Raw genomic sequence first — 57,671 nt, 5'->3', positions numbered from 1 at the left:
GCAGGCGCTGACCAATTGATAAAGGCTGTCGTAATGGTAGGTTGTCTGCGGTTCCGCCACCTGGTTGCGCCAGAACCGCCTATTGTCGGCCTCGTCACGTTCGCTCACCACATTGCCCACAGGGTCGAACGTATACTGCAAATCCTGCAGGAGCCTCGCACCCAGGGCATGACTCGCAGGCCGCTCGATCCGTAGCCGCGCCTGGCGTTGCGTTCGTGGCTCAAAGAAATAGGTGCTCAACACACCATTACCATGCAGTTCACGGGTCTTATGTCCACCTGCCAGGTAACTCGTCGACCGGACGATCTCGCACTCTTGAGAGCCTTTGCGCCTCAGCCAGCTTGCCTGGAGCCGACCCGCGATGTCATAGGTGACACGCCGCAGGTGCCCTGCTGCATCGACAATGCTCGATACTGTTCCGGTTGCGTCCACGACCGAACACGTAGTGCGCGCCTGTGCAATCGGCTCAAGTGCGCGATCCCATTCATCGACGCTTTCACCTTGCCAATCGACCACTGTCTGTACTTCATCTCCCTGCCCCAGAAGACGTCGGGTGACAGACAGCGTGGTCCCCGTCATGGCGATGGCGTCGTGCAGGGCAAGGCCAGCAGTGTCGTAAAGACGTATACAGCGACCCGCCAGGTTTCGCCCCCGCTCCAGTGCACTGCTATCCCCATAGACAAAGCGCTGGGTCATGCGGGGAACACCACCGCCAACTGTATCGCTGATGCTCGACAAACGGCCCGCCAGACCGTGAGCCTCGTACACCGATCGACGTACCACCGCCTGGCTGTAATCGTCACGCCCTTCTGCACCTGTCGCGATTGCAGTGATACGCACCAAAGGCCGACTATCGATATCAGCCAAGGCAACTTCAATACCCGCGTCGACACTCTGAACACGCAGCACTTTGCCAGCGAAATCGTTGGCCAACGCGAAGTTCACCAGACCGCGCCCAGCCATACGCGGGTCGCTGCTACGATCCAGGAAACCACGAGGATCGTGCCTGTGCCGCGTGATGAGCAGGGTGGTCTGCCCAAGCGCAAGCCCATCACGATGGCAGGTGATTTCCCGTACCTTCAGCTTGCGAGCAAACACCGATACCGATGGGGTTTGGCAATGGACTAATGGCGCGTTGCTGGTCATTGGGCAATGCTCCGGTGCGGGTCTAAATGGCAAGCAGCCCCCCAATCAGAGCTCAACGGGGATCCGACAAAGGCCTAGGCTCTGTCCTGAATGTGTCTGCACGAAGGCCAGACAAGGCGAACAGGGTAAGGAACGCCCGGGGGCCTCGCCCGACGGTACTGGAGTACATGAGCATTCCGAGCCCCGTCTCAACGCAGTAAGGGCGAGTGCAGATGCATTTCAGACAGAGCCTAGGCTACCCCAGCGATGCACAAGCCACACCTGACAGAAATACCAGTGGAGCAGCGCAAGGTAGTTCGACAAGCGAGCGCCACTGATGGCCCCCCTGCGCTCAGCCTTCTGGAGTGTCATCACGCACACCCATGAGCCTGTGCAGCCACTATCCCTGGCTCTAGACTCGCAGCATCTCGAACCCAGGAATGCCGTCATGTCCGAGCAACTCCTCAGCAGCCGCAACCTCGCCTTCGAACTCTACGAAGTCCTCGACGCCGAGGGCCTGACCCAGCGCCCGCGTTTCGCCGAGCACAACCGCGAGACCTTCGACGCAGCACTCGGTACGGCTCGCACGATTGCCGAGAAGTACTTCGCCCCGCACAACCGCAAGGGCGACGAGCACGAGCCGCGCTATGTCGACGGCCGCGCCGAGCTGATTCCCGAGGTCAAGCCTGCGGTAGAGGCCTTCCTCGAGGCGGGCTTCCTCAACGCCAACCGCGACTTCGACGTCGGCGGCATGCAGTTGCCAAGCCTGGTTTCGCAAGCCTGCTTCGCCCACTTCCAGGCCGCCAACGCTGGCACCACGGCCTACCCCTTCCTGACCATGGGCGCGGCCAACCTGATCGAGAGTTTTGGCAGCGACGAACAGAAGCGCCTGTTCCTGCAGCCGATGATCGAAGGTCGCTACTTCGGCACCATGGCCCTGACCGAGCCCCACGCCGGCTCGTCGCTGGCCGATATCCGCACCCGTGCAGAAGCCGCAGGCGATGGCAGCTATCGGCTCAAGGGCAACAAGATCTTCATCTCCGGCGGCGACCACGAGCTGTCGCAGAACATCGTGCACATGGTCCTGGCCAAGCTGCCGGATGCACCGCCCGGGGTGAAAGGCATTTCGCTGTTCATCGTGCCCAAGTATCTGGTCAACGACGACGGCAGCCTCGGCGCCCGCAACGACGTGCTGCTGGCCGGGCTGTTCCACAAGATGGGCTGGCGTGGCACGACCTCCACGGCGTTGAACTTCGGTGACAACGGCCAGTGCGTCGGCTATCTGGTCGGCAAGCCGCACCAGGGCCTGGCGTGCATGTTCCAGATGATGAACGAGGCGCGCATCGGCGTCGGCATGGGCGCGGTGATGCTCGGCTACGCCGGCTACCTCTACTCGCTGGACTACGCCCGCCAACGCCCGCAAGGCCGCCAGGTGGACAACAAGGATCCCGGCAGCCCAGCAGTGCCGATCATCGAACACGCCGATGTAAGACGCATGCTGCTGGCGCAGAAGGCCTATGTGGAAGGTGCCTTCGACCTGGGCCTGTATGCCGCCCGGTTGTTCGACGACACCCACAGCGCACCCGACGAGGCGGCACGCGCCCAAGCCCAGGAACTGCTCGACCTGCTCACCCCGATCGTCAAGTCCTGGCCTTCGACGTTCTGCCTCAAGGCCAACGAACTGGCGATCCAGATTCTTGGTGGCCACGGCTACACCCGCGAATACCCGGTAGAGCAGTACTACCGCGACAACCGCTTGAACCCGATCCACGAAGGCACCGAAGGCATCCAGTCGCTCGACCTGCTCGGGCGCAAGCTGGCGCAGAACGGCGGCGCCGGGCTCAAGCAGCTGATTCGCCTGATCGCCAGCACTGCCGAGCGCGCCAGCCATCACCCCAACCTGGACGCACTGCGCCAGCCGCTGGAGCAACTGGTCAACCGCCTGCAAGCCGTGACCCTGGCACTGCTCGGCGACCTGGCCCAGGGCAAGGTCGCCGGCGCGCTGGCAAACTCGGCGCTGTACCTCAAGGTGTTCGGCCACTGCGTGATCGGCTGGCGCTGGCTGGAGCAGGCCATCCATGCCGAACTCGGGCTGATGAAGGGAGTCGATGTCGATCGCGATTTTTACTGTGGCAAGTTGCAGGCCGCACGTTATTTCCTGACTTGGGAAGTGCCAGGCTGCCATACTGAGCTCGCACTGCTCGAGGCACGCGACGACACCTGCCTGGGCATGCAAGAGGGGTGGTTCTAGGGGGAGCCACCGCGAACCGGAGGTTCCCGCATGTTCGATTCCAGCGCCCTGCTGCGCCAGCGCTTCGCAGCGCTGCGCAGCACGGCCGAACTGTTCTCGCTTCGCCACGTGAAGCAATCGCATCAATCGCTGTCGGTGCGGCGCAACGTCGCCGAACCGCCATTCTTCAGCCAGGACGAAGGCGCTATGCTCACCGTGCGCCTGAACGGCGTCGAGGCCTACGCCGCCACCGCCGACCTGTCGCAGAGCGGCCTGCAACGCGCCTTGGAACACGCCGAGGCCCTGGCCCGGCAGATCACCGGCCACCACCTGCTCGACCTGCGCGACCAACCAGTGCCGAACACGCGCCACGACCATATCTCGCCCAACTTCGACCAATCGCTGCCAAACCTTGCAGATTGCCTCGAGCTGCTCGCCACTGAATCGGCCAGTGTGCCCAAGGACGAACGTCTGGTGGACTGGCAGGCGAGCCTGGGCATCACCCTGGTCGAGCAGACTTACCTGAACTCGGCCGGCGCCGAGCTGCGCAACGCGCAGCGCTTCATCTTTCCGGGCCTTGGCGTCACCGCCAGCGATGGGCGCGACAGCCAGAGCCGCAGCCTGGGCCGGGAGAACTTTGGTCAGCAGGGTGGCTTCGAAGTCGTCCAGCGCTGCGGCCTGGTCGGCGCCGCCCGGCGTATCGCCGACGAAGCCCTGCAACTGCTGCTGGCGCCCAACACCCCGAGCGGTGCGCGCGACCTGCTGCTGATGCCCGATCAGATGATGCTGCAGATCCACGAGTCCATCGGCCATCCGCTGGAGATGGACCGTATTCTTGGCGACGAGCGCAATTACGCGGGCACCAGCTTCGTCAAGCCCAGCGATTTCGGGCAGTTGCAATACGGCTCGCCCCTGCTGAACGTGACCTTCGACCCTACCATCGACGAGGAGCTGGCCAGCTACAGCTTCGACGACGACGGCACCGCGGCCAGCAAGCAGTTCCTGATTCGCGAGGGCAAGCTGCTGCGCCCGCTGGGCGGCGCTCTGTCGCAGTTCCGCTCGGGGCTCGACGGCGTGGCCAACAGCCGCGCCTGTGGCTGGAACCGCGCCCCGATCGACCGCATGGCCAACCTCAACATCGAGCCGGGCGACCAGTCGCTCGAACAACTCATCGGTGGGATCGAGCACGGCATCCTGATGCGCACCAATCGCTCCTGGTCCATCGACGATGCGCGCAACAAGTTCCAGTTCGGCTGCGAATGGGGCCAACTGATCGAACACGGCGAGCTCAAGGGTGTCGTCAAGAACCCCAATTATCGCGGCATCTCCGCGCAGTTCTGGCGCAACCTGTCGGCAGTGGGCGATAGCAGCACCTTCCAGGTGCTTGGCACACCCAACTGCGGCAAGGGCGAGCCCAACCAGGTCATCCGGGTCGGCCATGCCTCGCCGGCCTGCGTGTTCCGCCAGATCGACGTATTCGGAGGAGACGCCTGATGAGCACCCCCTATCAAGAACGCTTCGAGGCATTGGTCAGTGCCCTCCGCGAGGCGCTGCACCCCGGCGAGCAGTTCACCCTCGGCTACAGCGCCGAGCAGTCGCGCTTCGTGCGTTTCAACCATGCCAAGGTGCGCCAGGCCGGCGAAGTGGCCCAGGCCAGCGCACTGTTGCGTCTGGTGCGTGACGGGCGTCAGGCCGAACAGCAGTTCACTCTCGGTGACGATGCGCAACTGGATCGCCAGCGCCTGCAAGATGCCCTGGCGCAACTGCGCCAGACCTTGCCGCTGCTGCCGCTCGACCCCTACCTGAAACTCGACGAAAGCGCTTGGCACAGCCACAGCGTGCAAGAACCGGCGCTGCCCGACTTCACTGAAGTACTGGCACTGGTCGAGCAGCAGGCAGGCAACCTCGATCTGGTCGGCATCTACGCCGCCGGCCCGATCTGCCGGGGTTTCGCCAGCTCGTTCGGGGCCTTCGGCTGGCACCAGGCCAACAGCTTCAATTTCGACTGGAGCCTGTTCCACAGCAACGGCCAGGCGGTGAAGGCCAACTATGCGGGCCAGGTCTGGAGCGGCGAGGCCTTCAGTGCACGCCTGCAACTGGCCCGCGAACAGCTTGAGTACCTGGGGCGCCCGACGATCACCCTCAAGCCTGGCCGCTACCGCGCCTACCTGGCGCCAGCGGCAATGGACGAGATCGCGGGCATGCTCGGCTGGGGAGGCTTCTCGGCCCAGGCCCTGGCCACCGGCAACAGCCCACTGCAACGTCTGTACACCGGTGATGCCCAGCTCGATCCACGGGTTGGCTTCTCGGAGCAGGTCAGCGGTTCGCTGAGCCCGTCGTTCTCCAGCGAGGGCTCGCCCCGCGAGGACGTAGCGCTGATCGTAGAAGGCCGGGGCAGCGCGCGCCTGGTCAGCCCTCGCAGCGCGGCAGAGTTCGCCCTGCAGGGCAACGGCGCCGACAGCTATGAGGCACCGTGCGCCCTGAGCCTGGCACCTGGGGAGCTGGCGTCGGCGGATATCCTGGCACGCCTGGGCACCGGGCTTTACATCAGCAACCTCTGGTACCTGAACTATTCAGACCTGCCGGCAGCGCGCATGACCGGCCTGACCCGCTTCGCCACGTTCTGGGTGGAAGACGGCCAGATCCAGGGCCCGGTCAGCACCATGCGCTTCGACGACAGTCTCTACAATCTGCTGGGCCCTCAGCTGGAAGACCTGACGCGCGAACGCGAGCTGATCCTGTCGACCAGCACCTATGGGCAGCGGCAAACCGGATCGAGTCATCTGCCCGGGGCGTTGGTCAGAGGATTGACGCTGACACTGTAACGCCACGCCCCTGTGGGAGCGCCGTTTAGACGCTTCCACAGGGAACTGCGCACTTTTCAGGATAGAGGCCATGCCCGAACGCGCCCCGCTCGACCCTACCACCGCCCGCTGGATCCCCTGGGTGGTGGCCATCGCCTTCTTCATGCAGTCGCTCGACGGCACCATCCTCAACACCGCGCTGCCGGCCATGGCCCGCTCGCTGGCAGAAGACCCGCTGCGCATGCAGGGCGTGATCATCGCCTACATGCTCACCGTGGCCCTGCTGATTCCGGCTTCGGGCTGGATCGCCGACCGCTTCGGCACCAAGCACATCTTCTTCGGCGCCATCCTGCTGTTCAGCCTGGGTTCGCTGCTGTGCGCGGCGGCCAACAGCCTGGGCTTTCTGATCATCGCCCGCGTCATCCAGGGCCTGGGCGGTGCCCTGATGCTGCCGGTCGGGCGATTGGTGGTGCTGCGCGCCTACCCACGCTCGGAGCTGGTGCGGATCATGAGCTTCATCACCATCCCCGGCCTGCTGGGCCCGCTGCTGGGCCCAACTGTCGGCGGCTGGCTGGTGGAAATCCTCAGTTGGCACTGGATCTTCCTGCTCAACCTGCCGGTCGGCGCGCTGGGGTGCTACGCGGTATGGAAGTTCATCCCCGACCTGCGCGGCAGCGAACGCACCACCTTCGATGGACCCGGATTCATCCTGTTCGGCGCCGCGATGGTGCTGATCACCATCGCCATGGAGGGCCTGGGCGAGTTGCACCTGCCACACCTGCGGGTGATGTTGCTGCTGTTCGCCGGCATGGCCTGCCTTGCCGCCTACTGGCTGCGCGCCGGGCGTGACCCGGAGCCGCTGTTCTCGCCCAGCCTGTTCCGCGTGCGTACCTTTGCCATCGGCATCCTCGGCAACCTGTTCGCCCGCCTGGGCAGCGGCGCCCTGCCCTTCCTGGTGCCGCTGCTGCTGCAGGTGGCGCTGGGCTATTCGCCGGCCCAGGCCGGCATGAGCATGATCCCGCTGGCCGCCGCGGCGATGATCGCCAAGTCGGTGGCGCGGCCACTGATCGAGCGCCTCGGCTATCGCATCATCCTCACCGGCAACACGCTGTTGCTGGGGGTACTGCTGGCCAGCCTGGGACTGGTCGACGAGCAGACGCCCTATTGGCTGCTGCTGATGCAGTTGGGCTTGCTGGGCGCGGTGAACTCGCTGCAGTTCACCGCGATGAACACGGTGACGCTGATCGACCTCGACGACGCCAGCGCCAGCAGCGGCAACAGCTTGCTGTCGGTGGTCGCGCAACTGTCCCTGAGCCTGGGCGTGGCCTGCGCCGGTGCGCTGCTCGGCGGCTTTACCGCCTCGGGGAGCGCAGAGGGAGTGGAAACCACGCTGGGCGCGTTCCAGTTGACCTTCCTGACCATCGGCCTGATGGCGATGCTGGCCGCGGCGATCTTCCTGCAACTGTCGCCGACGGACGGAAGGCGTGCCCGTCGTCCGGAAGAACACGTGGAAACGTAGGGCGAATGGCCATGAGGCTGGTAGACTGTGCGGCATTTTTCGCTTCGCACCGCAGGCCCGCCTCGTGACCACCGAATCCACCGCTTTCGCCTCCCTGCCGCTGTCCGCCGCCATGCTGGCCAACCTGGACGCCCTGGGCTATGCCTCGATGACCCCGATCCAGGCCCAGAGCCTGCCGGTCATCCTCAAGGGCCAGGACCTGATCGCCCAGGCCAAGACCGGCAGCGGCAAGACCGCCGCCTTCGGCATCGGCCTGCTCAATCCGATCAACCCGCGCTTCTTCGGCTGCCAGGCGCTGGTGCTGTGCCCGACGCGGGAACTGGCCGACCAGGTCGCCAAGGAGCTGCGCCGCCTGGCCCGCGCCGAAGACAACATCAAGATCCTCACCCTCTGCGGCGGCGTCTCCCTGGGCCCGCAGATCGCCTCGCTGGAGCACGGTGCGCACATCATCGTCGGCACCCCGGGCCGCATCCAGCAGCACCTGGACAAGGGCACCCTGGACCTGAAGGGGCTCAACACTCTGGTACTCGACGAAGCCGACCGCATGCTCGACATGGGCTTCTTCGACGCCATCGCCGCAATCATCGGCAAGACCCCATCGCGCCGCCAGACCCTGCTGTTCTCGGCCACCTACCCGGCCGGCATCGCGCAACTGGCCGCCGACTTCATGCGCAAGCCGCAGCAGGTCACGGTCGAGAGCCAGCACAGCGACAACCAGATCGAGCAGCGTTTCATCGAGATCGACCCGCAGCAGCGCCTGGAGGCGGTTACCCGCGTACTGGGCCACTACCGCCCGCAGTCGTGCGTGGCGTTCTGCTTCACCAAGCAGCAGTGCGAGGACCTGGTCACCCACCTCACCGCCAAGGGCATCGTCGCCCAGGCCCTGCACGGTGACCTGGAACAGCGTGACCGCGACCAGGTGCTGACGATGTTCGCCAACCGCAGCAGCTCGGTGCTGGTGGCCACCGATGTCGCCGCCCGCGGCCTGGATATCGACGGCCTGGACCTTGTGATCAACGTGGAACTGGCGCGCGATGCCGAGATCCATGTGCACCGCGTCGGGCGTACCGGCCGCGCCGGCGAGAAAGGCGTGGCGATCAGCCTGGTGGCCCCGGCCGAAGGCCACCGCGCCCAGGCCATCGAAGACCTGCAGAAGCGCCCGCTGCGCTGGGAGCAGTTGGACAGCCTGAAGAGCAAGGGCGGTGAACCACTGCTGCCGACCATGACCACCCTGTGCATCGCCGCCGGGCGCAAGGACAAGCTGCGTCCGGGCGATATCCTCGGCGCCCTGACCGGCGATGCCGGGCTGCCGGGCAAGCAGGTGGGCAAGATCGCGATTTTCGATTTCGTGGCCTTCGTGGCGGTCGAGCGGGCCGTGGCCAAGCAGGCGATGCAGCGACTGAACAGCGGCAAGATCAAAGGGCGCGCCCTGAAGGTCCGTATCGTCTGAACTATTTTGCGGCTGCTTTGCAGCCCATCGCAGGCAAGCCAGCTCCCACAGGGAATGCACCCGGCCTAGGCTCTAGGGATCCTGTGGGAGCTGGCTTGCCTGCGATGGACCGCGAAGCGGCCCCGGCAATCCATGAGGTAACACCGTGCACTCCACCGACGTGATCATCCTCGGCGCCGGCGCCGCCGGCCTGATGTGCGCCCAGCTCAGCGCGCGCCGCGGCCGCCGCGTGCTGCTGCTCGACCATGCCAACAAACCGGGCAAGAAAATCCTCATGTCCGGCGGCGGGCGCTGCAACTTCACCAACATGTACACCGAGCCCGCCAATTTCCTCTCGCAGAACCCGCACTTCTGCAAGTCGGCGCTGGCGCGCTACACCCAGTGGGACTTCATCGAACTGGTCGCCAAGCACGGCGTGCCGTACCACGAGAAGAAGCTCGGCCAGCTGTTCTGCGACAACAAGTCCAGCGACATCCTCGACATGCTCCTGGCCGAATGCGACGACGCCGGCGCCGAGCTGCGGATGAATACCAGCATCGAGCAGATCGAGAAGACCGACAGCGGTTATCGCCTGCAGACCAGTGCCGGAGCATTTGCCTGCCAGTCGCTGGTGATCGCGACCGGCGGTCTGTCGATCCCGACGCTGGGCGCAACCGGCTTCGGCTACCAAGTCGCCCGCCAGTTCGGCCACGCCCTGCTGCCGACCCGCGCCGCGCTGGTGCCGTTCACCATTACCGAGCCCCAGCTCAAGGCATTGTGCACGGAGCTCTCCGGCACGTCGCTGGACTGCATCGCCAGTTGCAACGGCACCAGTTTTCGCGAAAACCTGCTGTTCACCCATCGCGGCCTGAGCGGCCCGGCGATCCTGCAGATTTCCTCGTACTGGGAAGCGGGCGACACGCTGGAGATCAACCTGTTGCCCGACCGTGATGCGCTGGAATGGCTGCAAGCCGTGCAGGCCGAACGCCCCAACAGCGAGCTGAAGACCGTGCTGGGCGAGGTGTTCACCCGCAAGCTGGCGACCCTGCTGGCCGAGCAGTGGTTCGTTTCGAAACCCCTGAAGCAGTACACCCCGGCAGAATTGACCCAGATCGCCGGGCAGCTCGCGGCTTGGCAACTGGTGCCGGCAGGTACCGAGGGCTACCGTACCGCGGAAGTGACCCTGGGCGGCGTCGACACCCGCGAGGTGTCGTCCAAGACCATGGAATCGCTCAAGAGCCCGGGATTGTTCTTCATCGGCGAGGTGCTGGACGTCAGCGGCCACCTGGGCGGGTTCAATTTCCAGTGGGCGTGGGCTTCTGCCAACGCAGCGGCGCAGTTCGTTTAGAGTAGAATCCTTTCAGCACGGAACGCTTCTTGCTGGTCTGTGCCGAGTGCCGGTTTTTTTGGGGCTGCTGCGCAGCCCATCGCGGGACGAGCCCGCTCCTACAGGCACCCCGCTGTTTTCCTGGACAGCGGGGTGCCTGTAGGAGCGGGCTCGTCCCGCGATGGGCGCCCCGCCGCTCCACGGCCATGTAAGGACACCCATTCGCTCACAGCCCAAGGCCACTATGTCATCGAGCTCGTTCCGCCATTCATTGCGTCGCTTGTGGGGCCAAGACAAGTTCAGCTATGCCATCCGGGTGACCATCGCCCTGACCGGCACCATGGCCTGGTGCTGGTACCAGAACGAGATGAGCCTGCTCATCCCGTTGTTCCTCGGCATCATTGCCAGCGCCCTGGCCGAGACCGACGACGGCTGGCAGGGCCGTCTCAGTGCGCTGGCCGTCACGCTGGTGTGTTTCGCCATCGCCGCGCTGTCGGTCGAGCTGCTCTTCCCCTACCCCTGGATCTTCGCCGGCTCCCTGGCCCTGGCAGCCTTTGGCCTGACCATGCTCGGTGCCCTTGGCGAACGCTATGGCGCCATCGCCTCGGCGACGCTGATCCTGTCGGTGTACACCATGATCGGCGTTGACCAGCGCGGCGGCGTGGTCACTGACTTCTGGCACGAGCCGCTGCTGCTGGTGGCTGGTGCCGCGTGGTACGGGGCGCTCTCGGTACTCTGGCAGGCGCTGTTCTCCAATCAGCCGGTGCAGCAGAGCCTGGCCAAGCTGTTCTACGAGCTGGGCAGCTACCTCAAGCTCAAGGCCAGTCTGTTCGAACCGGTGCGCACCCTCGACGTGGAGGCCACGCGCCTGGAGCTGGCCAAGCAGAACGGCAAGGTGGTGGCCGCGCTCAATGCCGCCAAGGAAATCATCCTGCACAGGGTCGGCAACAGCCAGCCCAGCTCCAAGGTCAGTCGCTACCTGAAGCTGTACTTCCTGGCCCAGGACATCCACGAGCGCGTCAGCGCCTCGCACTACCCCTACAACGCCCTGAGCGAGGCGTTCTTCCACAGCGATGTGATGTTCCGCTGCCAGCGCCTGCTGCGCAAACAGGGTTCGTCCTGCCAGGAACTGGCCCGTTCGATCCGCCTGCGCCAGCCGTTCGTGCTCGCCAGCGGCTACCCCGAGGCGCTGGAAGACCTGAACGCCTCGCTGGAGCATCTGCGCACCCAGAACAACCCGGCCTGGCGCAGCCTGCTGCGCTCGCTGCGGGCACTGGCGGTGAACCTGGCCACGCTGGACCGCTTGCTCGGCGCGGCCAGCAACCCCGACAGCCTCGCCGACGCCAGCGACAGCAGCCTGCTCGACCGTTCGCCGCGCACGTTCAAGGAGGTATGGAAACGCCTGCGCACCCAGCTCACGCCCACTTCGCTGCTGTTCCGCCATGCCCTGCGCCTGCCGCTGGCGCTGTCGATCGGCTATGGCATGGTGCACCTGATCCATCCCACGCAAGGCTACTGGATCATCCTCACCACCCTGTTCGTCTGCCAGCCCAACTATGGCGCGACGCGGCGCAAGCTGGTGCAGCGGATCTTCGGTACCGCCATCGGCCTGACGGTTGGCTGGGCGCTGTTCGACCTGTTCCCCAACCCGATCGTCCAGTCGCTGTTCGCGGTGGTCGCTGGCGTGGTGTTCTTCGTCAACCGCACCACACGCTACACCCTGGCCACGGCGGCGATCACGCTGATGGTGCTGTTCTGCTTCAACCAGATCGGCGATGGCTACGGGCTGTTCCTGCCGCGCCTGTTCGACACCCTGGTGGGCGCCCTGATCGCGATCCTCGCGGTATTCCTGTTCCTGCCCGACTGGCAGGGGCGGCGCCTGAACAAGGTGCTGGCCAACACCCTGACCTGCGCCAGCCTGTACCTGCGCCAGATCATGCAGCAGTACGCCAACGGCAAGCGCGACGACCTCGCCTACCGCCTGGCCCGGCGCAACGCCCATAATGCCGACGCGGCGTTGTCTACCACGCTGTCGAACATGCTCATGGAGCCGGGGCACTTCCGCAAGGAGGCCGATGTCGGCTTCCGCTTCCTGGTGCTGTCGCACACCTTGCTCAGCTACCTGTCAGGGCTGGGTGCACACCGGGACACGGCGTTGCCTGCCGAAGTACACGAGCAGTTGATCGATGGCGTCGGCAGCAGCCTGGCGCGCAGTCTCGACGAGATCGCCAATGGCCTGGCGGCGCGGCTGCCGGTGGCCATTCACAGCGATGAAGAAGAAGCGCTGGCCAACCAGCTGGAGCAGATGCCCGAGGAGCTGGATGAGCATCAGCGACTGGTACAGACCCAGTTGGCGTTGATCTGCCGGCAACTGGGGCCGTTGCGTACATTGGCGGCGCATCTGATCAAGGAAGGGGAGCCGGCTTGAGTCGGCTGTCCGCACCAGCCCTACCGCGGGACGAGTCGGGGCGTGACAGGGCCGCTCCCACAGGAATTGGGCTGAACTCTAAATTTTGAGCAAGACAGTTGCTCCCAGATGTTCAGGCCTGCACTGTACCTGTGGGAGCGGGCTCGTCCCGCGATAGGGCCTGCACCGACACCCCAGGTCACAAGCCATACTGCTTCAACAACCGCGCATAGCTGCCATCAGCCTTCATCGCTGCAATCGCCCGCTCGAAACGCTCGACGATCTGCCGATGCTCAGGGTGCTGAAGGCTGACGAGGATATGCAGGCTGTTCTCCCCCAGCGGCCGCTCGACGAAATCCACCGCCTCGCGCACCTCCTGCGGCTCCCGCTGCAGGTTGTAGCGCGCCACGTACTCGTCCTCCACCGCCAGGTCTACGCGCCCTGCCGCCAGCATGCGGATCGCCGACGGGAAGTTGCGCACCGCCACCTTGTTCAGCCGGCTGTCGCCATCGAACGCTTGTGAGTAGGCGTAGTCACGCACCACGGCGATGCTATACGGATAAAGATCGGCCAGTCGCTTGAAGCCAAGTACCTCGCGCTGGCGCTTGAGCAGGCGAATACGGTTGGTCAGATAGGCCCCCGAGAACTGGCCCAGGCGAGTACGCGATTCGTTGTACCAGGCATTGATGAGCACGTCGTAGCGCCCCTCGCCAATCCCCAGCAGCGCCCGCGCCCAGGGCACTTCCTCGAACTCGCTGGCGTACCCGGCGCGGGTGAGTGCCGTAGTGACGATGCTGGTGGCCAGGCCTCCGCCCGGCATGGCACTGTCGGAGAACGGCGGCCATTTATCCGCCACCAGGCGCAGCGGTGGCTGCGCCGCCGCGAGCGCCGTGAACATCATTGCGGTCAATCCCAGAACGCAAAGCAGTGGCCGCATGCTCAGTTCCTTTCGCAGTTGAGAGCCCCACACTGACGGGAGAGTACACAAAGGCGACAGGCAACGGCAGCGGACGATGATGTCATTTAGCCTCTATTTTGGCCGAACTCTGCGAGCAGGTCTCCTTGGCGGCTTGCCCCAAGGGACATCAATGCACACCGCGCGATCTGCGCGTCTTGCACCGCCACGCCGGTCAGGTCAGCCAACGTGATCGCGGCATCCTGCGTACGACCACTTGCCTGCCCAGCCAGCAACGCGCCGATCTCGATCAGGTCCCCAGGTGCAATGAGCCCGGCCTCCAAGGCGTGGGACACCTCGCCGTAGCGGCTGCATTGCCCGACAGCGTCCACCACGATGCAATCGGCGGCAGCTACCAGCGCCGGGTCGAGCTCCTGCTTGCCCGGCCCATCGGCTCCCACCGCGGTGATATGGGTGCCGGGCTGTATCCATTCACGCTGCAGCAGCGGCTCGCGCGAAGGCGTGGTACAGACGATCAGGTTGGCGGACTCGGCAAGCTCGCGGGCCTCATGAGTGGTGCGTACCTCGAAGCCCAGCCCTTCGGCGAACCGTCGATAGTCCGCAAGCCGCCCGGCATCGCGGCCCCAGGCGATCAGACGGCGGCAGTCGGTGACCGGTAGCAGTTGTTCGAGCTGCATCCGCGCCTGCACTCCGCTGCCCAGTACACCGATTGCCCGTACCTTGCGCGGCGCCAACAGGTGGGCGACGACACGCCCGGCCAGTGCAGTGCGCAGGCAGGTCAGCCAGCCTTGGTCCTGGAGCAGCGCCAGCGGTTGGCCGGTTCTGGCCGAAAACACCAGCATCAAGCCATCGTTGCTTTCCAGGCCCTTGGACGGGTTGTCGTAGAAACCGGTGGAGACTTTCACCGTGAAGGTATCGCTGCCCTGCAGCCAGGCGGACTTCACGCAGCAGTCGCCGTTTTGTTCGGTGAAGGCGAAATTCTGCACCGGTGGCACATGGACCTTGCCCGCGGAGAAGGCGATAAAACCCTCTTCGATGAGGCGTACCGCCAAATCCCGGTCGAGGATTTCGACCAGTTGCGCCTTGTCGATGATCCTCATTGGATCGCCTCCAGGAACTTCTCCAGCACGATGTTGCGCCCGCACAGCACCACCGCGACCTTCTTGCCCTGGAACTCACCAGCCAGTTTCTGCATGCCTGCGACGGCAACCCCTGCCGCCCCTTCGATGATCCAGCGGTCGTGGGCTGCGACGTCGCGCATGGCTGCGCTGATCTCAGCCTCGCTGACCAGCACGGTGCGATGCAGCAACTGCTGGCACAGGGGGAAGGTGATGGCGCCGGGCTCGACGCCGCCGGCCGTGCCGTCCGACAGAGTATCGAGTTCTTGCATCTCGATGATCCGCCCCTCCTCCAACGAGCGCTGCAGGGTGGGTGCGTTGGCCGGCCAGCAGCCGATGACCTGCACCGAGGGTGCAAGCGCGCGCAATGCAGCGCCAATGCCCGAGATCAAGCCACCACCACCGACAGCGACGAAAACCGCGTCCAGGTCCGGCGCCTGCTCGAACAGCTCCATGCCGATGGTGCCCTGGCCAGCGATGATCTGCGCGTCGTTGTAGGGAGAGACGAAAGGCTTGCCCTGCAGCTTGGCCTGGCGAGCCGCCTCAAGCTCGACCGACAGCGGGTCACTGTCAAGTTCGATAACCTCGGCCCCCAGGCCGCGCATGGCCCGGATCTTCAGCGGCGAGGCGCTGCTGCTGACGTACACGGTGACCGGCACACCCAGCAACTGCCCGGCCAGTGCAAGGCCCTGCCCGTGATTGCCGGAAGAGGCGGTGATCACGCCAGCCTGACGCTGCGTAGGGTCGAGCAGGCGCAGCTTGTTGCTGGCCCCGCGGAATTTGAAGGAACCGGTGCGCTGCAGGTGTTCGCACTTGAGATGGACATCGCATCCGCTCTGGTGGGAGAGCCCCGGACTGTGGCTGAGCGGCGTGACCACCACCTGGGGACGAAGGGCTTCATGGGCTTCGCGGATGGCGTGGGGCAGGGTGTCCAGGATGGTCATGGGGGCTCCTTGGGCGATGCGCAGGGGCAAACGCTACGATGTAGAATTAAATTCTACCGTAGACTATTTTTCCAGGCATTGAAAGCCTGTCGTTTGCCAGCGATGGCCTCAGCCTTCGCGCAACGCCTTCACATACTTGTATACCGTCGCCCGCCCCATCCCCAGCACGTTGGCCACGTAGTCATGGGCGCTCTTGCCGCGGAACGCGCCCTCCCCGTGCAGCGCCTCGACCAACTGCCGCTTCTGCTCGCGGTCCAGCCCGCCCAGGCTCAATCCACGCGCCTGCAACCAGGCATGCAGGAAGGTGTTGATGCGCTCCTGCCAGTCGTCGCGGAACAATGCCTGCGGTTGCGGCAACAGGCGGCTGGCCTGGAAGAACGCCTCCAGCGCATCGCGCGCCTGCTCGAGAATCGAAACGTTGAGGTTGATGCAGATCAGCGCCTCGGGCTGGCCGCTGGCGTCGCGCATCACGCTGCTGATCGAACGGATTTTCTGCCCGTTCCAGTTGAGCTTTTCATACGGCCCCAGGCGGGTGCTGTCATCGAGCTGGCTGGGCAGGTCGTCGAGCCCGGAATCATCGCCGAGCTGGCGCTTGGAAATGTTGTTGGCGATATGCACCACCGTCTGGCTGGCCAGGTCGTGCACCACCACTTCGGCATGCGGGAACAACAGGGCTGCGATGCCCTCGGCCATGGCGGCGTAGTTGCTGAAGCGGCTGGACGACATGAACGGGTCCTGGAGGGTGGTCATGGATAGCCGAGCACTTCGCGAATAGTGCGCAGGTGCTGGATGATCCACTGCTTGTCGATCGCACCCCATTCACGGATGCGGTAGTGGCCAGCGTGGTTGCGCGCGCCGCTCTGCTGCTCGAATTCGCAGACGATATCCAGGTCGGCGAGCGCGGCGATGGTGTCTTGGGCAGTACGCCGCGGCATGCCGGTGGCTTCCATCAGCGCGGGCACGCTGGTGGCGGTCTGACTATCGATCAGCCAGGCCACGTAGAGACGGCGATAGAAGCTGCTCTTGGTCTTGCTCACGTCCATGCTGATGGGATCCTCATGCATTGCCTGGCAATTCGCGCCAGGTCAGGTAGACACGCAAGTCGAACTCCAGTTGATGGTAGTCCGGCTCCATGTGCTGGCACAGCTGGTAGAACGCCTTGTTGTGGTCGCGCTCACGCAGGTGTGCCAGCTCGTGCACCACGATCATGCGCAGAAACTGCGGCGCCGCGTCCTTGAACAACGAGGCGATGCGGATTTCCTTCTTGGCCTTGAGGTTGCCACCCTGCACCCGCGACACCGCCGTGTTCAGGCCCAGAGCCCGGTGGGTGAGGTCGAGGCGATTGTCGTAGAGCACCTTGTCCAGCGGCGGCGCGCTGCGCAGGTACTGCTGACGCAGGTCTTGGGCATAGAGGTACAGCGCCTTGTCGCTCTGCACCTCGTGGCGCGCGGGGTAGCGCTGCTGCAGGTAACCGCCCAGGCGATCGCTGGCGATCATCTGGCGGACCTGTTCCTGCAGGTGCGGGGGGTAGGCTTGCAAGTAGCGTAGGGTGGTCATGGGGTGGGAGTTTACCGAATTGGTGAGGGCCTGTGGTTGGCAGGTCTGGCCCTTTCGCGGGCAAGCCCGCTCCTACAGGACGCAAAATTTGGCTAGGATGCTGTATTCGCCCCTGCTCGAAGCACTCACCATGCCCAAAGCCAGCAAGATCACGGACCCGTCCTATGAACTGATGGACGACCACGAAGGCCATTCGCTGATCTACCGCCAGCACGGTTTCCCGAGCCCGCTGGTGCGTTGGCACTTCCACAAGGAATACGAGCTGCACCTGATCGTCGCCAGCTCCGGCAAGGTGTTCATCGGCGACTACATCGGCAACTTCGCCCCTGGCACGCTGTTTCTCACAGGGCCAAACCTGCCACACAACTGGATCAGCCAGGTGGCCGCCGACGAGGTGGTCGACACCCGGGACATGCTGGTCAACTTCACCGACGAAGTGCTCGAGCAAGGCAGCCAGGTGTTCTCCGAGCTCAACCAGCTGACGCCACTGCTGGCCCGTGCCAGCTATGGCATCGAATTTCGCGACCCGCGCCTGATCGCCGAGAGCCAGCAACTGATGCAACGCATCTCGCAAAGTGCCGGCATGACGCGCCTGGGATACTTTTTTATCCTCATGGAACAGCTGGCTGCCTGCGAGGACTACCAGCTGCTGTCCACCGTCACCTCCTCGCAGCTGGCCGATGAACACAACGTCGACCGCATCAACCGCGCGGTGGACTACATCTTCCAGCACTACGCCCAGGACCTCACCCAGAACGAGGTCGCCGAACACCTTGGCATGACTCCCACCTACTTTTCGCGCTTCTTCAAGCAGGCCGCCGGGCGTGGCTTCGTCGAGTTCGTCAATCGCCTGCGGATCAGCAAGTCCTGCGAGCTGCTGGCGCGCAGCGACCTGCCGGTGACCGAGGTGTGCTTCGAATCCGGCTTCAGCAACCTGTCCAACTTCAACCGGCGTTTCCAGCAGCTCAAGGGCATGACACCGTCGGGCTACCGCAGCCTGGTCACCCAGCGCCTGACCGAGCAGAACCTTTCCTGAAACGTTTGAGCAGTGCATCACACTGCAAATACCCCAGTGCAAAAAAGTATCGGCCCGCGTGCAGTCGAGGCTTTGTTGCGCTGGCGATGCAGGAGTGTAATCGGCAACCAGCGACACAAAAAAAACAATAGTGACTTCCGCGCCGCCCTGCGGTCCGGAAGAGGAGTTCAACGATGAACGACTCGATCAAGGCCTGCGTGGCCGTTGCCTGTCTGAGCCTGCCGGTGTTTGCCCAGGCTGCCGAAACCCTGACCATTGCCACCGTCAACAACAACGACATGATCCGCATGCAGCGGCTGTCCAAGGTGTTCGAGGAACAGCACCCGGACATCAAGCTCAAGTGGGTGGTGCTCGAAGAGAACGTCCTGCGCCAACGCCTGACCACCGATATCGCCACCCAAGGCGGGCAGTTCGACGTGCTCACCATCGGCATGTACGAAGCCGCGCTGTGGGGCGCCAAGGGTTGGCTGGAGCCCATGAAGGACCTGCCTGCCGACTATCAGCTCGACGATGTCTTCCCTTCGGTGCGCGACGGCCTGTCGGTCAAGGGCACGCTCTACGCCCTGCCCTTCTATGCCGAAGCCTCGATCACCTACTACCGCAAGGACCTGTTCCAGCAGGCCGGGCTGCAGATGCCCGAGCAACCGACCTGGACCCAACTGGGCGAATTTGCCGCCAAGCTCAACAAACCCGAAGCCGGCCAGTACGGCATCTGCCTGCGCGGCAAGGCCGGCTGGGGTGAGAACATGGCGCTCATCGGCACCCTGGCCAATGCCTTCGGCGCCCGCTGGTTCAACGAGCAGTGGCAGCCGGAGTTCACCGGCAGCGAGTGGACCAAGGCGCTGAACTTCTACGTCGACACCATGAAGCAGTACGGCCCGCCCGGCGCCTCCAGCAATGGCTTCAACGAGAACCTGGCGCTGTTCAACAGCGGCAAGTGCGCGATGTGGGTCGACGCCAGCGTCGCCGGCTCGTTCGTCACCGACAAGAGCCAGAGCAAGGTCGTGGACGATGTGGGCTTCACCTTCGCGCCGAAGGAAGTCACCGACAAGGGCGCGACCTGGCTGTATTCCTGGGCGCTGGCGATCCCCACCAGTTCCAAGTCCAAGGACGCGGCCAAGACCTTCAGCACCTGGGCCACCTCCCAGGCCTATGGCCAGCTGGTCGCCGACAAGGAAGGCGTGGCCAACGTGCCGCCAGGCACCCGTGCCTCCACCTACAGCGAGGCCTACCTGCAGGCCGCACCGTTCGCCAAGGTCACGCTGGAGTCACTGAAGAAGGTCGACCCCAACCATCCGACCCTCAAGCCTGTGCCCTACGTGGGTATCCAGCTGGTGACCATTCCTGAGTTCCAGGCCATCGGTACCCAGGTTGGCAAGCTGTTCTCCGCCGCCCTGACCGGCCAGATGAAGCCTGAACAGGCGTTGGCTGCCGCCCAGTCGTCCACCGAACGCGAGATGAAACGCGCCGGCTACCCCAAGTAGACCGCCACTGACCGCCAGCACGCCGCCCTCGGTGTGCCGGCGGCCGGCTGCTCGCCTCTTTCTGCCGTACACGGAGTCGTCATGAACACCTCGGCCCTCGACACCCCGACCCACGCCCCCGCCCGCCCCGGCAAACGCCGCGTCGGCCCCGGCTGGTTCCTGGTCAGCCCTTCGGTGGCGCTGCTGCTGTTATGGATGATCGTGCCCCTGGGCATGACCCTGTATTTCTCGCTGATCCGCTACAACCTGCTGTACCCCGGCGAGAACGACTTCGTCGGCCTGGAGAACTTCAGCTTCTTCGTCACCGATGCCGGCTTCCTGCCCGGCGCCCTGAATACCCTGACCCTGGTCGGCAGCGTGCTGGCGATCAGCGTGGTGCTCGGCGTGCTCATCTCTGCATTGCTGGAGGCTGGTGAGTTCTGGGGCCGCGGCGTGGTGCGCGTGCTGCTGATCTCGCCGTTCTTCATCATGCCCACGGTCAGCGCGCTGCTGTGGAAGAACCTGATCTTCCACCCGGTGTCCGGGATCCTCGCGGCGGTCTGGCGCCTGTTCGGCGCGCAGCCGGTGGACTGGCTGGCGCACTATCCGCTGTTGTCGATAATCCTGATCGTGTCGTGGCAATGGCTGCCGTTCGCCATCCTGATCCTGATGACCGCCATGCAGTCGCTGGACCAGGAACAGAAGGAGGCCGCACGCCTGGACGGCGCCGGCCCGCTGGCGATCTTCTGGCACCTCACCCTGCCGCACCTGGCGCGGCCGATCGCCGTGGTGGTGATGATCGAGACCATCTTCCTGCTGTCGGTGTTCGCCGAGATCTTCACCACCACCAGCGGCGGGCCGGGCTACGAGTCCACCAACCTCGCCTACCTGATCTACAACCAGGCATTGCTGCAGTTCGACGTCGGCATGGCGTCGGCCGGTGGCCTGATCGCCGTGCTGATCGCCAACATCGCCGCCATCGTGCTGGTGCGCATGATCGGCAAGAACCTCACCGAGCGCAGCTGAGGAGCCCGCCATGCTGACACTCAAGCAAACCCGCCGCCTGCGCGATGCGCTGATCGGCCTGCTGTGCTGGGGCATTGCCCTGGCGATCTTCTTCCCGATCCTCTGGATGCTGCTGACCAGCTTCAAGACCGAGCTCGACGCCTTCGCCACGCCGCCGCAGTTCATCTTCCACCCGACGCTGGAGAACTACCTGCACATCAACGAGCGCAGCGACTACTTCGCCTACGCCTGGAACTCGGTGCTGATCTCGTTCTCCGCAACCCTGCTGTGCATGCTGATCGCAGTGCCTGCGGCCTACTCGATGGCGTTCTTCGAAACCCGCCACACCAAGCGGACGCTGCTGTGGATGCTGTCGACCAAGATGCTGCCGCCGGTGGGGGTGCTGATGCCGATCTATCTGCTGGCCAAGCAGTTCGGCCTACTCGATTCACGGCTGTCGCTGATCATCGTCTACACCCTGATCAACCTGCCGATCGTGGTGTGGATGGTGTACACCTACTTCAAGGACATCCCCGTCGACATCCTCGAAGCGGCGCGCCTGGACGGCGCCGGCACCTGGCAGGAAATCTTGCGCGTGCTGCTGCCGATCGCCCGTGGCGGCCTCGCCTCGACCGTGCTGCTGTCGCTGATCCTGTGTTGGAACGAGGCGTTCTGGTCGCTCAACCTTACTTCTTCGGCCGCCGCACCGCTGACCGCGCTGGTGGCCTCCTACTCAAGCCCCGAAGGCCTGTTCTGGGCCAAGCTCTCGGCCGTCTCGACCCTGGCCTGCGCACCGATCCTGATCTTTGGCTGGATCAGCCAGAAGCAGCTGGTGCGCGGGCTGTCGTTCGGAGCGGTGAAATGAATACCCCCAATTACACCATTTCTGTAGGAGCGGGCTTGCCCGCGAAGCAAACACTGCGATGCATGGCACCGGCTATGCCGGTGTTCGCGGGCGAGCCCGCTCCTACAGGATTCTGCAAAACCTCATTTTTTCCTGGCCACTGCACAGGTAACTCGACATGGCTGACCTGAAGATCCGCAACCTGCAAAAAGGCTTTGATGGCCACGCCATCATCAAGGGCATCGACCTGGACGTGCACGACCGTGAATTCGTGGTGTTCGTCGGGCCATCCGGCTGTGGCAAGTCGACCTTGCTGCGCCTGATCGCCGGCCTCGAAGAGGTCAGCAGCGGCAGCATCACCCTCGATGGCGTCGACATCACCGACACCGCTCCGGCCAAGCGCAACCTGGCCATGGTGTTCCAGACCTACGCCCTGTATCCGCACATGACCGTGCGCAAGAACCTGTCGTTCGCCCTGGACCTGGCGGGCGTGGCCAAGGCCGAGGTCGCCAGCAAGGTCGACAACGCCGCGCGCATTCTCGAGCTGCAACCGATGCTCGAGCGCAAGCCGCGCCAGCTCTCTGGCGGCCAGCGCCAGCGGGTGGCCATCGGCCGGGCGATCGTGCGTAACCCGAAGATCTTCCTGTTCGACGAGCCGCTGTCCAACCTCGACGCCGCCCTGCGCGTGCAGATGCGCCTGGAGCTCTCGCGCCTGCACAAGGAACTGGCGGCGACCATGATCTACGTGACGCACGACCAGGTCGAGGCGATGACCCTGGCCGACAAGGTGGTGGTGCTCAACGCCGGTCGCATCGAGCAGGTCGGCTCGCCGCTGGAGCTGTACCACCATCCGGCAAACCTGTTCGTCGCAGGTTTTCTCGGCACACCGAAGATGGGCTTCCTGCGCGGGCACCTGAGCCGCAGCCAGGGCAACCAGTGCGAGGTCGCCCTCGAGTGCGGCGCCCGTATCGCCCTGCCGCTATGCGCAGGCGAACTGGCCACCGGCAGCCAGATCACCCTGGGCATTCGCCCGGAGCACCTGAGCATCAGCCGCAGCGGTCACGGCGAGCATGGCTCGCTGCAGGTCACCGCCGATGTCAGCGAACGCCTGGGCAGCGACAGCTACTGCCACGTGCGCAGCGCCTCCGGCGAGATGCTCACCGTGCGGGTCCGCGGCGACTTCGCGCCCGAGTACGGCGAGCAACTGGAACTGAGCTTCGATCCGGCGCACTGCCATCTGTTCGACAGCACCGGCAAGGCCCTGGACAAACGACTGCAACAGGCGGCCTGAGCCGTCTTCAAGGATTTTTCGATGAAACTCAACCAGCGCAATCTCGACAAGCTGGCGACCGCGGTCGCACGCCCCGCCTATGACCCGGCGCAACTGCGCCAGGGCATCGTGCACATTGGTGTCGGCGGCTTCCATCGTGCCCACCAGGCCGCCTATACCGACGCCCTGATGAACCGCGGCGAAGCCCTCGACTGGGCGATCTGCGGCGCCGGCCTGCGCAGCGAAGACCGCGCCATGCGCGACGCCCTGGCTGGCCAGGACCACCTCTACACCCTGTTCGAGCTGGGCGAAAACCCCGACACCGAGGTGCGTGTAATCGGTGCCATCAGCGGCATGCTGCTGGCAGAAAGCGACAGCCAGGCATTGCTCGACAAACTTGCCGACCCGGCCATCCGCATCGTCTCGCTGACCATCACCGAGGGCGGCTACTGCATCGACGACAGCACGGGCGAATTCCTCGAGAACCTGCCGATGATCCAGCACGACCTGGCCACGCCTGACCAGCCGCACAGCGTATTCGGCTTTCTCTGCGAGGCCCTGCGCCGTCGCCGCGAGGCCGGCACCCCGGCGTTCACGGTGATGTCCTGCGACAACCTTCCCCACAACGGCGACGTGGCGCGCAAGGCACTGCTGGCCTTCGCCCACCTGCTCAACCACGACCTGGCCCAGTGGATCGATCGGCACGTCAGCTTCCCCAATGCCATGGTCGACCGCATCACCCCCATGACCAGCGACGAACACCGCCGCCAACTGGCCGAGCGCCATGGCGTCGAGGACGCCTGGCCGGTGGTCTGCGAGCCGTTCCTGCAGTGGGTGCTGGAGGACAAGTTCGTCAGCGGTCGCCCGGCCTGGGAGAAGGTCGGCGTGCAGTTCACCGACGACGTCACGCCCTATGAAGAGATGAAGATCAAGCTGCTCAACGGCAGCCACCTGGCGTTGACCTACCTGGGCTTCCTGCAGGGTTATCGCTTCGTCCACGAGACCCTCGCCGACGACCTGCTGCGCCGCTACATGCGCACCTTCATGGACCAGGACGTCACCCCGCAACTGGCGCCGGTGCCAGGCATCGACCTGACGCACTACAAGGACAGCCTCACCGAGCGCTTCTCCAACCGTGCCATCGCCGACCAGCTGGAGCGGGTGTGCTCGGACGGCTCGTCAAAATTCCCCAAGTTCATCGTGCCCACCGCCAACCGCCTGATCGCCGACGGCAAGCCACTGGAGCGCGTGGCGCTGGTAGTCGCAGCCTGGGCGCTGTACCTGGGCGGCAAGGATGAAAAGGGCAATGTCTACAGCATTCCCGATCCGCGCGCGGCACAGTGCCAGGCCCGTGTCGTCCAGCGCGAAGGGCTGGCTGCCCGGGTGCTGGGCGACGAGGCGATCTTCGGCACGGCGATCCCCAACTCGCGGGCCTTTGTCGAGGCCTTCGAGCGCCTGTACGACAGCTTGCGTGAAGTCGGCGTGAGTGAAACCCTGCGCCGGGTACTGGGCGACTGAGACGGAGCACGGCGATATGGACGGACTGTTCCTCGGCATCGACTGCGGCACCCAGGGCACCAAGGCCCTGGTGCTCGACGCAGGCAGCGGCCGTGTACTGGGGCTGGGCAGCGCGGCACATGCGGCGCCGCAGGGCGACCACGGGCGCCGCGAACAGGATCCGGCAGACTGGCTGCAGGCCCTGCGCACGGCGGTAGCCAATGCCCTGACCGACGCCGGGGTCAGCGGCCATGCCATCCGCGCACTGGCCGTGTCTGGCCAGCAACACGGCCTGGTGATGCTCGACGACCAGGGCCGAGTGCTGCGCCCGGCCAAGCTCTGGTGCGACACCGAGACCACCGCGGAAAACGACGAATTGCTGGCCGCCCTCGGCGGCGCCGCAGGCTCGCTGGAGCGCCTGGGGCTGGTGGTCGCGCCGGGCTATACGCTGTCAAAGCTGCTGTGGAGCCAGCGCCATCACCCCGCGCTGTTCGCCCGCGCCGCACACCTGCTGCTGCCTCACGACTACCTCAACCATTGGCTCACCGGCCGTGCCTGCAGCGAACCTGGCGACGCCTCGGGCACCGGCTACTACGATGTGCGCAATCGCACCTGGGCTGCCGATGTGCTGGCGCTGATCGAGCCCGGCAAGCGCCTGCTGGCGGCACTGCCCGAGCTGGTCGAACCCGGCGACTGCATCGCCACCCTGCAGCCCTCGGCAGCCCGGGCGCTGGGCCTGGACACTGGCGCCTGGGTGGCCAGCGGTGGGGGCGACAACATGCTCGGCGCCATCGGCACCGGCAACATCCATCCCGGCATGATCACCCTCAGCCTGGGCACCTCCGGCACCCTTGCCGCACACCTCGACGAGCCACACGTCAGCCCCCACGGTGAAGTCGCGACCTTCTGCGGCTCATCCGGCGGATGGCTGCCGCTGATCTGCACCATGAACCTCACCAGCGCCTGCGCCCTGGTGCAAGACCTGTTGCAGCTTGACCTGTCGGCGTTCAGCGAGCTCGCCGCACAAGCCCCGGTCGGCGCCGACGGCCTGTTGCTGCTGCCATTCTTCAATGGTGAACGCGTGCCGGCACTGCCCGAGGCCAGCGCCAGTCTGCACGGCATGACCAGCAGCAACCTGACCCGCGCCAACCTCTGCCGGGCGGTGCTCGAAGGCACCTGCTTCAGCCTGCGCTACGGGCTCGACCTGTTGCGCGCCAGTGGCCTGCAGGGGCAGGAGATCCGCCTGGTCGGCGGCGCGGCGAAAAGCCCACTGTGGCGCCAGACGCTCGCCGACCTGCTCGGCCTGCCGGTGGTGTGCCCGCGCCAGACCGAAGCCGCCGCCCTGGGTGCTGCCATCCAGGCCGCCTGGAGCCTGGGCCGAAAGCTCGGCGAAGGAGACAGCCTGCAGGCCCTGTGCCAGCGCTGCGTCGAACTCGACGAAAGCACCCGCACCACACCCCGGCCCGCACAGCAGGCGGCCTACGAAACAGCCTATCAACGTTATCTTTCGCATCTGCCTGCGCACTGATCGCAGGTATCCTGCCCGCTTACTTCGTTTCGGAGAATTTCATGTACCTGGTCTGTGGCGAAGCCCTGTTCGATGTGTTCAGCCTGGATGACAGCCCGCGCAGCAGCGAGCTGGGCTTCAAGGCGATTGCCGGCGGTTCGCCGTTCAACGTCGCGGTCGGCCTGCGCCGGCTAGGCGTGGATTCGGCGTTGTTCGGCGGGCTGTCCAGCGACTACCTGGGCACACGCCTGCGTCGGGTGCTGGAAGAGGAAAAGGTCGATTGCAGTTACCTGGTGACCAGCGATGCACCGACCACCCTGGCCATGGTCGGGCTGGATGCCAACGGCTCGGCGCAGTACCAGTTCCGCGGCGAAGGCTGCGCCGACCGGCAGGTGCGCCTCGAACACCTGCCGGCGCTCGATGACCAGGTGCGCGGCCTGCACGTGGGCTCCTACACCCTGGTGATCACGCCAGTGGCGGATACACTACTGGCGCTGGTGCAGCGCGAAAGCGCACACCGGCTGATCAGCCTCGACCCCAACGTCCGCCTCAACCCGCAGCCCGACGTGGCGTTGTGGCGACGCCAGGTGCAAGCCTTCGCGGCCCACGCCCACCTGATCAAGGCCAGCGAGGAAGACCTCGCGCTGCTCTATCCGGATCGCACGCCGTCCGAGGTGGCCCGTGGCTGGCTGAACGACCGCTGCCGACTGGTGTTCGTCACCCACGGTGCAGACGGCGCCAGCGTACATTGCGCGCACGGCTCATGGACACAACCTGCGGATGCCTCGCTGGCAGTGAAAGACACGGTAGGCGCTGGCGATACCTTCCAGGCGGCAGTGCTGAGCTACCTCGCCCGCCTGGGTGCAGACAGCCCCGCAGGGCTGGCGGCGCTGGAGCGGGAAACGATCGATGGCATGCTGGGCTTTGCCATTCGTGCGGCGGCGATCACCTGCTCACGAGTTGGACCGGATTTGCCGTTTGCGGATGAGTTGTAGCCAAGCCGCACATCATCCGAGCATCGTCTTAACCGGAACTATGCGTTGCGCAGTCGACGCGACTCTCGTCGCAGCGCCTGCCATCGCGAAAAACGGTCGCGATGCTCAGATTTAGATTTGTATGCGCTCCACTTCCACGGTGATGTCTGCCAAGGTGCCGAGACTTCCCATCCGCCTTTGTAAAAGTGAATTTTTCCACGCAACGCATGCCTGTTTCGAAAGGCATAACGTAACTCGCTCGCACTAACAGAATGTCCAAACTCACCCTTTTTCGTGACGACCGCCGACGTGTTCAAGTCATCCAGGACAAAATGAATTTTTTGCCCAGCGTTATGGGCTGCCATATATAAACCCAGTTTCGACCCTCGCTTCCATAGTAACTGCGGCCCGGTGTCATCCACCCACCAATCATGAAAAGGACTTTCTCCCCACCGCCGTGAAACGTCGCCATAAATAGTAGAAATGTTAAATTTTTCATTTTCCCGGCCTGCTGAAAAATAGCTATCCCAGAGCACATAATTGCCAAAGGCCAATTTCATTACATCTAAAAGCCTGGCATCCGTACGAACAGCGTTTAAAACCTGTCTTGGAGAAGCATCATCCGGCAGTTCAAAGTCCGCCAGTGCTTTCAATCGGATGGCTTTCGCGATCGCTAGATTATAGTGATCGATCGTCAAAGCGGATTTGTCATCGATGCCCTTGTAACCATCGACAACAACCCTTAGATAATTGTGACGCGGGTCGCTCAGGCCATAGATGAGATCCCCTCGGCTCTCGTCGAGATTAAAGCTCATGATCCTCAGACCTGAGGCGTCGAAATTCCCTACGGGATTGTTGTTCAACATTTGATATAGATTAGGACCATCAATAGTCCCTGCAGGATCGGGGTTTAACCATCGCCCCACCCATGGCTGGTAATAGCGATACCCGTAGTAATAAAGCCCTGTCGCATCTCGCTCCCGCCCCGAATAGCGAACCGTCTTGTACTCCACGTCGATACGATGACGCCCCGCCAGAATCGCCGTCCCGCCAAAGGGGTAGTACTCCTCGAAGCTGATGACACTGCCTTCGCCATTGAGCTCCAGCCCGACGCTGCCGATCAGGCTGTCATAGCCAAAACGCACCTGGTCGTTATCGACCCCCTCCGGTTTACCCGCCTCCCAACGCAACGCCCGCACCTGGGCACGCCCAGCCTCGCCCATCACCACCGTGTGCAGACTCTCCTGCACGGCGCCGTCAACCAGGGTGATACGCAGCTCAAGCCCCGGCAGATACAGCGTGCGCAGCGCCTTCAGTGATCCACCTTGCTGCTGATGACTCACCTTGAGCACACGCTGCCTGCCAGCGTCGTAGCGATAGCTTTCCTGAGTACCGCCTGCAACCCGGCGCAACTCGCCGCGTGCCGTCCACTCAAGCGGCTGTCCCGGCAGCAGCACACGCTGCTCGCCCCCTGCGGTGAACAGCGCTTCGACCTCGTCCGGATTGCTGGCCAACGTACTCGACACGCCGCGATTACTGCACTGGCTGACGGTGATTGCAGTGACGTAGTTGTTGTTCGTAGCCGGTGCACTATGACGGACATGCGTGAGATTGCCCGCGCTGTCGTAGGTATAACTCCGGGTGTAGAGGGTATAGGCCGAATCATCCACCGGCAGCGGTACCAGCACGCTTGGCAGATGATTGCCCTGCTGCCCGGCATTGGCCATCTCACGACCGCTGGCGAAGACCAGTTGATACAGGCTGTCGTAGCGGTACTCGCTTTGCGCGCTGATCTTCTGGTTGCGCCAGAAGCGCGTCGGCTCGGCGTCGTTGGCCAGCCCGACGACGTTGCCGACAGGGTCATAGCGATAGTGCAGGTCCTGCAATCGCTGGCCTTCGCTGGTCTGGCGAGTGGTCCGCACGGTCGCCAGGCGCAGGGTCGTCGGTTCGTAGGTGTACACAGTGACGATGCCGTTGCCATGCACCTCATGCTGCTTGCGTCCACCCGCCAAATAACTCACCGACCTGACGATCTCACGCTCTGGCGCGCCTTTGAGCATCAGCCAGTTGGCCGCCAGGGCGCCTGCCACATCGTAGGCGCTGCGCTGTTGATGGCCTGCGCAGTCCAGCACGGTGAGGCCCTTGCCTGTGGCGTCTACCTGAGTGCGAGTCGTGTAGCGTTGATCCTCCAGCAGTGCGTCCCAGGCCTCCGTGGCCTCACCTTGCCAGTCAACGCACAGAGTATCGTCGTCACCACCCTTCAACAGTTTGCGCTGCACACAGAGGACTGCGCCGCCGAGAGCGTTGGCGAGCATGGAAACGCGCCCGGCTGGATCGTAATGGGCAATCCGAGTGCCGGCCAGGTTGCGGGCTTTCTCTTGCGCCTCATTGCCGCCGTACAACACACGCTCACTGGTACGAGGGATATCGCCAGCAACCTGCTCGCTAACCCCCAACAGACGCCCAGGCATATTGACCGGTTCGTAGCGCAGGGTCCGGGTCACGGCTTCGGCGAAACTGTCCTGCCCATCCAACGCCCTGCCAATACGGCTCACCAAGAACAAGTCGCGCCTGGCCGCGTCTTTCAAATCGAGGCTCACCCCCGCATCGACGCTTTGCGTGCGTATGACCTGGCCTGTCAGGTCGTGCCCATGGACGAAGTTGGCAACACCTGCGTCATGCAACCGTGGATCAGTGATCTGTGCCAATCGCCCTGCCGGACTGAAAACCTGTCGCGTGATACGCGTATCGGCGTCCAATGGCGACGCACGGTGATACTCGACCTCACGCACCGCTTGGCGCCGATTGTCGAGTACCTTGATCGAGGGGGTCTGCTGGAACAGTGCGCTGCTCACCACCTTTTTACCTGCCATTCATGGCTGGAGAGGCAACAGTCGCCCACAACGACCGGAACAGACAACTGGCAGATTTATCAGGTCAGGGAGGCAGGCGATCCAGCCTGCGCCCACGGATACACCGCCGGAAAACCACGCGCATCCCCTGCCGTCATTGGCCGCGCAACCAGGAAGCCCTGCACGTAGGCGCAGCCGCTGTCGCGCAGCCACTGCGCTTGGACGCCTGTTTCCACGCCCTCGGCGATCACCGTGATGCCGTAGTCGGCGCACAGCGCGATGACACTGCGCACCAGCGCCGTATCGACCTTCGAATCGGGCAGGCGGGCGACCAGGTTACGGTCGAGTTTCAGGGTGTCGATCGGCAGGTCGCGCAGCATGCGCAGCGAGCAATCCCCTGCGCCGAAGTCATCCAGCGCCACGCGCACGCCCAGCTCGCGCAAACGCGTCACCTGCTTGGCCGCCGCGTCGATGTCGTACATCAACGAGGTTTCCGCCACCTCCACTTCCAGTTGCGCAGGCTCCAGGCCATGCTCCTGGATCGCCCGCCGCAATTCATCGACCAGGTTCGGCTGGGTGAACTGCGCGCGGCTCAGGCTGATACCCAGCACTACATCGTCGGCGAACACCTGACGCCACTCGTGACGCTGGGCCGCGCCCTTGCTGTAGATCCAGCTCGCCAGCCGATGGATAAGACGCGCCTCCTCCAGCAACGGAATGAACAGCCCCGGCGGTACATCGCCGACACTGGGGTGCTGCCAGCGCAGCAGCGCCTCGAAGCCACGCAGGCGTCCGTCGGCGAACCCCACCTGTGGCTGGTAGACCAAGGTGAAGTCCTTGTGCTCAATGGCGGTGCGCACACTATCCTCGAGCATCAGCCGCGAACGCGCGCGGCCGTTGAGCTCCTGATCATAGAAGCGATACTGCTGGCGCCCGGCGCGCTTGGCGGCATACATCGCCGCATCGCCAGCGCGCAGCAGGCCTTCGACGGTGGCGCCGCAATCGGGATAGGTGGCGATGCCGATACTGACGCCAAGAATGACATCTTGGCCGTCCACCTGCGGACAGCTGGACATGCGCTCGATCAGGGTCTCGGCGTACCGGCCTGCGTGCTCCGCATAGGGCAAGCCATCGAACAACGCCGTGAACTCATCGCCGCCCATGCGCCCGAGCAGCGCCTGGCTGCCCAGGCACTCCTTGAGTTGTTCGGCGACCCAGCGCAAGACCCGGTCGCCCGCCTCGTGGCCCAACGAATCGTTGATTCGCTTGAAACCATCCAGATCCATGTACATCAAGGCCTGGACCTTGCCGGATCGTTCGTTGCGCAGCAATGCACCTTCTGCCGTCTGGTAGAAACCGCGGCGGTTGAGCAGGCCGGTCAACGGGTCGGTCACCGCCTGGTGTTCCAGTTGCTGGTGCAGGCTGCGCACCACCGACATGTCCAGTACGGTCACCACCATGGCCTTCTGTTCAGCGGGCAACGGCGCGCACGACAGCGCCACCGGAACCAGCGGCCCCTCGGGCGGACGCAACTGGGCATCGTGCACGCGGAAGATCTGCCGCCCAAGGTAAGCCTGGTAGAAGTCCGAGTCGCGCCACAACGCGGCGCTGGGCAGTTGGATCAGGTCCAGGAGATGGGCGCCCTGCAGTTTGTCCACCGGCACCTGCAGCAGACGCGAGATGGCGGGGTTGGCAAAGCTGATATCGCCCGCCTCGTCAACCACCAGGATACCCTCGGCGGCGTTCTCCAGAATCGAGGCATTGAATGCGCGGGCCGACTCCAGTTCACGGCTCAGTCGCTGCAGCATGCGGCGGTTGCGCTGCTGTTCGAGCAAGGCCTGCACCTTGGGCTTGAGGATCTGCGGATCGAAGGGCTTGAACAGGTAGTCCACTGCACCACTGGCATAGCCCTTGAGCACGGCGGCTTCGGACTGTTCGTTGGCGGTAAGGAAGATGATCGGGGTCAGGCGCGTGCGTTGGCTGCCACGCATCAGGCGGGCGACCTCAAAGCCATCCATCTCGGGCATCTGTACATCGAGCAGGACCAGGTCCACTTCGTGTTCCAGCAACGTGCTCAGGGCTTCCATTCCTGAGCTTGCGGTGAGTACTTGCCAATCCTGCCGGGCTAGCAAAGCCCGCATGCTGATCAGGTTTTCCGGGTAGTCATCGACCACCAGCAGTACTGAGCTGCCTTCCGGTGCCGCGGGTTGAGCTCCATCCATGCCGCTTCTCTTGTCCGACCGACTTCGTCTTGTAATTGGATCCGATTCTCTACTCTAGACGCGACTTTGCAGGACGCAATGCAATCAGTTCGCTATCAATGGTTAAAGTGAAAATAGCCGACTAATGGTCAGCGCGCCTTGGCTTTTGCATATGTCCCACCGTCCGGCCATAAAAAAACCCGCATTTCTGCGGGTTTCTGCCAGGCCATCAGCGGATCAGTTGACCTTTGCGGCCAGCTCGCCCTTGGCGTAACGCAGGTACATCTCATCCAGCGAAACCGGCTTGATCTTCGACGCGTTGCCAGCGGTACCGAAGGCTTCGTAACGCGCGATGCAGATGTCACGCATGGCTTCGACGGTCTTGGCGAAGTACTTGCGCGGGTCGAACTCGGACTTGTTCTGCTCCAGGAAGCGACGAATCGCGCCCGTGGACGCCAGACGCAGGTCGGTGTCGATGTTGACCTTGCGCACGCCGTGCTTGATGCCTTCGACGATCTCTTCGACCGGCACGCCGTAGGTCTCTTTGATGTCGCCGCCGAACTCGTTGATGATCGCCAGCCAGTCCTGCGGAACCGACGAGGAACCGTGCATCACCAGGTGAGTGTTGGGGATACGCTGGTGGATCGCCTTGATGCGGTCGATCGCCAGGATGTCGCCGGTAGGCGGCTTGGTGAACTTGTAGGCGCCGTGGCTGGTGCCGATGGCGATGGCCAGGGCATCGACCTGGGTCTTCTTGACGAAGTCGGCAGCCTCTTCCGGATCGGTCAGCATCTGGCTGTGGTCCAGGATGCCTTCGGCGCCGACGCCGTCTTCTTCACCGGCCTGGCCGGTTTCCAGGCTGCCCAGGCAGCCCAGCTCGCCTTCCACCGATACACCGCAGGCGTGGGCGAATGCCACGGTCTGCTGGGTGACGCGCACGTTGTATTCGTAGTCGGACGGGGTTTTGCCGTCCTCACGCAGCGAGCCGTCCATCATTACCGAGCTGAAGCCCAGCTGGATCGAACGTTGGCACACGTCAGGGCTGGTGCCGTGGTCCTGGTGCATGCACACCGGGATGTGCGGGAATTCTTCGATCGCCGCCAGGATCAGGTGACGCAGGAAGGGAGCACCGGCGTACTTGCGAGCACCGGCGGAGGCCTGGACGATGACCGGAGAGTCGGTCTTGTCGGCGGCTTCCATGATGGCGCGCATCTGCTCGAGGTTGTTGACGTTAAAAGCTGGAACGCCGTAGCCGAACTCGGCGGCGTGGTCCAGCATCTGGCGCATGCTAATGAGTGCCATTGTGTATCTCTCTCCCGACAAGCGTCGTTGTTTCGTGCAAGCCTGCCGCAGGGGCGGTTGCTGTTCAAGTAGTTGTGGACCACCGTCGCGGTCCGGCCAATCACGGTGCCTTGCAGCCCCGCCCAATCAGATCGTTGGTCGCTTCCCAGTACACCAGGCCTTCATTACCCTTGGTGTGGAAGGCAAGCACGCCATCGCTGTACAGCGCGCCCGAGGCGCCGGGCTCGGCCTTGAGCCGGTAGACCTGGTCAGCGCCGCCGAGGCGGACATCGACCGACTGCTGCGCGGCATCGGCGAAGCGCCACAGCACTTCGGCCTGGCTGTCGCAGACCCAGCGGGTCCAGTTGTCCGTCGCGGCAGGTTGCGACGGTTGCAGCAGGGAGCAGCCTGCCAGGGTCGCCAGGGCCAGTACGGCCAGCAGCGCTTTCATTGAGTATCCTCGCTTCGAAGTCGGTGGTGCGGCTTGCCCGCGAAGGCCGCACCGCCGCTCCTCTGTTCAAGACCACAAAACAGCCCATCGGTTGCCCGCTGTCCGATCAAGGGCAGCCGGGCGCCTTGCGCTGGTGTTCTTCGTCGTACTTCTCCAACCCGTCCGGCCCCAGGCGCTTGTTGATCACCGGCACCGTCTCCGCCTGCCACTGCGACTGGTAACAGCCGCCCTTTGGCTCGCCGGCGGGCTCGCTTTGCGGGGCGCCGCCACTGGAGCAGGCACCCAGCAACAAGGCCACGATCATCACAGGCAATTGCTTGACCATCAGGTCGCTCCCTTTGCCAGGCGCCGTCACTATCAGGCCTTGGCCCGTTCTTCCAGGATTGCCACGGCAGGCAGGACCTTGCCCTCGACGAATTCGAGGAACGCACCGCCACCGGTAGAAATGTAGGAGATATCAGCCCCAACGCCATACTTGTCGATGGCCGCCAGGGTGTCGCCACCACCCGCGATGGAGAACGCGGCGCTTTCGGCGATGGCCTTGGCCAGCACTTTAGTGCCGTTGCCGAACTGGTCGAACTCGAATACACCGACCGGACCGTTCCACAGGATGGTCTTCGACGACTTCAGCAGCTCGGCGAAGTTGGCGGCGGTCTGCGGGCCGATATCCAGGATCATGTCGTCGGCGGCCACGTCAGCAATGGCCTTGACGGTGGCTTCGGCGCTCTCGGCGAATTCCTTGGCAACGACCACATCGACCGGCAGCGGTACGCTGACCTTGGCGGCGATGGCCTTGGCGGTCTCGACCAGGTCAGGCTCGTACAGCGACTTGCCGACCGGGTGACCGGCCGCGGCGAGGAAGGTATTGGCGATGCCGCCGCCGACGATCAGCTGGTCGCAGACGGTCGACAGGCTGTTGAGCACGTCGAGCTTGGTCGAGACCTTGGAGCCGGCAACGATGGCCGCCATAGGCTTGGCCGGCGCCTTCAGGGCCTTGCCCAGGGCGTCCAGCTCGGCCGCCAGCAGCGGGCCGGCAGCAGCGATCTTGGCGAACTTGGCCACACCGTGGGTGGAACCCTCGGCGCGGTGGGCGGTGCCGAAGGCGTCCATGACGAACACGTCGCACAGGGCGGCGTACTTCTGCGCCAGCTCGTCGGCGTTCTTCTTCTCGCCCTTGTTGAAGCGTACGTTTTCGAACAGCACCACCTCACCGGCCTTGACCTCGACGCCGTCGAGATAGTCGGCGACCAACGGCACCGCACGGCCCAGGGCCTTGCTCAGGTAGTCGGCGACCGGCTTGAGGCTGTTTTCCTGGGAGAACTCGCCCTCGGTCGGGCGGCCCAGGTGCGAGCAGACCATCAACGCAGCACCCTTTTCCAGGGCCAGCTTGATGGTCGGCAGCGCAGCCAGGATACGCGCATCGCTCGTTACCACACCGTCCTTCACAGGCACGTTGAGGTCTTCGCGGATCAGTACGCGCTTACCTTGCAGGTCGAGGTCGGTCATCTTCAACACGGTCATGAATGCAGTCCTTCAGGGCTGTTTGCTGCGGGTTTGGTGGACGACGTGCAGATAATGTTCGGCAACGTCGAGCATACGGTTGGCGAACCCCCATTCGTTGTCGAACCAGGCCAGCAGGTTCACCAGGCGGGGGCCGGAGACGCGGGTCTGGCTGGCATCGACGATGGCCGAATGCGGGTCATGGTTGAAATCACAGCTGGCATGGGGCAGTTCGGTGTAGGCCAGCAGGCCTTTGAGCGGGCCGTCCAGCGCCGCCTCGCGCAGCACCCGGTTGACCTCGGCAGCCGTAGTGTCACGGGCAGTCTGCAGGGTGATGTCCAGGCACGAGACGTTGACGGTCGGCACGCGTACCGCTTTGGCCTGGATTCGCCCGGCAAGTTCCGGCAACAGGCGCTCGATGCCGCGCGCCAGACCAGTGGACACCGGGATCACCGACTGGAACGCCGAACGGGTACGGCGCAGGTCTTCGTGGTGGTAGGCGTCGATCACCGGCTGGTCGTTCATCGCCGAGTGAATGGTGGTGATCTGCACGTACTCGATGCCGAAAGCCTGGTCCAGCACGCGCAGCAGCGGCACACCGCAGTTGGTGGTGCAGGAGGCGTTCGAGACCAGCAGTTCGTCGCCGGTCAGGCGATGCTGGTTGATACCGTAGACCACCGTGGCATCGATATCTGCCTCGCTGGCCATCGGCTGCGAGAACAGCACGCGCGGCGCACCGGCGTCGAGAAAACGCTGGCCATCGGCGCGGGTGTTGTAGGCACCAGAGCACTCCAGCACCAGGTCGATGCCCAGCGCGGCCCAGTCGATGCCTTCAGGGGTGGCACTGCGCATGACTTTCACGCAGTCGCCATTGATATGCAGACAGTCGCCGTCAACGCTCACCTCGCCGGGGAACCGCCCGTGGGTGGAGTCGAAGCGCGTCAGGTACTCCAGGCTGGCCTGGTCGGCCAGGTCATTCAACGCAACGATCTCGAACCCGGCCTTCGCCCCCCGCTCGAACAGTGCGCGCAGGACACAGCGGCCGATGCGGCCGTAACCGTTGAGTGCAACTTTGTAGGGACGAGGGTGGGACATTCAGCGCTCACGAAACAGATCGATTGTCGTCAGTCTGCAGGATTTGCGGTGCGGCATTCGCGGGCAAGCCCGCTCCCACAAGGTCAATTGCAACCTCTGTGGGAGCGGGCTTGCCCGCGAACAAGGGCGACACCGCCCGCAGATCGTTACATCAGTCTTCCAGCAGCTCTTCGGCGGTACCCAGGATGTTCTCCAGGGTGAAGCCGAACTCCTCGAACAGCGCGGCGGCCGGGGCCGATTCGCCGTAGGTGGTCATGCCGATGACGCGGCCTTCGAGGCCGACGTACTTGTACCAGAAGTCGGCATGGGCAGCTTCGATGGCGATACGCGCACCGACTTCCAACGGCAGTACCGACTGCTTGTAGGCAGCGTCCTGGGCGTCGAACACGCTGGTGCTTGGCATCGACACGACGCGGACCTTGCGGCCCTGCTCGCTGAGCTTGTCGAACGCCTGGACCGCCAGGCCCACTTCGGAACCGGTGGCGATCAGGATCAGCTCAGGCTCGCCGGCGCAGTCCTTGAGCACGTAGCCGCCACGGGCGATGTCGGCGATCTGCTGGGCGCTGCGCTCCTGGTGCTGCAGGTTTTGACGCGAGAAGATCAGCGCCGAAGGGCCGTCCTTGCGCTCGAGGGCGGCTTTCCAGGAAACGGCCGACTCGACCGCGTCACCCGGACGCCAGGTGTCCAGGTTCGGCGTGCTGCGCAGGCTGGTCAGTTGCTCGATCGGCTGGTGGGTCGGGCCGTCTTCGCCCAGACCGATGGAGTCGTGGGTGTAGACGTGGATGACGCGTTGCTTCATCAGGGCCGACATGCGCACCGCGTTGCGGGCATATTCCATGAACATCAGGAAGGTGGCGCCATAAGGCACCAGGCCGCCGTGCAGCGCCACGCCGTTCATGATGGCGGTCATGCCGAACTCGCGCACGCCGTAGAACACGTAGTTGCCGCTGGCGTCATTGGCCTCGACGCCCTTGCAACCTTTCCACAGGGTCAGGTTGGAACCGGCCAGGTCCGCCGAACCACCGAGGAACTCGGGCAGCAGCGGGCCGAAGGCGTTGAGGGTGTTCTGGCTGGCCTTGCGGCTGGCGATGGTCTCGCCCTTGGCGGCGACTTCATTGATGTAGGCCTGGGCCTTCTCGGCGAAGTCGGCCGGCAGGTCGCCAGCAGCGCGGCGCTTGAACTCGGCGGCGAGTTCAGGGAAGGCCTTGGCGTAGGCGTCGAAACGCTGGTTCCACTCGGCTTCGGCCTTGGCACCGGCTTCCTTGGCGTCCCACTCGGCGTAGATGTCGGCCGGGATTTCGAACGGGCCGTGGTTCCAGTTCAGTTCCTTGCGGGCCAGGGCGATTTCGTCGTTGCCCAGCGGCGCGCCGTGGCAGTCTTCCTTGCCCTGCTTGTTCGGCGAGCCGAAACCGATGATGGTCTTGCAGCAGATGAGGGTCGGACGGTCGCTCTTGCGCGCGGTCTCGATCGCCATCTTGATTTCTTCGGCGTCGTGGCCGTTGACGTTGCGAATGACCTGCCAGTTGTAGGCTTCGAAACGCGCCGGAGTGTTGTCGGTGAACCAGCCGTGGACTTCGCCGTCGATGGAGATGCCGTTGTCGTCGTAGAAGGCGACCAGCTTGTTCAAGCCCAGGGTGCCGGCCAGCGAGGCGACTTCGTGGGAAATACCTTCCATCATGCAGCCATCGCCCAGGAACACGTAGGTGTTGTGGTCGACGATCTGGTGGCCTTCACGGTTGAACTGCGCTGCCAGCACTTTCTCGGCGAGGGCGAAACCGACCGCGTTGGCGATGCCCTGGCCGAGCGGGCCAGTGGTGGTCTCGACGCCTGGGGTGTAGCCATATTCCGGGTGGCCCGGGGTACGGCTGTGCAGTTGGCGGAACGCCTTCAGGTCATCGATGGACAGGTCGTAGCCGGTCAGGTGCAGCAGCGAATAGATGAGCATCGAGCCATGGCCGTTGGACAGCACGAAGCGGTCACGGTCGGCGAAATTCGGGTTGCTCGGGTTGTGCTTGAGGTAGTCGCGCCAAAGCACTTCGGCGATATCCGCCATGCCCATGGGGGCACCTGGATGGCCGCTGTTGGCCTTTTGCACGGCATCCATGCTGAGGGCACGAATGGCGTTGGCACGATCACGACGGCTGGGCATCGCTTATCTCCTGAGGCTTGAATAAGTGGTGAAACGAAAAAAGGCGGCCATTTTCGCCCACTGGGGGCCTTGGGGGCAATGACGGATGGTCGCAGTCGGGGATTTTTCCTGTGATTGGCTGGCACTTCGGGTAAAAAACGTGGGACCAGCCTCATGCTTTGCGCGAGTGAACCCGCCCACACAGCCCCCGGAGCCCCCGGAGCCCCCGGAGCCAGGCATCAGCCACCCATCAGGCAATATCAAAACTTTTTGATATTGCCTTGCCAGGGCAACGATGCCTGTCTAGACTGCCGCCCCATGAACCTGCGTGCGCAAGCGATACCCCAGCAAAGCGACGCACTGGCTGCCCTGTGCAAGGCCAGTGGCGATGCGCTGCGCCTGAATGTCCTGCGCGCCCTGGCCAGCGACTCGTTCGGCGTACTGGAGCTGGCGCAGATCTTCGACATCGGCCAGTCCGGCATGAGCCACCACCTCAAGGTGCTGGCCCAGGCCGAACTGGTGGCCACGCGCCGCGAAGGCAATGCGATCTTCTATCGCCGCGCCCTGCCCGACAGCCTGCGCCAGGGCGGACGCCTGCACGCGGCCCTGCTCGAAGAAGTCGACGAACTGGCCCTGCCGGACGACGTGCAGGCGCGTATTGCCCAGGTGCAGCAGCGCCGCGCGGCCACCAGCCAAGACTTTTTCCAGCGCGTCGAAGAGAAATTCCGTGCCCAGCAGGACCTGATCGCCGGCGTGCCGCAATACCGCGAAAGCCTGCTATCCCTGCTCGACAAGCTGAGCTTTGGCAGCGACGCCAGCGCGCTGGAGGTTGGCCCCGGCGATGGCGGCTTCCTGCCCGACCTGGCGCAGCGCTTCGCCCAGGTCACGGCGATGGACAACAGCCCGACCATGCTCGAGCTGGCGCGCCAGGTCTGCGAACGTGAAGGCCTGGATAATGTAATCCTGCAGTTGGCCGATGCACTGGGTGCAACGGATGTGGAAGCCGACTGCGTTGTGCTGAACATGGTCCTGCACCATTTCAGCGACCCGGCCCTGGCCTTGCGCCTGCTGGCCAAACGGGTGAAGGCGGGCGGCAGCCTGCTGGTCACCGAGCTGTGCAGTCATGACCAGGGGTGGGCGCGGGACGCCTGCGGCGACCTCTGGCTTGGCTTCGAGCAGGACGACCTGGCCCGTTGGGCCAATGCTGCGGGGCTGATCCCCGGGGACAGCCTCTATGTTGGCTTGCGTAACGGTTTCCAGATTCAGGTCCGCCATTTCCAGCGGGCCGCTGGCGACACACACATCGGTAAATTTTAGGAACCCCTCGAGATGAGCGAATACTCCCTTTTCACTTCCGAGTCCGTGTCCGAAGGGCATCCGGACAAGATCGCCGACCAGATTTCCGACGCAGTCCTGGACGCCATCATCGCCCAGGACAAATACGCCCGCGTAGCCTGTGAAACCCTGGTCAAGACCGGTGTCGCCATCATCGCCGGCGAAGTCACCACCTCGGCCTGGGTCGATCTGGAAGACCTGGTGCGCAAGGTCATCATCGACATCGGCTACAACAGCTCCGACGTCGGCTTCGATGGCGCCACCTGCGCCGTGATGAACATCATCGGCAAGCAGTCGGTGGACATCGCCCAGGGCGTCGACCGCTCCAAGCCGGAAGACCAGGGCGCAGGCGACCAGGGCCTGATGTTCGGCTACGCCAGCAACGAAACCGAAGTGCTGATGCCTGCGCCGATCTGCTTCTCGCACCGTCTGGTCGAGCGTCAGGCCGAAGCGCGCAAGTCCAAGTTGCTGCCGTGGCTGCGCCCGGACGCCAAGTCCCAGGTCACCTGCCGCTACGAGAACGGCAAGGTGGTCGGCATCGACGCGGTGGTCCTGTCGACCCAGCACAACCCTGAAGTGTCGCAGAAAGACCTGCAGGAAGCGGTGATGGAGCTGATCGTCAAGCACACCCTGCCGGCCGAACTGCTGCACAAGGGCACCCAGTACCACATCAACCCGACCGGCAACTTCATCATCGGCGGCCCGGTGGGCGACTGCGGCCTGACCGGCCGCAAGATCATCGTCGACTCCTACGGCGGCATGGCCCGTCACGGTGGTGGCGCGTTCTCCGGCAAGGACCCGTCCAAGGTCGACCGCTCCGCCGCCTACGCCGGTCGCTACGTGGCCAAGAACATCGTCGCTGCAGGCCTGGCCGAACGTTGCGAGATCCAGGTCTCCTACGCTATCGGCGTAGCCCAGCCGACCTCCATCTCGATCAACACCTTCGGTACCGGCAAGGTGTCCGACGACAAGATCATCCAGCTGGTGCGCGAGTGCTTCGACCTGCGCCCCTACGCGATCACCACCATGCTCGACCTGCTGCACCCGATGTACCAGGAGACTGCCGCCTACGGTCACTTCGGCCGTGAGCCGCAGCAGAAGACCGTGGGTGACGACACCTTCACCACCTTCACCTGGGAGCGCACCGACCGCGCCGCCACCCTGCGCGACGCCGCCGGCCTGTAAACACCCGGCCTGACAAAAGCCCCTGGCGAGTGATCGACAGGGGCTTTTTCGTTTCCAGAAATTACTGCAAGTCCGTGTAATGCACTGATTACGTAGGCACTTTCCTCATCTTGCCAGCGATCAGTCCATTGCGGTTTCCAAATGGGCAAAATCAGGGCAGGATTTCCCTTTTTGCCGCCCTGCCCTGAAAAGAGGCTCTAGTTCATGAAATCAGTTTCCACGCTCGTTCTGCTGGCTGCCGTCGGCCTGGCCGCCGGCCCCTTGCAGGCCGCCCAGCCCGAGCCCGGTCTCACCGGCTGCGCCGCCAAGCGCAGCGCCATCGAAAACCAGTTGAGCGAAGCCCGCGCGCACAACAACAGTGCCCAGGTCGCAGGCCTGGAAAAAGCCCTGAGCGAAGTCACGGCCAACTGCACCGATAGCAGCCTGCGCAAGGAGCGCGAGCAGAAGGTGCTCGACGCCCGGCATGAAGTGAACCAGCGCACCAAGGACCTGGACAAGGCCATGAAGAAGGGCGACTCGGAGAAGATCAACAAGCGCAAGGAAAAGCTCGCCGACGCCAAGAAGGAACTGCAGGAAGCGGTCGACGAACTCGAGCGCTGAGGCCAACGGCAAACGCGGTCGCTCCCACACAGGGCACCGCAGACCATCAATGATTGCGAAACTCGGTATGACAGGCCTTGCACGCAGCCTCGACGCGGTCCATCGGTGCCTTCAGCCCAGCAGCATCCAATGGCTGGCTGCGGGTCACACCGACCAGGTCGCCGGTAACGCTCTCGAGCTGGCGGGCCAGGTCATGAAAACGCGCCTGGCGCTCCCAGACCTCAGGCCGGGCGCTGCTATCTCCCCCGTCACGAGCCTGCGGGAAGTGCTGCCAGGGTTCGTGGGCCAGGGTATCGAGCTTTACCGCCCCTTCGGCGAACCTCCCCCCATCGAACGGCAAGCGGCCGCGCAACATGCCGCCCAGGTCTTCGCTGGTCTTGAGCATGTCCTTGAAGATTGCCTTGCGCTGGCCCAATGGCGAGTTCGGATCGACACGCTCGCAAGCGGTCAGCGTCAGGGTGGCGAGCAGTACTACGGTCAATCGCTTGAACATCACGGTCTCTTCGGCCTGCATGAACGGGTCGCCAGTATCGCCGCCCGCCGGGCAAAGACCAATAGCCACACAAAAGACAAGGGCGAATTTTCATCCCCGCCCGTAACAGGACCCCGCTTATGAAATCTGCTTTGCGCCCTCTGGCCTGGGTGCTCCCGGCCTTGGCCCTGCTGGCCGGCTGCAACGGCGGCGAGGGCACCAAGCCCGAGCCCCACGCCATCGCCACCTATACCGGTGCCACCTGGCAAGATTTGCCGAGCGTCACTGACAGCGACCTGGTCGCAGGCTTCCAGGCCTGGCGCAACGGCTGCGAGAAACTCAAGCGCGACCCGGTCTGGGCTGCGACGTGCAGCGCGGCGGCTGCGGTGCCAGGCGATCCGGCCCAGGTACGTGCCTTCCTGCAACAGAACCTGCAGGTCTACGGCCTGCGCTCCGCCGAGAACAACGCCAACGGCCTGATCACCGGTTACTACGAACCGGTCTACCCAGGCAGCCTGACGCGCACGGCACAAGCCCAGGTCCCCGTCTATGGCCCTCCCGACGACATGATCGTGGTCGACCTGGCCAGCGTATACCCGGAGCTCAAGGGCAAACGCCTTCGCGGTCGTATCGAAGGTCGTGTGCTCAAGCCCTACGACACCGCCGAAGTGATCAACCGCCAGGGTGTGAAGGCGCCGGTGCTGGCCTGGCTGACCGACCCGATGGACCTGCAATTCCTGCAGATCCAGGGCTCCGGTCGCGTGCAACTGGAGAGCGGCCGCCAGCTGCGCCTGGGCTACGCCGACCAGAACGGCCACCCTTACCGACCGATCGGCCGCTGGCTGGTGGACCAGGGCCAGTTGAAGAAAGAAGACGTGACCATGGGCAGCATCCACGCCTGGGCCCAGGCCAACCCACAACGGGTGCCGGAGCTGCTGGCGAGCAACCCGAGCTATGTGTTCTTCGCCGCAGGCCCCGACAGCGACGAGGGCCCGCGCGGCTCGCTCAACGTGCCATTGACCGCGGGCTACAGCGTGGCCATCGACCGCAAGGTGATTCCGCTGGGCAGCCTGCTGTGGCTGTCCACCACCCGACCGGACGGCTCGCCAGTGGTGCGCCCGGTAGGCGCGCAGGACACCGGCGGCGCGATCACCGGCGAGGTGCGCGCCGACCTGTTCTGGGGGACCGGCCCCGAGGCCGGCGAGCTGGCTGGGAACATGAAGCAACAGGGGCAGATCTGGATGCTGTGGCCCAAGGGGGCTGCTCTGCCTGAAGTGCCGAAGGTGCCGTGATCGGGGGTTAAGCTATCGCGGGGCAAGCCCGCGATGGCTTCATGCCGATACGACGAACAACGACACGATCAACGCCAATCCGGCGAACCACACCAGCGAGCGCAACGCTGCCCAGTCCGCCAGATAGCAGATGATGTACAGCAGGCGGCTGGTGATATACAGCACCGCCAGCACATCCTGGGTCACCTGCTCGGCGTTGCCGACGATATCCGCCACCAGCACCGCTGCGGCAAAGGCTGGAAACGCCTCGTAGCCGTTCTGCTGCGCCGCATTGGCGCGCCGAGGCAGGCCCGAGAGCGTGTCGAGAAAGGCTCGCGGATCATGGTTGTCGCTCAAGCCAAAACGGCCACTGGCGACTTTGGCAATCAATGCGCACAAAGGCGGCAGGACCAGGGCGATCAGGATGCACCACAGGGCAACGGTCATGGACAGGCTCCTCGTTCAGAAAGGTCAGAGCTTCATCACCAGCATGCCTGCCAGGACCAGCCCGCAAGCTAGGAGTCTCGGGCCGCCAAAAGGTTCTTTGAGATAGCGCATGCCCAACAGCACCACCAGGATCACACTGACCTCCCGCAGCGCCGCCGCCTCCGCCACCGACCCCAGATGCATGGCCCACAACACCAGGGCATAACTCAGCAATACACACAGCCCGACCGCCAACCCGAGTCGCCATTGGCTGCGCCAGAACAGCACGAAGGGTGCACGTCGGGCCACGCCCGCCAGCACCGGGAACGGCCAGGCACTCAGCAGAGTGAGCCAGACCAGGTAGTCCCACGGTTTACCCCACAGGCGCACCGCCTGGCCGTCGAACCAGGTGTAACAGCCGATGCACAGGCCGATCAGCGCCACCACCGGCAGCATCGACCAGGGCAACCGATCACCGCCACCGCCCTGCCAGAGCAGACAAACCATGCCGCAGGGGATCAGCAGGATGCCAATGATCTGCTGGCCGCTCAGCGACTCACCGGCGAAAGCCAGGGTCAGCCCCAGCACCACCAGCGGCGACAATCCACGCATCAGAGGATAGACCAGGCCCAGGTCACCGACCCGGTAGGCCTTGATCAGCAGGACACGATAGACCTGCTCGGCCAGCGCCGAGGCCAGCAGCCACGGCCAGATCGCGGCCGGAGGGGGCTCGACGAACGCCACCGCGAGCACCGCGAAGACCAGCGCCACCGCGTCCATGCTGGCGATCACCAGCAGGCGTTCTGCGCTGAACTTGATGAGGGTGTTCCAGGTGGCATGCAGCAGGGCGGCGATCAGGACGAGGGAAGTTGCCAGCACGCGGAAGGTTCCTTGAACAAGACTCGCGTCACTATATACGCGATCCGGGCAGCGCCTGTAGGCGCCGCTTCAGCCGTGAATTGAGGAACGATCCTGATAATTCCGGTCATAAGGTGTGTCCCGAGTGCTCCGTCAGGCCATCAAAGAACTGCCCGAGCTGTTCGGGTTACGACTTGGAAGCCATTGTCACAGGATTCAGGATGCTTGAATTAGTTGCCGCGTTCATCTGCCTCACCACCCTCCTCACCTATGTGAACTACCGTTTCATCGGCCTGCCGCCCGCCATCGGCGTGATGGTCACCGCCCTGCTGTTCTCACTGATCCTGCAAGGCCTGAGCCTGATCGGCTTTCCCGGCCTGGAGGAACGCGTCGAAGGCTTGATGAACCAGATCGACTTCAATGACCTGCTGATGCACTGGATGCTGTCGTTCCTGCTGTTCGCGGGCGCTTTGCACGTCAACCTCGGCGACCTGCGCAGCTACCGCTGGCCAATCGGCCTGCTCGCCACCATCGGCGTTCTGATCGCCACCGTGGTAATCGGCTATCTCGCCCACTGGGTGTTCGCGATGTTCGGCTGGGACGTACCGCTGATCTACTGCCTGCTCTTCGGCGCGCTGATCTCGCCGACCGACCCCATCGCGGTGCTCGGTGCACTGCGTACCGCCAACGCCTCCAAACCGCTGAAGACCACCATCGTCGGTGAGTCGCTGTTCAACGACGGCACCGCGGTGGTGGTGTTCACCGTGCTGCTGGGCATCATCCAGCTCGGCGAGACGCCAAGCGTTTCCGACACCGCCATCCTGTTCGCCCGCGAAGCCGTAGGCGGCGTGGTGTTCGGTGGGCTGATCGGCTACGCCACCTACCGCATGATCAAAAGCATCGAGCAGTATCAGGTCGAGGTGATGCTGACCTTGGCACTGGTGATCGGTGGCTCGGCCATGTGCTACGAACTGCACGTGTCGGCGCCGATCGCCATGGTGGTAGCCGGCCTGATCATCGGCAACCTGGGGCGTAACCTGGCGATGAACGACATGACCCGTCGCTACATGGATGGTTTCTGGGAGCTGATCGACGACATGCTCAACGCCCTGCTCTTCGCCCTGATCGGCCTGGAGCTGTTGCTGCTGCCGTTCAACTGGCTGCACCTGGCAGCAGGTGGCGTGCTTGCGGTCGCGGTGCTGGCATCGCGCCTGTTGACCGTGGCACCGGCCATCGTCTTGCTGCGGCGCTGGCGCGAAGTGCCACGTGGCACGGTGCGGGTACTGACCTGGGGAGGCTTGCGCGGGGGTGTATCGGTGGCCTTGGCGCTGTCGCTGCCGGTGGGTGACGAACGCGACCTGCTGCTGTCGATCACCTACATCGTGGTGCTGTCGTCGATCCTGGTGCAGGGGCTGACAATCGGCAAGGTGGTGCGACGGGTAAGCGCCCAGCCGTGATGACGATGGCGCGCACTTCGCGGGCAAGCTCGCGAAGTGCGCCGCACGGTTTCCAGCTCTACTCCACCGCCGAATCCGGGAACTGATCCTGGATGTACTTGATCTCGGTGCGCCCGTGCGGTGCCGGCAGGCCATCCTCGCCCAGATTGACGAAGACCATCTTGTCGACGGTGAGGATACTCTTGCGGGTGATCTTGTTGCGCACTTCGCACTGCAGGGTGATCGAGGTGCGGCCGAACTCGGTGGCGGTGATACCCAGCTCGATGATCTCGCCCTGGCGCGAGGCGCTGACGAAGTTGATCTCGGAAATATACTTGGTCACCACCCGCTGGTTGCCCAACTGGACGATGGCGTAGATCGCCGCTTCCTCGTCGATCCAGCGCAACAGGCTGCCACCGAACAAGGTGCCGTTGGGATTGAGGTCTTCGGGTTTTACCCATTTGCGCGTGTGGAAATTCATTACAACTCCTGACGTGCCTGACTGACGTGGGGTAATGATGGCAGACCCGCCGGTCAGCCTCCATTGAACATCGACTATCGTCGCGATAAATCGACAGAAAGTCTTGGGTGTGTCACACGGGCGCGGCTATAATCTCGCCGTTTTCCAATGGCCACCCGCTGCGGTGGTCATCCCGCCACCTGTCCGAGGGGCGCTGCAGCAGGTTCACCTGTCAGGCTCGGATGGGGCGTTGTCCGCTGCTGCGGACGCTCAACGCACAACGGCGCCCATTCGCACACTACGAATGGAGGCTCTTCATGAGCGCTGTAAACACGCCCGCTGGTTTTTCCGACTTCAAGGTCGCCGACATCTCCCTGGCCGACTGGGGCCGCAAGGAAGTCATCATCGCCGAATCGGAAATGCCCGCACTGATGGGCCTGCGCCGCAAGTATCAAGCCGAGCAACCGCTCAAGGGCGCGAAGATCATCGGCTGCATCCACATGACCATCCAGACCGCCGTGCTGATCGAGACCCTGATCGCCCTGGGCGCCGAAGTGCGCTGGTCGTCCTGCAACATCTTCTCCACCCAGGACCAGGCTGCTGCCGCCATCGCCGCTGCCGGTATCCCGGTATTCGCCTGGAAAGGCGAAACCGAGCAGGAGTACGAGTGGTGCATCGAGCAGACCATCCTGAAAGATGGCCAGCCCTGGGACGCCAACATGGTTCTGGACGACGGCGGTGACCTGACCGAAATCCTGCACAAGAAATACCCGGCCATGCTGGACAAGATCCACGGCGTGACCGAAGAGACCACCACTGGCGTGCACCGCCTGCTGGACATGCTGGCCAAAGGCGAGCTGAAAGTCCCGGCGATCAACGTCAACGACTCGGTCACCAAGAGCAAGAACGACAACAAGTACGGCTGCCGTCACAGCCTGAACGACGCCATCAAGCGCGGCACCGACCACCTGCTGTCGGGCAAGCAGGCCCTGGTGATCGGCTACGGCGACGTGGGCAAGGGCTCGGCCCAGTCCCTGCGTCAGGAAGGCATGATCGTCAAGGTCACCGAAGTCGATCCGATCTGCGCCATGCAGGCCTGCATGGACGGCTTCGAAGTGGTCTCGCCGTTCAAGGACGGTATCAACACCGGTACCGAAGCTGGCATCAACAAGGACCTGCTGGGCCGCATCGACCTGATCGTCACCACCACCGGTAACGTCAACGTCTGCGACGCCAACATGCTCAAGGCCCTGAAAAAGCGCGCAGTGGTCTGCAACATCGGTCACTTCGACAACGAGATCGACACCGCCTTCATGCGCAAGAACTGGGCATGGGAAGAGGTCAAGCCACAGGTGCACAAGATCCACCGCACCGGCGCCGGCACCTTCGATCCGCAGAATGACGACTACCTGATCCTGCTGGCCGAAGGCCGCCTGGTGAACCTGGGCAACGCCACCGGCCACCCGAGCCGCATCATGGACGGCTCGTTCGCCAACCAGGTACTGGCGCAGATCTTCCTGTTCGAGCAGAAGTTCGCCGAGCTGCCAGCTGCGAAGAAGGCCGAGCGCCTGACCGTCGAAGTGCTGCCCAAGAAGCTCGACGAAGAAGTGGCCCTGGAAATGGTCCGCGGCTTCGGCGGTGTAGTCACCCAGCTGACCCCACAGCAGGCCGAGTACATCGGCGTGACTGTCGAAGGCCCGTTCAAGCCCGACGCGTACCGCTACTAAGCGGCATGCGGCGCGCACTGCGCGCCGCAGCAGCGCAAGGATCTGAACGACGCCCAAGCCAGATCGGCCATCACCGATCTGGCTTTTATTTGCAGCTTGGCGCTTGAAGCACGCTGCCAGAGGAACGACCGATGTCCCAGGAACGCCGCTACAGTTTCGAGTTCTTCCCGACCAAGACCGATGCCGGTCACGAAAAACTCATGGCCGTTGCCCGTCAACTGGCCACCTATAACCCCGACTTCTTCTCCTGCACCTACGGCGCCGGCGGCTCGACTCGCGACCGCACGCTGAACACTGTTCTGCAACTGGAAAACGAAGTGAAGGTCCCGGCAGCCCCGCACCTGTCGTGCGTCGGCGACAGCAAGGACGACCTGCGCGCCCTGATCGCCGAATACAAGGCGGCCGGAATCAAGCGCATCGTCGCCCTGCGCGGTGACCTGCCATCCGGCATGGGCATGGCCAGTGGCGAATTGCGCCATGCCAGCGACCTGGTCGAGTTCATCCGCCAGGAAACCGGTGACCACTTCCACCTGGAAGTTGCCGCCTACCCCGAAATGCACCCGCAGGCGCACAACTTCGAGGACGACCTGGCCAACTTCGTACACAAGGTCAAGGCCGGTGCCGACAGCGCCATCACCCAGTACTTCTTCAACGCCGACAGCTACTTCTACTTCGTCGAGCGCGTACAGAAGCTGGGCGTGGATATTCCGGTAGTGCCCGGCATCATGCCGATCACCAACTACAGCAAGCTGGCGCGCTTCTCCGACGCCTGTGGTGCCGAGATTCCGCGCTGGATCCGCAAGCAGCTGGAAGCCTACGGCGACGATGCCGCCAGCATCCAGGCATTCGGTGAAGAAGTGATCAGCAAGATGTGCGAAGAGCTGCTGCAAGGTGGCGCACCGGGCCTGCACTTCTACACGCTGAACCAGGCCGAGCCGAGCCTGGCGATCTGGAACAACCTCAAGCTGCCGCGCTGAAACCTATTGGTAACAATAGCTTAAGCAATGATTAAGGCTCCGAACGTAGATTGGAGCCTTGATCATTCAAGCTGATACAAGGTTTCCCCCGATGCAGCCGTGCAACCGTGACACCCCGCAACTCGTCTACCTCGCCTTCGGCCCGGCTACCTATCACCAGGAAGCCTGCTTCAGCATCGTCAGCGCCCTGGCCAACCTGCGCAAGACGCCAGGTGAAGCCATGGACATCCAGGTCTACACCGACAACCCCGAACCCTACGCCAAGCTGCCCGTCACCGTGCACCTGCTCGATGAGCACACGCGTACAACCTGGAACCAGCCGCACGGGTATCACTTTCGCAGCAAGCATGTGCTGCTGCGCCATGTCCTCGAACAGCACCCGCTGGCAGTGCTGATCGATACCGATACCTTTTTCCGCCAATCGCCCATAGAGCTGTTCCGCCGGGTAAAGCCCGGCAGCCTGCTGTGCAATGCCATTGGCGGTCGCTACGGCGAAAACCAGAAGTGCCTGCTGTACAAGAACCTGCTGACGCTCCTGCAACAGCGTGCCCTGGCCGACTGCCAGATGCCGCTGGTCAACTCCGGTGTCATGGGCCTGACTGCGCAGGATGCAACGATCCTGGACCACTCCATCGCGCTGATGGACGAGCTTTATCCCCTGGCACGCGAGCCCTATACGCTCGAAGAGTTCTGCCTGGCGGTCGCCGCCTACCGCACGTTGCAACTGGCCACCTGCACCGACGTCATCCATCACTATTGGAGCCGCAAGGCCCAGTTCCGTGCCAAGATCCAGGCGTGGTTGCGCAAGCACGGCGACGATCCATTCGGCGAGGCCGCGATGGCCGACATCACGCTGGTCAACGATCAACTGCCTCGCCCCCCCACCCTGCACCGCCTCGGCTACAAGGCCATGAGCCTCACGCTACCCAGTCGTCACCGCCAGTTCGCCCGTGAACTGCTCTACGGCTGCTACCCCTACGACAACGAATTCGACCGCGCCTGCGCCACGGCGTGGTGGGACAAGGCCCTGGAAAACTTCAATCAGCGCCAGGGCGGCATGAGCCCCGAGCAACTGCGCGAATGCTTGCGCCAACCCGGCCTTCGTCTGTCGCTGGGCACGCGTCACAAAGATATCGAACGGCATCTGATCGACGCACAGCAAGCCTGAGTACAGCCCTGCTGGCGATCGCGGAGCGCGCCTGTACTGCCCAGCATGCGCGCAACGCAAACTCCGCCGAACATTTTCTCGGCGCCGTTGAGCAGCAGGATCGCAGCACATCGCGATAGCTCTGTTATACTCGGGCCTTCCCGCCCGGCTCACGCCCGGACGCTCGGCCTCGCAAAAGGCATCTCGACCAGCAGCGACGCACCCTCAAGTGCCCGCCCGCCGCCTCCAGGATGCGCAGTGTAAGCCCAGCTGGACCGGACGCGATCGCATCCCACCGATGCCAGTCGCGCCAGGCAGAACATCCCACAGGGCCCAGCCCAAACGAGAACAGGATTGCCCATGTCCTTTGCTTCCCTCGGTCTCTCCGAGGCACTTGTCCGCGCTATCGAGGCTGCGGGCTACACCCAGCCTACCCCGGTGCAACAGCGGGCCATTCCCGCCGTGTTGCAAGGCCGCGACCTGATGGTCGCCGCGCAGACTGGCACTGGTAAAACCGGTGGCTTCGCCCTGCCGATCCTCGAGCGCCTGTTCCCAGGTGGTCACCCCGACAAATCGCAGCGTCACGGCCCGCGCCAACCGCGCGTCCTGGTCCTGACCCCGACCCGCGAACTGGCCGCACAGGTCCACGACAGCTTCAAGATCTATGCCCGCGACCTGAACTTCATCAGCGCCTGCATCTTCGGCGGCGTCGGCATGAACCCACAGATCCAGGCGATGGCCAAGGGTGTCGACGTTCTGGTCGCCTGCCCGGGCCGTCTGCTCGACCTGGCCGGCCAAGGCAGCGTCGACCTGTCCAAGGTGGAAATTCTCGTTCTGGACGAAGCCGACCGCATGCTCGACATGGGCTTCATCCATGACGTGAAGAAAGTCCTCGCACGCCTGCCGGCCAAGCGCCAGAACCTGCTGTTCTCGGCGACCTTCTCCAAGGACATCACCGACCTCGCCGACAAGTTGCTGCACAACCCCGAGCGCATCGAGGTCACGCCGCCCAATACCACCGTCGAGCGTATCGAGCAGCGCGTCTACCGCCTGCCTGCCAGCCACAAGCGTGCGCTGCTGGCCCACCTGATCACCCTCGGCGCCTGGGAACAGGTGCTGGTCTTCACCCGTACCAAGCACGGCGCCAACCGCCTTGCCGAGTACCTCGAAAAGCACGGTCTGACCGCTGCCGCGATCCACGGCAACAAGAGCCAGAATGCGCGCACCAAGGCTCTGGCCGACTTCAAGGCCAACAGCGTGCGAGTGCTGGTCGCCACTGACATCGCCGCCCGTGGCCTGGACATCGACCAGTTGCCGCACGTGGTCAACTTCGAACTGCCCAACGTCGAGGAAGACTACGTCCACCGCATCGGTCGTACTGGCCGTGCTGGCCGCTCCGGTGAAGCCATTTCGCTGGTGGCACCTGACGAAGAGAAACTGCTCAAGAGCATCGAGCGGGTGACCAAGCAGAGGATCCCGGATGGCGACCTGATGGGCTTCGATGCCTCGCAGGTCGAGGCCGAGAAACCCGAGGTGCGCGAGCGCCAGCAGAACAACGGCCGTGGCGGGCGCAACCAGCAGCAACGTGCCGAAGGCAGCAAGGAAGGCAGCGGCGGACGCAAGGACAAGGGCAAGGACAAAGGCAAGGCCAAGCAACAGGCCGCCGACAAGCCTGCCGACAAGGGCACTGCGGGCGACAAGCCGCAGCAGAAGAAGCAGGAGCCACGCAAGCAGCGCGACAACAAGAAGCCGCGTCAGCAGCAGGCCGGCCAGGCCCAGGGCAATGCCCCCAAAGTACCCGCCGATCGCGACCCGGAAGAGTTCCTGGACGACGATATCGACAACTTCGGCAACCGCGCCGACTACGTCAGCCCTTACCAGAACGGCAAGAACCAGGGCCGCAACCGTCGCCCGGGCGGCAACGGCGGCCAGGCTCAAGGCCAGGGGCAGCGTTCGGGTTCGGGCCAGCCTCGCAGCAACAACGGTAGCGGCGGCCAGCGCCAGGGCGGCCAGGGTTCTGGCGAGAAGCGCCCCCGCAACAACAATGGTGGTGGTGCACGCCGCGATGGCAACCCGGGCCGTGCGCGCCGGGACGACAGCAACCGCCAGGAACCTGCCGTACGCAATCCGCGCGAGTCGCAGAGCACGCCTGTGATCATCCGCAAGGAATCCAAGCTCGACCGTTACCCGACGCCCGAGCAACTGGACGACCTGCCGAGCCGCCCCCGTGGCGAGCGTCCGGCGCTGTTGACCCGCAAGGGCTGACAGAAACGACAAGGGGCCGCATAGCGGCCCCTTGTCGTTTCAGATGACGCGAATCACTTCTGCTTCACGCCTTCCAGGCTGATGTCCAGATCCAGGGTCTGGGAAGTCGGGCCTGGGCCCTTGATGCCAAAGTCGTTCAGGTTCAGCGTGGTCTTGGCGTTGAAGCCAGCGCGCTCGCCACCCCACGGGTCCTTGCCCTCGCCGTTGAACACGGCCTTGAAGGTGACCGGCTTGGTCACGCCATGCAGGGTCAGGTCGCCGGTCACGTCGGCAGTCTTGTCACCGGTGGACTTGACGGCCGTGGAGACGAACTTGGCGTCGGGATATTTCTTCACATCCAGGAAGTCGGCGCTGGCGATGTGCTTGTCGCGCTCGGCATGGTTGGACCACAGGCTGGCAGTCTTCAGGTCGACGCTGATCTTGCTGGCTTCAGGCTTGGCGCTGTCCCAGGAGAACGAACCGTCGAAGTCCTTGAATGTGCCGTGGATGAAGCTGTAGCCCAAGTGGCTGATCTTCCAGTCGACGAAAGCATGCTGGCCTTCCTTGTCGATCTTGTAGTCAGCGGCCATGGCCTGACCAGCGCCAATCAGAGCGGTACCGAGCGCCAGGGCGGCAAAAGTCTTTTTCAACATCCTTACTTCCTTCCTTTGCAATTGAGGTTGAGAGTCAAGCTTTGCGGCCCAGCATACGAGCCAGGGTCGCGTCACGGTCAATGAAATGGTGTTTCAAGGCTGCCAGGGCATGCAGGATGGCGAAAATCACCAACCCCCAGGCCAGATACAGGTGAATCACACCGGCAGTGTCCGCCTGATCGGGCAGGTTGCTGACCAGTGCCGGTACTTCGAACAGGCCGAAGACCGGAATGCCGACACCGTCGGCAGTGGAGATCAGGTAGCCGGCGGCCATGACCGCGAACAACCCCAGATACAGCGCCAGGTGCCCCAGCTTGGCGGCCATGCGGGTGAGTGACCCGTGGCTGGCCGGAGCCGGTGGAGGTGGGCTGATCAAACGCCAAAGTACCCGCAGCAGCATGACAGCCAGTAATACCAGGCCAATGCTCTTGTGCAGGTCGGGCCCGGCTTTGCGCCAAGGATCGTAGTAGTCGAGACCGACCATCCACAGGCCCAGACCGAACAACCCGAATACGACAAGGGCCACGCCCCAGTGCAGGAAGATGCTGACCGCACCATAGCGAGAAGCAGAATTGCGCAGTTGCATGTTGGCGTATTCCCCGTGAAAGCTGTGCACAAGATAACGCGATAAGTATCGAAATAAAGCGGAAAAGTCCGCTTCTTATAATCGAGAAAATCGATAGCTTATTTTGAATTCATCCAATTAAGAAAACATTAACGGTAGGTGAACGCGGGGGGACTTGCCAGGCCAGGCAACAGCGCGGGCACATCGCGGCAATGCCACGAGTGCCCGCAATGACCAATCAGTTGGCCTTGGCCTGAGTGTCGGTCGAGGGTTTCTTCTTGACGGGCTCGGCTTTTGCGGCGGCCTTCTTCACCGGCTCCGTCTTGCTGGCCTGCTTGGCCGGCGGCTTGTGCGCTGGTGCGTGCTTGGCAGGTGCAGCCTTGGTCGGTGCAGCCTTGGCGGGTTGAGCCTTGACCGGTTCTTCCTTGGCCACAGGCGCAACGGCCGGCGCCGCTGGTGCGGCTGCAGGAGCAGGAGCTGGCGGCGCGGGTGTCGGCTCGGCGGCCTTGGTCACCGGCTCGGTCTTGGCCACCGGTTTGTCGTCGCCACCGAACAGACGGGAGAAGAAGCCAGGCTTGTTGTCCTTGGCGGCTGCCGCGCCGACTGCAGCAGCGCCCGCAGCGGCAGCGACCGGCGCCGCCTTGACCACTGGATCGAAGGATTTGCCAGCGGCCAGGTCCTCGACCTGGCCCGCGGCACGCTGGCCACTGCGCAGCGCGCCTTCCAGGGTGCCCGGGTAAAGTGCATCGGTGTGTTCGCCAGCAAAGGCGACACGTTGCACCGGGCGCTCCCACAGACGCCAGTACTTGCTGATCTGCCCCGGCCCGTAGGCCAGGTAGGCGCCGCCGGTGCCGGCGTCGGTGCTGTAGCGCTTGACCTCGTAACCGGTAAAGGCGCCACGAGCCTGAGGGTAGAAGGCATGCAGGCGAATCAGCACCTGGTCGACCATCTGCTTGTCACCGAAGGCCTGCAGCAGGCGGGCGTTGTCGCCGGACAGGTTGATCACCACATTGGCACCGCCCTTGAGCGCCGGTTCGATCCACAGCATGCCCAGGCCTGCGTTGCTGAAGATCTCGCCCGACATACGCGAGCGGCTCTCCCACACCGGGTTCTTGAACTTGAGCAGCAACTGGTCGCGCCAGCCGTAGTTGGTGCCTTTGAGTGCCGCCAGATGCTGGTTGTCCAGCCCCGGCGTCATCTGGATCTTGGCCAGCGCGCGCAGCGGCACGGCAAGGACCAGATAGTCAGCCTGGTAGCCCACGGCCCCCACCTTGACGGTGACGCCGTCCTTGTCCTGGACGATGGCGGTGACCGGCGAGCTGGTCTTGATGGTCTTGAGTTGCTTGACGAAGGCCTGTGCCAGTACCGGGCTGCCGCCAGGCAGGCGTGCCGCCCGCAGGTCTCGATCGCCAACCCCACGATAGACCCGGCTCTGCTGGGCGAAATAGAGCAACGACAGGCGCGAGGGCTCGTCATAGCGGGTACGGATCTGCTGATTGATCAACTGACGGGCGGTCGCTGGTAGTTGCAGCTTGTCCAGCCAGGTGGAGACGTTGATCTGATCGAGTGCGAACAACGTGCTGTTGGCAGCCGGGTTCAGCGGATCATCGATCGAACGGGCCAGGTCATCGAGGGTCTTCTCGTAGCGCTTGATCGCCTCGGCGGTCGCGGGCTGCTTGGTGGCGAGGTCGGCCGCGCTGAAGTACTCACCGTCGATCAGGTAGCCTGGGGTACGCACGAACTCGGGCGCAGGCAAGGTTTCCAGCTTGAAGCGGTCCAGGTACTGATTGAGTACCGGCTGCGCCTTGTTGTTGCCGATCCACTCGCTGGTCGCCAGTCCCGAGCGGCCACCCATGCCGCCCTTGGCTTCGAGCAGGGTCACCTGCCAGCCCTTGGACTGCAGCTCATAGGCCGCCGTCAGGCCGGCCAGGCCACCACCGACGACAATGGCCGTGGGGGTCTTGTCCTTCGCCAGCGCACCAGCGCTGGATGCACCAATCAATACCAACGCGCACAGGCGCACCCAAGCAGCAGCCATGTCGGCGAACTCCGGATCAGAAGCGAAATGTAAGTGGGGAGGATCTCCCCAGGAGAGATGCGCTAAGAATACGTCAGGTCCCAGGAGCCTGCCAGCACAGCGCTATCAAGTGCTTCGAATGGTTCGGTTTTCTATGTTGAGCCTTTCATGGGCTAGCCCGCTACCACGCAAGCCTGCACAAAATCCAAGGTTGTTCCTGGGGGTGCCTTTGCTTAGGCTTACGCCGTCCTACTTGCCACCCCAGCCAGGAGATCCGCCCATGGGCCTGAATCAACAGTGGATGCAGCGCGACCTCAAGGTCCTGTGGCACCCCTGCACCCAGATGAAAGACCACGAGAGCCTGCCGCTGATCCCGATCCGCCGCGGCGAGGGTGTCTGGCTCGAGGACTTCGAGGGCAAGCGCTATCTGGACGCGGTCAGCTCCTGGTGGGTCAACGTTTTCGGCCATGCCAATCCGCGCATCAACCAGCGCATCAAGGATCAGGTCGACCAGCTCGAACACGTCATCCTTGCAGGCTTCAGCCATCAGCCGGTGATCGAGCTGTCCGAGCGCCTGGTGGCCATGACCCCGGCCGGGCTGGATCGGGTGTTCTACGCCGACAACGGCTCGTCATGCATCGAAGTGGCGCTGAAGATGAGCTTCCACTACTGGCAGAACAAGGGCCAAGGCGCCAAGAAGCGCTTCGTCACCCTGACCAACAGCTACCACGGCGAAACCATCGCCGCGATGTCGGTCGGCGATGTACCGCTGTTCACCGAAACCTACAAGGCCCTGCTGCTCGACACCATCAAGGTGCCCAGCCCCGATTGCTACCTGCGCCCTGAAGGCATGGGTTGGGAGGAACACTCGCGCAACATGTTCGCAGCCATGGAGCAGACCCTGGCCGAACACCACGCCACGATCGCCGCGGTCATCGTCGAGCCGCTGATCCAGGGCGCTGGCGGCATGCGCATGTATCATCCGGTTTACCTCAAGCTGCTGCGCGAAGCCTGCGACCGTTACGGTGTGCACCTGATCCATGACGAAATCGCCGTCGGTTTCGGCCGCACCGGCACGATGTTCGCCTGTGAGCAGGCCGGTATCCGCCCAGACTTCCTTTGCCTGTCCAAAGCCCTGACCGGTGGCTACCTGCCGCTCGCCGCCTGCCTGACCACCGATGACGTGTACCAGGCCTTCTACGACGACTACCCGACCCTGCGCGCCTTCCTCCATTCGCACAGCTACACCGGCAACCCGCTGGCCTGCGCCGCCGCGCTGGCGACCCTGGACATCTTCGAGCAGGACCAGGTGATCGACGCCAACAAAGCGCTGTCGGCGCGCATGGCCAGCGCCACCGCGCACCTGGTCGATCACCCGAACGTGGCCGAAGTGCGCCAGACCGGCATGGCCCTGGCCATCGAGATGGTCAAGGACAAGGCCGGCAAGGTCGCCTATCCGTGGCAGGAACGCCGCGGCCTGAAGGTCTTCGAGCATGCCCTGACCCGCGGCGCGCTGTTGCGTCCGCTGGGCAGCGTGGTGTATTTCCTGCCGCCCTACGTGATCACCCCGGAGCAGATCGACTTCCTGGCCGAAGTGGCCAGCGAAGGCATCGATATCGCCACCCGTGACAGTGTCAGCGTGACGGTGCCTGCCGATTTCCATCCCGACTTCCGCGATCCGGGCTGACTACCACCTAACCCTGTAGGAGCGGGCTGGGCCCCCCCTAAAGGCGGTGATGCCCACGGGCCGTCGCGGGGCCCCCCCCCCCCCCCCCTGGGGATCGGCTCCCCCCAATACCCCGCCCAACCAAGAGCAGA

General features: G+C 63.9%; 47 protein-coding genes and 1 riboswitch (1 of these 48 running past the window's edge). Of the genes, 25 read left to right on the top strand and 22 right to left on the bottom strand.

The window, feature by feature from the left end:
- On the bottom strand, positions 1-1,146 hold the 5' portion of the coding sequence (locus ACNFHO_RS20165; RefSeq protein WP_416767156.1) for an RHS repeat-associated core domain-containing protein. It extends 1,761 nt beyond the left edge of the window; the window shows 1,146 of its 2,907 coding nt (coding positions 1-1,146); it begins with the start codon at positions 1,144-1,146; the stop codon falls past the left edge of the window.
- 427 nt (positions 1,147-1,573) lie between these two features.
- Between ACNFHO_RS20165 and ACNFHO_RS20160 the strand changes: the two genes are divergently transcribed.
- The 7 genes from ACNFHO_RS20160 to yccS all read left to right on the top strand — a co-directional run bounded on the left by ACNFHO_RS20160 (position 1,574) and on the right by yccS (position 12,862).
- The gene (locus ACNFHO_RS20160; RefSeq protein ID WP_063546477.1) at positions 1,574-3,376 is read left to right on the top strand and encodes an acyl-CoA dehydrogenase; all 1,803 of its coding nucleotides are present in this window, start codon (positions 1,574-1,576) and stop codon (positions 3,374-3,376) included.
- A 30-nt stretch (positions 3,377-3,406) separates the two neighbouring features.
- Positions 3,407-4,849: a TldD/PmbA family protein gene (locus ACNFHO_RS20155; RefSeq protein WP_416767155.1), complete on the top strand. Its 1,443-nt coding sequence runs from the start codon at positions 3,407-3,409 to the stop codon at positions 4,847-4,849.
- Positions 4,849-6,180, top strand: a complete 1,332-nt coding sequence (locus tag ACNFHO_RS20150; RefSeq protein WP_125931261.1) for a TldD/PmbA family protein — start codon at positions 4,849-4,851, stop codon at positions 6,178-6,180. The genes ACNFHO_RS20155 and ACNFHO_RS20150 overlap by 1 nt, the downstream gene beginning before the upstream one ends.
- Before the next feature lie 70 nt (positions 6,181-6,250).
- Complete coding sequence (gene mdtD / locus ACNFHO_RS20145; RefSeq protein WP_054893133.1) at positions 6,251-7,678, top strand: multidrug transporter subunit MdtD; 1,428 nt, start codon at positions 6,251-6,253, stop codon at positions 7,676-7,678.
- A gap of 112 nt (positions 7,679-7,790) precedes the next feature.
- The gene (gene dbpA / locus ACNFHO_RS20140; protein WP_253782014.1) at positions 7,791-9,128 is read left to right on the top strand and encodes an ATP-dependent RNA helicase DbpA; all 1,338 of its coding nucleotides are present in this window, start codon (positions 7,791-7,793) and stop codon (positions 9,126-9,128) included.
- A 145-nt stretch (positions 9,129-9,273) separates the two neighbouring features.
- Entirely contained in the window at positions 9,274-10,455 is a 1,182-nt protein-coding gene (locus ACNFHO_RS20135) for an NAD(P)/FAD-dependent oxidoreductase (RefSeq protein WP_416767154.1), read from the top strand.
- 223 nt (positions 10,456-10,678) lie between these two features.
- Positions 10,679-12,862 (top strand): YccS family putative transporter, encoded by a 2,184-nt coding sequence (gene yccS / locus ACNFHO_RS20130; RefSeq protein WP_054893130.1) that lies wholly within the window; start codon positions 10,679-10,681, stop codon positions 12,860-12,862.
- 178 nt (positions 12,863-13,040) lie between these two features.
- Here the strand turns inward: yccS and ACNFHO_RS20125 are convergent, their stop codons facing one another.
- The 6 genes from ACNFHO_RS20125 to ACNFHO_RS20100 form a co-directional block, all read right to left on the bottom strand.
- On the bottom strand, positions 13,041-13,778 hold the full coding sequence (locus ACNFHO_RS20125) for a substrate-binding periplasmic protein (protein WP_054893129.1): 738 nt from the start codon (positions 13,776-13,778) through the stop codon (positions 13,041-13,043).
- Between the two features lie 86 nt (positions 13,779-13,864).
- Positions 13,865-14,857: an ornithine cyclodeaminase family protein gene (locus ACNFHO_RS20120; RefSeq protein WP_416767153.1), complete on the bottom strand. Its 993-nt coding sequence runs from the start codon at positions 14,855-14,857 to the stop codon at positions 13,865-13,867.
- Entirely contained in the window at positions 14,854-15,819 is a 966-nt protein-coding gene (locus ACNFHO_RS20115) for a threonine/serine dehydratase (RefSeq protein WP_416767152.1), read from the bottom strand. The genes ACNFHO_RS20120 and ACNFHO_RS20115 overlap by 4 nt, the downstream gene beginning before the upstream one ends.
- 108 nt (positions 15,820-15,927) lie before the next feature.
- The gene (locus tag ACNFHO_RS20110; protein WP_231100279.1) at positions 15,928-16,569 is read right to left on the bottom strand and encodes a helix-turn-helix transcriptional regulator; all 642 of its coding nucleotides are present in this window, start codon (positions 16,567-16,569) and stop codon (positions 15,928-15,930) included.
- The gene (locus tag ACNFHO_RS20105) at positions 16,566-16,862 is read right to left on the bottom strand and encodes a winged helix-turn-helix domain-containing protein (RefSeq protein WP_054895459.1); all 297 of its coding nucleotides are present in this window, start codon (positions 16,860-16,862) and stop codon (positions 16,566-16,568) included. The genes ACNFHO_RS20110 and ACNFHO_RS20105 overlap by 4 nt, the downstream gene beginning before the upstream one ends.
- 13 nt (positions 16,863-16,875) lie before the next feature.
- On the bottom strand, positions 16,876-17,376 hold the full coding sequence (locus tag ACNFHO_RS20100; RefSeq protein ID WP_054895460.1) for a M48 family metallopeptidase: 501 nt from the start codon (positions 17,374-17,376) through the stop codon (positions 16,876-16,878).
- Between the two features lie 130 nt (positions 17,377-17,506).
- Here ACNFHO_RS20100 and ACNFHO_RS20095 point away from each other — a divergent pair, with 130 nt between their 5' ends.
- The 8 genes from ACNFHO_RS20095 to ACNFHO_RS20060 all read left to right on the top strand — a co-directional run bounded on the left by ACNFHO_RS20095 (position 17,507) and on the right by ACNFHO_RS20060 (position 26,993).
- A complete protein-coding gene (locus ACNFHO_RS20095) occupies positions 17,507-18,412 on the top strand; it encodes an AraC family transcriptional regulator (protein ID WP_054895474.1) in 906 nt (301 codons plus the stop codon).
- A 173-nt stretch (positions 18,413-18,585) separates the two neighbouring features.
- Positions 18,586-19,896, top strand: coding sequence for an ABC transporter substrate-binding protein (locus ACNFHO_RS20090; protein ID WP_125931255.1), 1,311 nt, complete (start codon positions 18,586-18,588; stop codon positions 19,894-19,896).
- Positions 19,897-19,977: 81 nt separating this feature from the next.
- On the top strand, positions 19,978-20,901 hold the full coding sequence (locus ACNFHO_RS20085; RefSeq protein ID WP_416767151.1) for a carbohydrate ABC transporter permease: 924 nt from the start codon (positions 19,978-19,980) through the stop codon (positions 20,899-20,901).
- A gap of 10 nt (positions 20,902-20,911) precedes the next feature.
- A complete protein-coding gene (locus tag ACNFHO_RS20080) occupies positions 20,912-21,745 on the top strand; it encodes a carbohydrate ABC transporter permease (protein WP_416767150.1) in 834 nt (277 codons plus the stop codon).
- Between the two features lie 157 nt (positions 21,746-21,902).
- Positions 21,903-23,015: an ABC transporter ATP-binding protein gene (locus ACNFHO_RS20075; RefSeq protein ID WP_054895464.1), complete on the top strand. Its 1,113-nt coding sequence runs from the start codon at positions 21,903-21,905 to the stop codon at positions 23,013-23,015.
- 21 nt (positions 23,016-23,036) lie between these two features.
- Positions 23,037-24,512, top strand: a complete 1,476-nt coding sequence (locus ACNFHO_RS20070) for a mannitol dehydrogenase family protein (protein WP_416767149.1) — start codon at positions 23,037-23,039, stop codon at positions 24,510-24,512.
- A 16-nt stretch (positions 24,513-24,528) separates the two neighbouring features.
- Positions 24,529-26,019 carry a xylulokinase gene (gene xylB, locus ACNFHO_RS20065; protein WP_416767148.1) on the top strand — a complete coding sequence of 497 codons (1,491 nt, stop codon included), beginning with the start codon at positions 24,529-24,531 and terminating at the stop codon, positions 26,017-26,019.
- 41 nt (positions 26,020-26,060) lie between these two features.
- Entirely contained in the window at positions 26,061-26,993 is a 933-nt protein-coding gene (locus tag ACNFHO_RS20060; protein ID WP_416767147.1) for a carbohydrate kinase family protein, read from the top strand.
- A 38-nt stretch (positions 26,994-27,031) separates the two neighbouring features.
- On the opposite strand, the gene ACNFHO_RS20055 is transcribed toward ACNFHO_RS20060, so the two are convergent.
- From ACNFHO_RS20055 to tkt, 8 genes are all read right to left on the bottom strand, one after another.
- The gene (locus ACNFHO_RS20055) at positions 27,032-29,827 is read right to left on the bottom strand and encodes an RHS repeat-associated core domain-containing protein (protein ID WP_416767146.1); all 2,796 of its coding nucleotides are present in this window, start codon (positions 29,825-29,827) and stop codon (positions 27,032-27,034) included.
- A 77-nt stretch (positions 29,828-29,904) separates the two neighbouring features.
- The gene (locus ACNFHO_RS20050; protein WP_416767145.1) at positions 29,905-32,046 is read right to left on the bottom strand and encodes a putative bifunctional diguanylate cyclase/phosphodiesterase; all 2,142 of its coding nucleotides are present in this window, start codon (positions 32,044-32,046) and stop codon (positions 29,905-29,907) included.
- Positions 32,047-32,262: 216 nt separating this feature from the next.
- Positions 32,263-33,327, bottom strand: coding sequence for a class II fructose-bisphosphate aldolase (fba, locus tag ACNFHO_RS20045; RefSeq protein WP_009399343.1), 1,065 nt, complete (start codon positions 33,325-33,327; stop codon positions 32,263-32,265).
- Between the two features lie 100 nt (positions 33,328-33,427).
- Positions 33,428-33,757 (bottom strand): MliC family protein, encoded by a 330-nt coding sequence (locus ACNFHO_RS20040; protein ID WP_054895470.1) that lies wholly within the window; start codon positions 33,755-33,757, stop codon positions 33,428-33,430.
- A gap of 106 nt (positions 33,758-33,863) precedes the next feature.
- Positions 33,864-34,115, bottom strand: a complete 252-nt coding sequence (locus tag ACNFHO_RS20035) for a hypothetical protein (RefSeq protein WP_371105668.1) — start codon at positions 34,113-34,115, stop codon at positions 33,864-33,866.
- Positions 34,115-35,278, bottom strand: coding sequence for a phosphoglycerate kinase (locus ACNFHO_RS20030; protein WP_416767144.1), 1,164 nt, complete (start codon positions 35,276-35,278; stop codon positions 34,115-34,117). The genes ACNFHO_RS20035 and ACNFHO_RS20030 overlap by 1 nt, the downstream gene beginning before the upstream one ends.
- A gap of 12 nt (positions 35,279-35,290) precedes the next feature.
- Positions 35,291-36,352 (bottom strand): erythrose-4-phosphate dehydrogenase, encoded by a 1,062-nt coding sequence (gene epd, locus ACNFHO_RS20025; protein ID WP_054895473.1) that lies wholly within the window; start codon positions 36,350-36,352, stop codon positions 35,291-35,293.
- A 151-nt stretch (positions 36,353-36,503) separates the two neighbouring features.
- Positions 36,504-38,501 (bottom strand): transketolase, encoded by a 1,998-nt coding sequence (gene tkt / locus ACNFHO_RS20020; protein WP_054894815.1) that lies wholly within the window; start codon positions 38,499-38,501, stop codon positions 36,504-36,506.
- Positions 38,502-38,798: 297 nt separating this feature from the next.
- Here tkt and ACNFHO_RS20015 point away from each other — a divergent pair, with 297 nt between their 5' ends.
- From ACNFHO_RS20015 to ACNFHO_RS20005, 3 genes are all read left to right on the top strand, one after another.
- Positions 38,799-39,797 (top strand): metalloregulator ArsR/SmtB family transcription factor, encoded by a 999-nt coding sequence (locus ACNFHO_RS20015; protein ID WP_063546517.1) that lies wholly within the window; start codon positions 38,799-38,801, stop codon positions 39,795-39,797.
- A 12-nt stretch (positions 39,798-39,809) separates the two neighbouring features.
- The gene (gene metK, locus ACNFHO_RS20010) at positions 39,810-41,000 is read left to right on the top strand and encodes a methionine adenosyltransferase (protein WP_063546518.1); all 1,191 of its coding nucleotides are present in this window, start codon (positions 39,810-39,812) and stop codon (positions 40,998-41,000) included.
- A gap of 204 nt (positions 41,001-41,204) precedes the next feature.
- A complete protein-coding gene (locus tag ACNFHO_RS20005) occupies positions 41,205-41,600 on the top strand; it encodes a DUF1090 domain-containing protein (protein ID WP_054894818.1) in 396 nt (131 codons plus the stop codon).
- 46 nt (positions 41,601-41,646) lie between these two features.
- Here ACNFHO_RS20005 and ACNFHO_RS20000 read toward each other — a convergent pair whose 3' ends face one another.
- Positions 41,647-42,093, bottom strand: a complete 447-nt coding sequence (locus ACNFHO_RS20000) for a c-type cytochrome (protein ID WP_414155832.1) — start codon at positions 42,091-42,093, stop codon at positions 41,647-41,649.
- A gap of 119 nt (positions 42,094-42,212) precedes the next feature.
- Between ACNFHO_RS20000 and ACNFHO_RS19995 the strand changes: the two genes are divergently transcribed.
- Positions 42,213-43,364 (top strand): murein transglycosylase A, encoded by a 1,152-nt coding sequence (locus ACNFHO_RS19995; RefSeq protein WP_063546522.1) that lies wholly within the window; start codon positions 42,213-42,215, stop codon positions 43,362-43,364.
- A 39-nt stretch (positions 43,365-43,403) separates the two neighbouring features.
- Here the strand turns inward: ACNFHO_RS19995 and ACNFHO_RS19990 are convergent, their stop codons facing one another.
- Both ACNFHO_RS19990 and ACNFHO_RS19985 read right to left on the bottom strand, forming a co-directional pair.
- Positions 43,404-43,790: an MAPEG family protein gene (locus ACNFHO_RS19990; protein ID WP_054894820.1), complete on the bottom strand. Its 387-nt coding sequence runs from the start codon at positions 43,788-43,790 to the stop codon at positions 43,404-43,406.
- Positions 43,791-43,814: 24 nt separating this feature from the next.
- Positions 43,815-44,648: an EamA family transporter gene (locus tag ACNFHO_RS19985; RefSeq protein WP_416767143.1), complete on the bottom strand. Its 834-nt coding sequence runs from the start codon at positions 44,646-44,648 to the stop codon at positions 43,815-43,817.
- Positions 44,649-44,848: 200 nt separating this feature from the next.
- Here ACNFHO_RS19985 and ACNFHO_RS19980 point away from each other — a divergent pair, with 200 nt between their 5' ends.
- Positions 44,849-46,084: a cation:proton antiporter gene (locus ACNFHO_RS19980; protein WP_065863852.1), complete on the top strand. Its 1,236-nt coding sequence runs from the start codon at positions 44,849-44,851 to the stop codon at positions 46,082-46,084.
- A 58-nt stretch (positions 46,085-46,142) separates the two neighbouring features.
- Here ACNFHO_RS19980 and ACNFHO_RS19975 read toward each other — a convergent pair whose 3' ends face one another.
- Positions 46,143-46,544, bottom strand: coding sequence for an acyl-CoA thioesterase (locus tag ACNFHO_RS19975; RefSeq protein WP_054894823.1), 402 nt, complete (start codon positions 46,542-46,544; stop codon positions 46,143-46,145).
- A gap of 179 nt (positions 46,545-46,723) precedes the next feature.
- A riboswitch (S-adenosyl-L-homocysteine riboswitch) is annotated at positions 46,724-46,819 on the top strand.
- A 21-nt stretch (positions 46,820-46,840) separates the two neighbouring features.
- On the opposite strand from ACNFHO_RS19975, the gene ahcY reads away from it, so the two are divergent.
- The 4 genes from ahcY to ACNFHO_RS19955 all read left to right on the top strand — a co-directional run bounded on the left by ahcY (position 46,841) and on the right by ACNFHO_RS19955 (position 52,639).
- Positions 46,841-48,250 (top strand): adenosylhomocysteinase, encoded by a 1,410-nt coding sequence (gene ahcY, locus ACNFHO_RS19970; protein WP_065863853.1) that lies wholly within the window; start codon positions 46,841-46,843, stop codon positions 48,248-48,250.
- 131 nt (positions 48,251-48,381) lie between these two features.
- A complete protein-coding gene (gene metF, locus ACNFHO_RS19965) occupies positions 48,382-49,227 on the top strand; it encodes a methylenetetrahydrofolate reductase [NAD(P)H] (RefSeq protein ID WP_065863854.1) in 846 nt (281 codons plus the stop codon).
- A gap of 91 nt (positions 49,228-49,318) precedes the next feature.
- A complete protein-coding gene (locus ACNFHO_RS19960) occupies positions 49,319-50,395 on the top strand; it encodes a hypothetical protein (RefSeq protein WP_416767142.1) in 1,077 nt (358 codons plus the stop codon).
- Positions 50,396-50,734: 339 nt separating this feature from the next.
- The gene (locus tag ACNFHO_RS19955) at positions 50,735-52,639 is read left to right on the top strand and encodes a DEAD/DEAH box helicase (protein ID WP_416767141.1); all 1,905 of its coding nucleotides are present in this window, start codon (positions 50,735-50,737) and stop codon (positions 52,637-52,639) included.
- Positions 52,640-52,692: 53 nt separating this feature from the next.
- On the opposite strand, the gene ACNFHO_RS19950 is transcribed toward ACNFHO_RS19955, so the two are convergent.
- The 3 genes from ACNFHO_RS19950 to ACNFHO_RS19940 all read right to left on the bottom strand — a co-directional run bounded on the left by ACNFHO_RS19950 (position 52,693) and on the right by ACNFHO_RS19940 (position 55,874).
- Entirely contained in the window at positions 52,693-53,271 is a 579-nt protein-coding gene (locus ACNFHO_RS19950) for a YceI family protein (RefSeq protein ID WP_054894828.1), read from the bottom strand.
- A 34-nt stretch (positions 53,272-53,305) separates the two neighbouring features.
- Positions 53,306-53,857: a cytochrome b gene (locus tag ACNFHO_RS19945; protein ID WP_065863857.1), complete on the bottom strand. Its 552-nt coding sequence runs from the start codon at positions 53,855-53,857 to the stop codon at positions 53,306-53,308.
- Positions 53,858-54,074: 217 nt separating this feature from the next.
- A complete protein-coding gene (locus ACNFHO_RS19940) occupies positions 54,075-55,874 on the bottom strand; it encodes a flavin monoamine oxidase family protein (protein ID WP_063546538.1) in 1,800 nt (599 codons plus the stop codon).
- Positions 55,875-56,133: 259 nt separating this feature from the next.
- On the opposite strand from ACNFHO_RS19940, the gene ACNFHO_RS19935 reads away from it, so the two are divergent.
- Positions 56,134-57,540 carry an adenosylmethionine--8-amino-7-oxononanoate transaminase gene (locus ACNFHO_RS19935; RefSeq protein WP_063546540.1) on the top strand — a complete coding sequence of 469 codons (1,407 nt, stop codon included), beginning with the start codon at positions 56,134-56,136 and terminating at the stop codon, positions 57,538-57,540.
- The last annotated feature ends 131 nt before the right edge of the window (positions 57,541-57,671 follow it).

Origin of the sequence: Pseudomonas sp. NY15374 (assembly GCF_048068255.1) — a bacterium.
GTDB classification, from domain to species: Bacteria; Pseudomonadota; Gammaproteobacteria; order Pseudomonadales; family Pseudomonadaceae; genus Aquipseudomonas; species Aquipseudomonas machongensis.
Note: the sequence above shows the minus strand (reverse complement) of the source record. Positions and strands in the feature narration are given on the sequence as shown.

Coding starts and splice junctions, on each gene's coding strand:
- ACNFHO_RS20160 (WP_063546477.1), top strand. CDS start 1,574: ATGTCCGAGCAACTCCTCAGCAGCCGCAACCTCGCCTTCGAACTCTAC.
- ACNFHO_RS20155 (WP_416767155.1), top strand. CDS start 3,407: ATGTTCGATTCCAGCGCCCTGCTGCGCCAGCGCTTCGCAGCGCTGCGC.
- ACNFHO_RS20150 (WP_125931261.1), top strand. CDS start 4,849: ATGAGCACCCCCTATCAAGAACGCTTCGAGGCATTGGTCAGTGCCCTC.
- mdtD (WP_054893133.1), top strand. CDS start 6,251: ATGCCCGAACGCGCCCCGCTCGACCCTACCACCGCCCGCTGGATCCCC.
- dbpA (WP_253782014.1), top strand. CDS start 7,791: ATGCTGGCCAACCTGGACGCCCTGGGCTATGCCTCGATGACCCCGATC.
- yccS (WP_054893130.1), top strand. CDS start 10,679: ATGTCATCGAGCTCGTTCCGCCATTCATTGCGTCGCTTGTGGGGCCAA.
- ACNFHO_RS20125 (WP_054893129.1), bottom strand. CDS start 13,778: ATGCGGCCACTGCTTTGCGTTCTGGGATTGACCGCAATGATGTTCACG.
- ACNFHO_RS20120 (WP_416767153.1), bottom strand. CDS start 14,857: ATGAGGATCATCGACAAGGCGCAACTGGTCGAAATCCTCGACCGGGAT.
- ACNFHO_RS20115 (WP_416767152.1), bottom strand. CDS start 15,819: ATGACCATCCTGGACACCCTGCCCCACGCCATCCGCGAAGCCCATGAA.
- ACNFHO_RS20110 (WP_231100279.1), bottom strand. CDS start 16,569: ATGACCACCCTCCAGGACCCGTTCATGTCGTCCAGCCGCTTCAGCAAC.
- ACNFHO_RS20105 (WP_054895459.1), bottom strand. CDS start 16,862: ATGGACGTGAGCAAGACCAAGAGCAGCTTCTATCGCCGTCTCTACGTG.
- ACNFHO_RS20100 (WP_054895460.1), bottom strand. CDS start 17,376: ATGACCACCCTACGCTACTTGCAAGCCTACCCCCCGCACCTGCAGGAA.
- ACNFHO_RS20095 (WP_054895474.1), top strand. CDS start 17,507: ATGCCCAAAGCCAGCAAGATCACGGACCCGTCCTATGAACTGATGGAC.
- ACNFHO_RS20090 (WP_125931255.1), top strand. CDS start 18,586: ATGAACGACTCGATCAAGGCCTGCGTGGCCGTTGCCTGTCTGAGCCTG.
- ACNFHO_RS20085 (WP_416767151.1), top strand. CDS start 19,978: ATGAACACCTCGGCCCTCGACACCCCGACCCACGCCCCCGCCCGCCCC.
- ACNFHO_RS20080 (WP_416767150.1), top strand. CDS start 20,912: ATGCTGACACTCAAGCAAACCCGCCGCCTGCGCGATGCGCTGATCGGC.
- ACNFHO_RS20075 (WP_054895464.1), top strand. CDS start 21,903: ATGGCTGACCTGAAGATCCGCAACCTGCAAAAAGGCTTTGATGGCCAC.
- ACNFHO_RS20070 (WP_416767149.1), top strand. CDS start 23,037: ATGAAACTCAACCAGCGCAATCTCGACAAGCTGGCGACCGCGGTCGCA.
- xylB (WP_416767148.1), top strand. CDS start 24,529: ATGGACGGACTGTTCCTCGGCATCGACTGCGGCACCCAGGGCACCAAG.
- ACNFHO_RS20060 (WP_416767147.1), top strand. CDS start 26,061: ATGTACCTGGTCTGTGGCGAAGCCCTGTTCGATGTGTTCAGCCTGGAT.
- ACNFHO_RS20050 (WP_416767145.1), bottom strand. CDS start 32,046: ATGGATGGAGCTCAACCCGCGGCACCGGAAGGCAGCTCAGTACTGCTG.
- fba (WP_009399343.1), bottom strand. CDS start 33,327: ATGGCACTCATTAGCATGCGCCAGATGCTGGACCACGCCGCCGAGTTC.
- ACNFHO_RS20040 (WP_054895470.1), bottom strand. CDS start 33,757: ATGAAAGCGCTGCTGGCCGTACTGGCCCTGGCGACCCTGGCAGGCTGC.
- ACNFHO_RS20030 (WP_416767144.1), bottom strand. CDS start 35,278: ATGACCGTGTTGAAGATGACCGACCTCGACCTGCAAGGTAAGCGCGTA.
- epd (WP_054895473.1), bottom strand. CDS start 36,352: ATGTCCCACCCTCGTCCCTACAAAGTTGCACTCAACGGTTACGGCCGC.
- tkt (WP_054894815.1), bottom strand. CDS start 38,501: ATGCCCAGCCGTCGTGATCGTGCCAACGCCATTCGTGCCCTCAGCATG.
- ACNFHO_RS20015 (WP_063546517.1), top strand. CDS start 38,799: ATGAACCTGCGTGCGCAAGCGATACCCCAGCAAAGCGACGCACTGGCT.
- metK (WP_063546518.1), top strand. CDS start 39,810: ATGAGCGAATACTCCCTTTTCACTTCCGAGTCCGTGTCCGAAGGGCAT.
- ACNFHO_RS20005 (WP_054894818.1), top strand. CDS start 41,205: ATGAAATCAGTTTCCACGCTCGTTCTGCTGGCTGCCGTCGGCCTGGCC.
- ACNFHO_RS20000 (WP_414155832.1), bottom strand. CDS start 42,093: ATGTTCAAGCGATTGACCGTAGTACTGCTCGCCACCCTGACGCTGACC.
- ACNFHO_RS19995 (WP_063546522.1), top strand. CDS start 42,213: ATGAAATCTGCTTTGCGCCCTCTGGCCTGGGTGCTCCCGGCCTTGGCC.
- ACNFHO_RS19990 (WP_054894820.1), bottom strand. CDS start 43,790: ATGACCGTTGCCCTGTGGTGCATCCTGATCGCCCTGGTCCTGCCGCCT.
- ACNFHO_RS19980 (WP_065863852.1), top strand. CDS start 44,849: ATGCTTGAATTAGTTGCCGCGTTCATCTGCCTCACCACCCTCCTCACC.
- ACNFHO_RS19975 (WP_054894823.1), bottom strand. CDS start 46,544: ATGAATTTCCACACGCGCAAATGGGTAAAACCCGAAGACCTCAATCCC.
- ahcY (WP_065863853.1), top strand. CDS start 46,841: ATGAGCGCTGTAAACACGCCCGCTGGTTTTTCCGACTTCAAGGTCGCC.
- metF (WP_065863854.1), top strand. CDS start 48,382: ATGTCCCAGGAACGCCGCTACAGTTTCGAGTTCTTCCCGACCAAGACC.
- ACNFHO_RS19960 (WP_416767142.1), top strand. CDS start 49,319: ATGCAGCCGTGCAACCGTGACACCCCGCAACTCGTCTACCTCGCCTTC.
- ACNFHO_RS19955 (WP_416767141.1), top strand. CDS start 50,735: ATGTCCTTTGCTTCCCTCGGTCTCTCCGAGGCACTTGTCCGCGCTATC.
- ACNFHO_RS19950 (WP_054894828.1), bottom strand. CDS start 53,271: ATGTTGAAAAAGACTTTTGCCGCCCTGGCGCTCGGTACCGCTCTGATT.
- ACNFHO_RS19945 (WP_065863857.1), bottom strand. CDS start 53,857: ATGCAACTGCGCAATTCTGCTTCTCGCTATGGTGCGGTCAGCATCTTC.
- ACNFHO_RS19940 (WP_063546538.1), bottom strand. CDS start 55,874: ATGGCTGCTGCTTGGGTGCGCCTGTGCGCGTTGGTATTGATTGGTGCA.
- ACNFHO_RS19935 (WP_063546540.1), top strand. CDS start 56,134: ATGGGCCTGAATCAACAGTGGATGCAGCGCGACCTCAAGGTCCTGTGG.